The 56,221-nt window shown below is 67.0% G+C and carries 54 protein-coding genes (2 of these 54 only partly in view); 27 read left to right on the forward strand and 27 right to left on the reverse strand.

Annotated elements, in window-relative coordinates:
* The 6 genes from P0D62_RS08095 to P0D62_RS08120 all read right to left on the reverse strand — a co-directional run.
* On the reverse strand, nt 1-616 hold the beginning of the coding sequence (locus P0D62_RS08095; protein WP_275702125.1) for an ATP-binding cassette domain-containing protein. 791 nt of this gene lie to the left of the window's left edge; the window shows 616 of its 1,407 coding nt (coding positions 1-616); the start codon lies at nt 614-616; its stop codon lies off the left edge, out of view.
* Nucleotides 609-1,631, reverse strand: coding sequence for a hypothetical protein (locus tag P0D62_RS08100; protein ID WP_275702126.1), 1,023 nt, complete (start codon nt 1,629-1,631; stop codon nt 609-611). Before P0D62_RS08100 ends, P0D62_RS08095 begins: the two co-directional genes overlap by 8 nt.
* A complete protein-coding gene (locus P0D62_RS08105; RefSeq protein WP_275702127.1) occupies nt 1,628-2,554 on the reverse strand; it encodes a hypothetical protein in 927 nt (308 codons plus the stop codon). The genes P0D62_RS08100 and P0D62_RS08105 overlap by 4 nt, the downstream gene beginning before the upstream one ends.
* Nucleotides 2,551-3,675 (reverse strand): hypothetical protein, encoded by a 1,125-nt coding sequence (locus tag P0D62_RS08110; RefSeq protein ID WP_275702128.1) that lies wholly within the window; start codon nt 3,673-3,675, stop codon nt 2,551-2,553. The genes P0D62_RS08105 and P0D62_RS08110 overlap by 4 nt, the downstream gene beginning before the upstream one ends.
* A 53-nt stretch (nt 3,676-3,728) precedes the next feature.
* The gene (locus P0D62_RS08115) at nt 3,729-4,358 is read right to left on the reverse strand and encodes a hypothetical protein (RefSeq protein WP_275702129.1); all 630 of its coding nucleotides are present in this window, start codon (nt 4,356-4,358) and stop codon (nt 3,729-3,731) included.
* A gap of 195 nt (nt 4,359-4,553) precedes the next feature.
* Nucleotides 4,554-5,423 carry an EamA family transporter gene (locus P0D62_RS08120; RefSeq protein ID WP_275702130.1) on the reverse strand — a complete coding sequence of 290 codons (870 nt, stop codon included), beginning with the start codon at nt 5,421-5,423 and terminating at the stop codon, nt 4,554-4,556.
* Nucleotides 5,424-5,630: 207 nt separating this feature from the next.
* Here P0D62_RS08120 and groES point away from each other — a divergent pair, with 207 nt between their 5' ends.
* The 4 genes from groES to P0D62_RS08140 all read left to right on the forward strand — a co-directional run bounded on the left by groES (nt 5,631) and on the right by P0D62_RS08140 (nt 9,453).
* The gene (gene groES / locus P0D62_RS08125; RefSeq protein WP_275702131.1) at nt 5,631-5,927 is read left to right on the forward strand and encodes a co-chaperone GroES; all 297 of its coding nucleotides are present in this window, start codon (nt 5,631-5,633) and stop codon (nt 5,925-5,927) included.
* Between the two features lie 15 nt (nt 5,928-5,942).
* Nucleotides 5,943-7,529, forward strand: a complete 1,587-nt coding sequence (groL, locus tag P0D62_RS08130) for a chaperonin GroEL (RefSeq protein WP_275702132.1) — start codon at nt 5,943-5,945, stop codon at nt 7,527-7,529.
* Nucleotides 7,530-7,662: 133 nt separating this feature from the next.
* Nucleotides 7,663-8,466: a lytic transglycosylase domain-containing protein gene (locus tag P0D62_RS08135; protein ID WP_275702133.1), complete on the forward strand. Its 804-nt coding sequence runs from the start codon at nt 7,663-7,665 to the stop codon at nt 8,464-8,466.
* Between the two features lie 99 nt (nt 8,467-8,565).
* The gene (locus P0D62_RS08140) at nt 8,566-9,453 is read left to right on the forward strand and encodes a fructose bisphosphate aldolase (protein ID WP_275702134.1); all 888 of its coding nucleotides are present in this window, start codon (nt 8,566-8,568) and stop codon (nt 9,451-9,453) included.
* Here the strand turns inward: P0D62_RS08140 and P0D62_RS08145 are convergent.
* Together P0D62_RS08145 and P0D62_RS08150 are read right to left on the reverse strand one after the other, a co-directional pair.
* Entirely contained in the window at nt 9,446-10,114 is a 669-nt protein-coding gene (locus P0D62_RS08145; RefSeq protein WP_275702135.1) for a response regulator transcription factor, read from the reverse strand. The genes P0D62_RS08140 and P0D62_RS08145 overlap by 8 nt on opposite strands.
* The gene (locus P0D62_RS08150; protein ID WP_275702136.1) at nt 10,102-11,679 is read right to left on the reverse strand and encodes a sensor histidine kinase; all 1,578 of its coding nucleotides are present in this window, start codon (nt 11,677-11,679) and stop codon (nt 10,102-10,104) included. The genes P0D62_RS08145 and P0D62_RS08150 overlap by 13 nt, the downstream gene beginning before the upstream one ends.
* 107 nt (nt 11,680-11,786) lie before the next feature.
* On the opposite strand from P0D62_RS08150, the gene P0D62_RS08155 reads away from it, so the two are divergent.
* Nucleotides 11,787-12,263 carry a hypothetical protein gene (locus P0D62_RS08155; RefSeq protein WP_275702137.1) on the forward strand — a complete coding sequence of 159 codons (477 nt, stop codon included), beginning with the start codon at nt 11,787-11,789 and terminating at the stop codon, nt 12,261-12,263.
* A 51-nt stretch (nt 12,264-12,314) separates the two neighbouring features.
* Here the strand turns inward: P0D62_RS08155 and P0D62_RS08160 are convergent, their stop codons facing one another.
* The 3 genes from P0D62_RS08160 to P0D62_RS08170 all read right to left on the reverse strand — a co-directional run bounded on the left by P0D62_RS08160 (nt 12,315) and on the right by P0D62_RS08170 (nt 14,862).
* On the reverse strand, nt 12,315-13,397 hold the full coding sequence (locus P0D62_RS08160; RefSeq protein WP_275702138.1) for a branched-chain amino acid aminotransferase: 1,083 nt from the start codon (nt 13,395-13,397) through the stop codon (nt 12,315-12,317).
* Between the two features lie 268 nt (nt 13,398-13,665).
* Nucleotides 13,666-14,439, reverse strand: coding sequence for an SDR family oxidoreductase (locus P0D62_RS08165; protein ID WP_275702139.1), 774 nt, complete (start codon nt 14,437-14,439; stop codon nt 13,666-13,668).
* Between the two features lie 15 nt (nt 14,440-14,454).
* Complete coding sequence (locus P0D62_RS08170; RefSeq protein ID WP_275702140.1) at nt 14,455-14,862, reverse strand: carboxymuconolactone decarboxylase family protein; 408 nt, start codon at nt 14,860-14,862, stop codon at nt 14,455-14,457.
* A gap of 191 nt (nt 14,863-15,053) precedes the next feature.
* On the opposite strand from P0D62_RS08170, the gene P0D62_RS08175 reads away from it, so the two are divergent.
* Entirely contained in the window at nt 15,054-15,866 is an 813-nt protein-coding gene (locus P0D62_RS08175; protein WP_275702141.1) for a hypothetical protein, read from the forward strand.
* Nucleotides 15,867-15,967: 101 nt separating this feature from the next.
* Here P0D62_RS08175 and P0D62_RS08180 read toward each other — a convergent pair whose 3' ends face one another.
* Nucleotides 15,968-16,243 carry a DUF1540 domain-containing protein gene (locus P0D62_RS08180; protein WP_275702142.1) on the reverse strand — a complete coding sequence of 92 codons (276 nt, stop codon included), beginning with the start codon at nt 16,241-16,243 and terminating at the stop codon, nt 15,968-15,970.
* A gap of 291 nt (nt 16,244-16,534) precedes the next feature.
* On the reverse strand, nt 16,535-17,347 hold the full coding sequence (locus P0D62_RS08185) for an HAD-IIA family hydrolase (RefSeq protein WP_275702143.1): 813 nt from the start codon (nt 17,345-17,347) through the stop codon (nt 16,535-16,537).
* Nucleotides 17,348-17,501: 154 nt separating this feature from the next.
* On the opposite strand from P0D62_RS08185, the gene guaB reads away from it, so the two are divergent.
* From guaB to P0D62_RS08210, 5 genes are all read left to right on the forward strand, one after another.
* Entirely contained in the window at nt 17,502-19,025 is a 1,524-nt protein-coding gene (gene guaB, locus P0D62_RS08190) for an IMP dehydrogenase (RefSeq protein WP_275702144.1), read from the forward strand.
* A 29-nt stretch (nt 19,026-19,054) separates the two neighbouring features.
* On the forward strand, nt 19,055-20,155 hold the full coding sequence (locus tag P0D62_RS08195; RefSeq protein ID WP_275702145.1) for a GuaB3 family IMP dehydrogenase-related protein: 1,101 nt from the start codon (nt 19,055-19,057) through the stop codon (nt 20,153-20,155).
* Nucleotides 20,156-20,169: 14 nt separating this feature from the next.
* Nucleotides 20,170-20,469, forward strand: a complete 300-nt coding sequence (locus P0D62_RS08200; protein WP_275702146.1) for a chorismate mutase — start codon at nt 20,170-20,172, stop codon at nt 20,467-20,469.
* Nucleotides 20,470-20,652: 183 nt separating this feature from the next.
* On the forward strand, nt 20,653-21,288 hold the full coding sequence (locus P0D62_RS08205) for a DUF433 domain-containing protein (protein WP_275702147.1): 636 nt from the start codon (nt 20,653-20,655) through the stop codon (nt 21,286-21,288).
* On the forward strand, nt 21,254-21,658 hold the full coding sequence (locus tag P0D62_RS08210; protein ID WP_275702148.1) for a PIN-like domain-containing protein: 405 nt from the start codon (nt 21,254-21,256) through the stop codon (nt 21,656-21,658). The genes P0D62_RS08205 and P0D62_RS08210 overlap by 35 nt, the downstream gene beginning before the upstream one ends.
* Before the next feature lie 133 nt (nt 21,659-21,791).
* On the opposite strand, the gene P0D62_RS08215 is transcribed toward P0D62_RS08210, so the two are convergent.
* On the reverse strand, nt 21,792-22,520 hold the full coding sequence (locus tag P0D62_RS08215) for an HAD family hydrolase (RefSeq protein ID WP_275702149.1): 729 nt from the start codon (nt 22,518-22,520) through the stop codon (nt 21,792-21,794).
* 227 nt (nt 22,521-22,747) lie between these two features.
* Nucleotides 22,748-23,272: a maleylpyruvate isomerase family mycothiol-dependent enzyme gene (locus P0D62_RS08220; RefSeq protein WP_275702150.1), complete on the reverse strand. Its 525-nt coding sequence runs from the start codon at nt 23,270-23,272 to the stop codon at nt 22,748-22,750.
* 107 nt (nt 23,273-23,379) lie between these two features.
* Between P0D62_RS08220 and P0D62_RS08225 the strand changes: the two genes are divergently transcribed.
* Complete coding sequence (locus P0D62_RS08225) at nt 23,380-23,826, forward strand: DUF6176 family protein (RefSeq protein WP_275702151.1); 447 nt, start codon at nt 23,380-23,382, stop codon at nt 23,824-23,826.
* Here P0D62_RS08225 and P0D62_RS08230 read toward each other — a convergent pair.
* The 5 genes from P0D62_RS08230 to P0D62_RS08250 form a co-directional block, all read right to left on the reverse strand.
* The gene (locus P0D62_RS08230; RefSeq protein WP_275702152.1) at nt 23,823-24,329 is read right to left on the reverse strand and encodes an O-acetyl-ADP-ribose deacetylase; all 507 of its coding nucleotides are present in this window, start codon (nt 24,327-24,329) and stop codon (nt 23,823-23,825) included. The genes P0D62_RS08225 and P0D62_RS08230 overlap by 4 nt on opposite strands.
* 73 nt (nt 24,330-24,402) lie before the next feature.
* Nucleotides 24,403-26,529: a glycoside hydrolase family 36 protein gene (locus P0D62_RS08235; protein ID WP_275702153.1), complete on the reverse strand. Its 2,127-nt coding sequence runs from the start codon at nt 26,527-26,529 to the stop codon at nt 24,403-24,405.
* 60 nt (nt 26,530-26,589) lie between these two features.
* The gene (locus P0D62_RS08240) at nt 26,590-27,393 is read right to left on the reverse strand and encodes a carbohydrate ABC transporter permease (protein WP_275702154.1); all 804 of its coding nucleotides are present in this window, start codon (nt 27,391-27,393) and stop codon (nt 26,590-26,592) included.
* Nucleotides 27,394-27,438: 45 nt separating this feature from the next.
* Nucleotides 27,439-28,350, reverse strand: coding sequence for a carbohydrate ABC transporter permease (locus tag P0D62_RS08245; RefSeq protein WP_275702155.1), 912 nt, complete (start codon nt 28,348-28,350; stop codon nt 27,439-27,441).
* Between the two features lie 19 nt (nt 28,351-28,369).
* Nucleotides 28,370-29,659 carry an ABC transporter substrate-binding protein gene (locus tag P0D62_RS08250; protein ID WP_275702156.1) on the reverse strand — a complete coding sequence of 430 codons (1,290 nt, stop codon included), beginning with the start codon at nt 29,657-29,659 and terminating at the stop codon, nt 28,370-28,372.
* 170 nt (nt 29,660-29,829) lie between these two features.
* Between P0D62_RS08250 and P0D62_RS08255 the strand changes: the two genes are divergently transcribed.
* The 6 genes from P0D62_RS08255 (at nt 29,830) to guaA (ending at nt 37,622) form a co-directional block, all read left to right on the forward strand.
* Nucleotides 29,830-30,897, forward strand: coding sequence for a LacI family DNA-binding transcriptional regulator (locus P0D62_RS08255; protein ID WP_275702157.1), 1,068 nt, complete (start codon nt 29,830-29,832; stop codon nt 30,895-30,897).
* A 120-nt stretch (nt 30,898-31,017) separates the two neighbouring features.
* Nucleotides 31,018-31,749, forward strand: a complete 732-nt coding sequence (locus tag P0D62_RS08260) for an L-ribulose-5-phosphate 4-epimerase (protein ID WP_275702158.1) — start codon at nt 31,018-31,020, stop codon at nt 31,747-31,749.
* 61 nt (nt 31,750-31,810) lie between these two features.
* Entirely contained in the window at nt 31,811-33,322 is a 1,512-nt protein-coding gene (araA, locus tag P0D62_RS08265; protein WP_275702159.1) for an L-arabinose isomerase, read from the forward strand.
* A gap of 1 nt (nt 33,323) precedes the next feature.
* Nucleotides 33,324-34,937: a xylulokinase gene (locus P0D62_RS08270; protein ID WP_275702160.1), complete on the forward strand. Its 1,614-nt coding sequence runs from the start codon at nt 33,324-33,326 to the stop codon at nt 34,935-34,937.
* A gap of 82 nt (nt 34,938-35,019) precedes the next feature.
* Nucleotides 35,020-35,946: a cysteine synthase A gene (gene cysK, locus P0D62_RS08275; protein WP_275702161.1), complete on the forward strand. Its 927-nt coding sequence runs from the start codon at nt 35,020-35,022 to the stop codon at nt 35,944-35,946.
* Nucleotides 35,947-36,068: 122 nt separating this feature from the next.
* Nucleotides 36,069-37,622 (forward strand): glutamine-hydrolyzing GMP synthase, encoded by a 1,554-nt coding sequence (gene guaA / locus P0D62_RS08280; protein WP_275702162.1) that lies wholly within the window; start codon nt 36,069-36,071, stop codon nt 37,620-37,622.
* A 316-nt stretch (nt 37,623-37,938) separates the two neighbouring features.
* Here guaA and P0D62_RS08285 read toward each other — a convergent pair whose 3' ends face one another.
* The 3 genes from P0D62_RS08285 to P0D62_RS08295 are packed head-to-tail and all read right to left on the reverse strand — an operon-like array spanning nt 37,939 to nt 39,844.
* A complete protein-coding gene (locus P0D62_RS08285; protein ID WP_275702163.1) occupies nt 37,939-38,196 on the reverse strand; it encodes a PspC domain-containing protein in 258 nt (85 codons plus the stop codon).
* Entirely contained in the window at nt 38,193-38,408 is a 216-nt protein-coding gene (locus P0D62_RS08290; protein WP_275702164.1) for a hypothetical protein, read from the reverse strand. Before P0D62_RS08290 ends, P0D62_RS08285 begins: the two co-directional genes overlap by 4 nt.
* Complete coding sequence (locus tag P0D62_RS08295; RefSeq protein ID WP_275702165.1) at nt 38,408-39,844, reverse strand: PspC domain-containing protein; 1,437 nt, start codon at nt 39,842-39,844, stop codon at nt 38,408-38,410. The genes P0D62_RS08290 and P0D62_RS08295 overlap by 1 nt, the downstream gene beginning before the upstream one ends.
* Before the next feature lie 140 nt (nt 39,845-39,984).
* Here P0D62_RS08295 and P0D62_RS08300 point away from each other — a divergent pair, with 140 nt between their 5' ends.
* Both P0D62_RS08300 and P0D62_RS08305 read left to right on the forward strand, forming a co-directional pair.
* Complete coding sequence (locus P0D62_RS08300) at nt 39,985-41,253, forward strand: ATP-binding protein (protein WP_275702166.1); 1,269 nt, start codon at nt 39,985-39,987, stop codon at nt 41,251-41,253.
* Nucleotides 41,250-41,903 (forward strand): response regulator, encoded by a 654-nt coding sequence (locus tag P0D62_RS08305; protein ID WP_275702167.1) that lies wholly within the window; start codon nt 41,250-41,252, stop codon nt 41,901-41,903. Before P0D62_RS08300 ends, P0D62_RS08305 begins: the two co-directional genes overlap by 4 nt.
* 28 nt (nt 41,904-41,931) lie before the next feature.
* Here the strand turns inward: P0D62_RS08305 and P0D62_RS08310 are convergent, their stop codons facing one another.
* From P0D62_RS08310 to P0D62_RS08320, 3 genes are all read right to left on the reverse strand, one after another.
* Nucleotides 41,932-42,192, reverse strand: coding sequence for a GlsB/YeaQ/YmgE family stress response membrane protein (locus P0D62_RS08310; RefSeq protein WP_275702168.1), 261 nt, complete (start codon nt 42,190-42,192; stop codon nt 41,932-41,934).
* Nucleotides 42,193-42,271: 79 nt separating this feature from the next.
* Complete coding sequence (locus P0D62_RS08315) at nt 42,272-43,501, reverse strand: phospholipase D-like domain-containing protein (protein WP_275702169.1); 1,230 nt, start codon at nt 43,499-43,501, stop codon at nt 42,272-42,274.
* Nucleotides 43,502-43,547: 46 nt separating this feature from the next.
* The gene (locus P0D62_RS08320) at nt 43,548-44,567 is read right to left on the reverse strand and encodes a LacI family DNA-binding transcriptional regulator (protein WP_275702170.1); all 1,020 of its coding nucleotides are present in this window, start codon (nt 44,565-44,567) and stop codon (nt 43,548-43,550) included.
* A gap of 223 nt (nt 44,568-44,790) precedes the next feature.
* Between P0D62_RS08320 and P0D62_RS08325 the strand changes: the two genes are divergently transcribed.
* The 5 genes from P0D62_RS08325 to pcrA all read left to right on the forward strand — a co-directional run bounded on the left by P0D62_RS08325 (nt 44,791) and on the right by pcrA (nt 53,554).
* Nucleotides 44,791-46,098 carry an extracellular solute-binding protein gene (locus tag P0D62_RS08325; protein WP_275702171.1) on the forward strand — a complete coding sequence of 436 codons (1,308 nt, stop codon included), beginning with the start codon at nt 44,791-44,793 and terminating at the stop codon, nt 46,096-46,098.
* Between the two features lie 68 nt (nt 46,099-46,166).
* A complete protein-coding gene (locus P0D62_RS08330; RefSeq protein WP_275702172.1) occupies nt 46,167-47,102 on the forward strand; it encodes a carbohydrate ABC transporter permease in 936 nt (311 codons plus the stop codon).
* The gene (locus P0D62_RS08335; protein WP_275702173.1) at nt 47,095-47,907 is read left to right on the forward strand and encodes a carbohydrate ABC transporter permease; all 813 of its coding nucleotides are present in this window, start codon (nt 47,095-47,097) and stop codon (nt 47,905-47,907) included. The genes P0D62_RS08330 and P0D62_RS08335 overlap by 8 nt, the downstream gene beginning before the upstream one ends.
* Nucleotides 47,904-50,912, forward strand: coding sequence for a glycoside hydrolase family 2 TIM barrel-domain containing protein (locus P0D62_RS08340; RefSeq protein WP_275702174.1), 3,009 nt, complete (start codon nt 47,904-47,906; stop codon nt 50,910-50,912). Before P0D62_RS08335 ends, P0D62_RS08340 begins: the two co-directional genes overlap by 4 nt.
* A 215-nt stretch (nt 50,913-51,127) precedes the next feature.
* Nucleotides 51,128-53,554 carry a DNA helicase PcrA gene (gene pcrA, locus P0D62_RS08345; RefSeq protein WP_275702175.1) on the forward strand — a complete coding sequence of 809 codons (2,427 nt, stop codon included), beginning with the start codon at nt 51,128-51,130 and terminating at the stop codon, nt 53,552-53,554.
* Nucleotides 53,555-53,685: 131 nt separating this feature from the next.
* On the opposite strand, the gene P0D62_RS08350 is transcribed toward pcrA, so the two are convergent.
* A complete protein-coding gene (locus tag P0D62_RS08350) occupies nt 53,686-54,696 on the reverse strand; it encodes a M23 family metallopeptidase (protein ID WP_275702176.1) in 1,011 nt (336 codons plus the stop codon).
* Between the two features lie 190 nt (nt 54,697-54,886).
* On the opposite strand from P0D62_RS08350, the gene sucC reads away from it, so the two are divergent.
* Both sucC and sucD read left to right on the forward strand, forming a co-directional pair.
* On the forward strand, nt 54,887-56,062 hold the full coding sequence (gene sucC / locus P0D62_RS08355; protein ID WP_275702177.1) for an ADP-forming succinate--CoA ligase subunit beta: 1,176 nt from the start codon (nt 54,887-54,889) through the stop codon (nt 56,060-56,062).
* 7 nt (nt 56,063-56,069) lie between these two features.
* A protein-coding gene (gene sucD / locus P0D62_RS08360; protein ID WP_275702178.1) for a succinate--CoA ligase subunit alpha crosses the window boundary here: on the forward strand, nt 56,070-56,221 show its beginning. It continues 745 nt past the right edge of the window; only the first 152 of its 897 coding nucleotides appear in the window; its start codon is at nt 56,070-56,072; the stop codon falls past the right edge of the window.

Here is a 56,221-nt window from a genome sequence, read left to right on the forward strand (position 1 = left end):
GTTTCCAGCTGTCGGCGGGCGTCGTCGGATGGCCGGGTTCGATGATCGCGTCGGCGAACTCCCAGACGGCGTCCAACTGGTGCTCGGCCCACAGCACGTGGGCGCCGTCGGCCGCGCGGGCGCGCAGGGCTTCGCCGAGATCGCGACGAAGAAGCGGATCGGCGGCGGCCATCAGCTGGTCGGCGAGCACGACGGGGCGCGGCGGCTCCAGCTCGAGGCGCGCGAGGGCGACGCGGGCGCGCAGGTCGGCGGGAAGGGACGCGATGGTGCGGTCGCGGCGTTCGTCGAGGCCGTAGTCGCGCGGGTCTGCGCCCAGTTCGTCCAGCGCCTCGCCGACGGTGCGCGGGTCGGCGTCGTCGGGTCGGACGAGCAGCACTCTTGAGGCGACGTCGCCGGGGTCGGCCTGGAGCAGGTCGACGCCGTCGAGCAGGATGCTGCCGGAGTGCTGCGAGCCGAACGGCAGGCGGCGGGTGATGGCGTTGAGAAGAGTGCTGTACCCGCGTCCGCCGGGCCCGACCAGCGCGGTGACCTGCCCGTCGTCGGCCGTCAGCGACACCCCGTCGAGCACCGTTCCGCGCCCGGACAGCGCCACCCGGACCTCGCGCAGCTCAAGCATCGCGCCCCACCTCCGCCAGCACCAGCGACACCGGCAGCGCGAGCACCGCCACGAGAGCGACGTACGGCACCTCGGGCCACCCATCAGATGCCGACCACATCAACGCCGCCTCCCCGGGAAGCCAAGCCCGCCCGAGCCAGACCACCGCCGTGAGGATGGCTGCCCCAGCGAGTGGCCACGTCGCGCCGCCTGACAGCCGTCCGCTAGACGCGACCACCAGCAGCCCGAGAAGGATCACGACGGTCAGGTCGAGCGGTGACCAATGGTCCCTCATGAAGCCTGGCAGCGCACCCGCGAGAAGCGCCACCGGCAACATGCCGAGCAGCCCGAGCAGGAGGGCGCGAACGACCACGCGCCACACTGGATCGAGGTTGGGGGAGGCGCCATCGGCTGCGGCGCGCGCCATGGCGAGGGTGGCTCCGAGGCCGGCTTGCTTCGACCAGCCCTGCGCCGCCTCTGCCTGACGCTTGTTCCACGCTGCGACGGTGGCGTCGCCGACGAAGCACCACGGCCCGACCAACTCCGCGCCACGGCCGAGAGCCGCCCGCGCCAGCCGCCACCAGTCGCTGCCGGAGAAGGCCTGCCAGGCCACCCCGAACAGCACGCACACGGCATAGGCCCTCAGTCCGGACGTCGCCGCCTCGACGAAGCCCCCCAGTGTGAGCGGGCCGCCGACGGTGACGCCCGGCCCCAGCTCTGTCGTCGGTAGAGACAACAGCACGGGGCCCGCCGAGCTGCTGGGAAGCAGCAGCGGGACGAGGAACCACCACATCAGCGCGAGCAGCCCGACCGACCGGGCCCGCTTGTGAATCAGCTGCCGCCGACCCGCCACCAGCCAGCCGCAGAGCGTGACGGCGGCGGCGAGCGTGACGATCAGCAGCGGGTTGGTGCTTTGAACGGCCATCGCGCCCAGCGCGAGCAGCATCGCGGCGAGCGACGCCTGGCCGATCGGAGCCGCATGGCGGGCCCGTATCGCGGTCGGCGTCGGGAGTGAGGCGTGTCGGGGTGCGGTCATCGGAGCCGCCGCTTTCGGGCGCTCGCCTGGGTACCGACGAGCACCACCAGCAGTGCCGCTCCCCCGATGCCACCTGCCACCGCCTTGACCGCGACGGTGGGACGGCCGACCAGCTGCGCCGCGTCCGCCACCCTCTCGCCCGGCGGGCTGGGGACAGGCCATTCCGCTCGCGCCGACTCCGTGCCCTTCGTGCCCGGCGTCGCCAGCCAGGTGGTGTCCGACGACCCCGCCGTCACGTTGCGCAGCCGGAAGGCATGCGGTGCGGCGGTGAGGCCGCGCGGCATCTGGTAGCGCACGATGGCCACCTCGTCGGGGCGCTTGGTCGGCTGATTGGCTGCGTCGCCATCAACCGTGGCCTCGCGCCAGACGCCCTCGTCGTCGGCGTAGTCGACGGCGAACTGCGAGCCAGGAATCGTGCCGACGAGATGGAGGTCGAGGATCGCGCCGGCGGGTTTGACGTCGCCGTAGCCGTCCCCGAGCGACGTGGGGTTGCGGCTGCCGAAGGCGACGAAGCCGCCGATGGCGTCGGCCAGGTCGCCCGCCGTGACACCCCCCAGGCTCACCAACGCCCAGCCGCCGGGGCGCCCGTCGGTGATCGGCGGGATGGTGACGGTGGCGCGTGCGACGCCGCTGGAGTCGGTGAGCACCTCGTTGCCGGTGATGAGGGGGGAGAGTCCGGTCACCGTGCCGTTCTCGACGGTGGCCAGATAGACCACCACCTCGACGCGCACCCCGGGATTGCCGGTGACCACCACCGAGTAGGTGGCGCCGTCGCGCATCCAGGCGTCGTGGCGCAGCGAGCAGCCGTTCGGCGCGTCGGAGCACAGCGCGGCCACCTGTGGCGGGGTATCGGCTCGGGCGATGGGCGGGGCAGCGCACAGAAGCAGGCCCGCGAGCATCGCGGCGGTGAGGAGCTTCCTCATTCGTCCTCCACCACGATGGGCTTGGGCGTGCGCAGTCCCGCGACGGCCGCCGTGAGCAAGGCCCCGACGGCCGCGGCCATCCCGGCGACGGTGAACAGGGGCGACCAGGGCAGCGCGGACTCGGGCACCGTGTAGTCGGAGGCCTCGCGAGCGGCGTTCTCCTCGCCCCAGATCGTCGGCGTGGGGGACGGGGCGACGGCCTGCGGAACCGCCGAGGCGCTCGCCGTCGGACTGGGCGCGACGGTGGCGGTGGGCGACGGGGACACGCTCGGCGTCGGCGTCGGAGTAGGCGTCGGGGTGGGCCTCGGCGTACGAGAGGCGCGCTGCGTTGCACTCGGAGTGCGCGTCGGTGTCGGTGTCCTAGTCGGGCTCGGCCTCACCGTGCGGCTGGGCGTGGGCTTGGGGCTCTTCGACTTCTTGGGGCTGGGGCTGTGGGTGGCCGAGGTGGACGGCTTCACGCTCGGCTTGGGGGTCTTCGACGGCGTGCTGCTGGAGTCCTTCGATGGCTGCGTCCCGGTGCTGGATGGCTCGCCGTCGGGGCTCTCGGTGTCGTCCGGTTCCTCGGTGTCGGGTCGCTCGAACGGCTCGGGATCGAAGGAGGGCGCGGTGCGTGGCATGGGCTTGCCGCCAGGGCTCTCCGGATCGGTATGCGTCCATGCCCAGAACTGGTCGATGAGCACACCGGATACGACGCTGCTCTTCCCCCAACCGTCGATCGTGCCGTCGCCGGAGTGCCAGTAGGTCATCGGCTCACCGTTGGGGTTGGTCTCGATGCCGTTGATGCCGGTGATCAGCTTGCCGTCGGTCGTGAAAGAGATACCAGCGGAGAGCAGTGCGCTCTGATACTTGTCGGCGCCTTGAGCCGGGAACTTCTTCGCCTCCGCCGGCAACGGGATGCAGCGCACGAGCACCGAGGGATCGTCCTGGTTTCCAGGAGCTTCCGGACTGGCGTCAGGAGCGTTGAACCAGTCGACGACCACCGTCAGGCCCTCGCCCTCCCGGCACCAGCCGTCGCGCCAGGGGTCGTCCCCACGGGCGGGCAGGGCGGAGGCAGCGAAGAATACGAGGGCGGCGGCGCCGAGCGCCGCCGCCTGTCGCGTCGGTGAATACCGCCTCACCATCGGTCTGCCCGCGTGCGTTGCGCCCCGCGATCAGGACGCAACGTCGTCGCGTGTCAGTTACCGGTCTTCGGGAGACCCGGCTTGGTGGTGGGCTTGCTCGACGGAGTCGGCGTGGGCTTCGAGGTGGCCGACGGGGACGACGTCGCCGACGGGGTCTCGCTGGGCTCGGGGTCGGCCGACTCGCTGGGCTCCGGGCTCGGCTCGGGCCACTCGTCCTCGAAGGGGTTCACCAGCGGGGGATGGGTCTCCTCGAACTTGTCCCAGTCCTCCTGCAGCACCAGGCCCAGGACGTCGCCGGCGGTGAGGGTGAGCGTGTCAGCACCCACTTCCGCGAAGGCCCAGTCGCCGGCGTAGGTGCCGTCATCGCCCGGGGCCAAGGTGTAGACCGACCACCATTCGCGCTCCTCCGCCTCGCGGTCCCCGATCTTGGTGATGTAGCTGCCGGGGGCCTCCAGCAGACCGGTGTCCAGCAGGGCCTCCTCCGCGGTGCCGAAGTTCTCGGCGCAGGCGCCGCCGTAGAGGTCGTCGAACTCGACGTGCACCCACACCAGGCCGGCGTCGACGCACTCGCCGGCGCTCTCCGGCGGGGCGGCCTGCGCGGGCAGCGTCGTGAAGGCGACGCCGGCGGCGAGCGCGGCTGCCGACGCGATGGATAGATATTTCAGACTCGAACGCTTGAGCACGGAGACCCGCTTCCTTAGGTTAAGTCCGTCGGTCAAGCCTTCCGCGTATCGCGACGGAGTAGAACGTCCTGTCAGGCAGCGGTCCGACTCCCCTTCATGGGATCACGGTTGCGCGACAGTCCCGGGATCGCACCGGCTTCGACTGCCTGAACGGGGCTGATACTACCGGAGCGGGTGCCGAGTGTTCCCCCGGGGTCACCCCGTCCGCTCACTCATGGTGGTCGCCACCGACGCGGCGAGCACCGCGGCCATCGCGGCGAGCTGGATCGCCGTCAGGTGCTGGCTGAGCAGCAGCCATCCCCACAGCGCCGCCACGACGGGCTCCAGCGCGAGCAGGATGCCGAAGGTCCGGGCGTTCAGGCTGCCCAGAGCGCGCAGCTCCAGCGAGTACGGGATCGCCGACGACAACAGGGCCACCGCGATCAGTGGCAGCAGGAAGGAGGGACGCTCCACGATCAGGTGTGTCGTGGTGACGGCGAAGGGCAGCATGAGCAGGCCGCCCACCAACGTGCCCATCGCGAGCGGCCCTTGCCCCTTGACATGGGCGGCCACCTGCTTGCCGGCCAGGATGTAGATCGCCCAGAAGAATGCCGAGGCCAGCGCCCAAGCCATGCCGACCGGATCCAGCGGCTTCCCGTCGGAACCGTGCCCGGCGAGCCCCAGCACGGCGACGGCGGCCCCGGCCAGGAGCACCCAGCCCAGGTCGCGCAGGCGCCGCGACAAGATGGCGGCCAGCACCAGCGGGCCGAGGAACTCGATGGTCACCGCCACCCCAAGGGGGATGCGGGAGATCGCGGCATAGAAGGTTCCGTTCATGCCGCCCAGTGAGACGCCGTACAGCACCACCCGCCGCCAGTCGGCCCCCGACCAGGAGCGAACGTCCGGCCTGGTCAGCACCGTCAGGATCGCGGCGGCGAACAGCAGTCGGGCGGCGGTGGTGAGCCATGAGCCCAGTTCGCCCATCAGGGGAACGGCCACCGCGGCGCCTAGTTGCAGCGAGATGCAGGAACTGAGCAGCATCACCACGGCCAGTGAGGTGGGGGAGGGGCGGTTCACGTCGTCCATCCAATCCCAACCCTGTGGGGAAGAGAAATGCCGCACTGCCCATTGGCACTCGGCTTGATTGAGTGCTAACTCCGGTATAGCGTTGCCTCTAGCACTCGACCCCGTCGGGTGCTAACGGTCCGGACGGCACCGCGACGACGTCCGGCCACTCAGATTGAGTCAACATATCGTCCGGCACCTGCCGGAGTGGAAAGAAAGGTGTTTGACGTGGCAACCACGATCAAGCCGCTCGAGGATCGCATCCTCATCCAGCCGCTGGAGGCTGTTCAGACCACCGCATCGGGCCTGGTGATTCCCGATACCGCCAAGGAGAAGCCGCAGGAGGGCAAGGTCATCGCCACCGGCCCCGGCCGTATCGACGACAAGGGCAACCGCATCCCGCTGGACGTCGCCGAGGGCGACGTCGTGATCTTCTCGAAGTACGGCGGCACCGAGGTGAAGTACGACGGCAACGAGTACCTGCTGCTCAACGCCCGCGACATCCTCGCCGTCGTTTCCAAGTAAGGGGCGCGCACACAGATGGCCAAGATTCTCGCATTCGACGAGGAGGCACGGCGCGCCCTTGAGCGCGGCGTCGACGCCCTCGCGAACACCGTCAAGGTGACGCTCGGCCCCAAGGGTCGCTACGTCGTCCTCGACAAGAAGTGGGGCGCACCCACCATCACCAACGACGGCGTGACCGTTGCCAAGGAAGTCGACCTGGAGGATCCTTACGAGGATCTCGGCGCTCAGCTGGCCAAGGAAGTCGCCACCAAGACCAACGACGTGGCCGGCGACGGCACCACCACCGCCACCGTGCTGGCCCAGGCCATGGTGCACGAGGGCCTGCGGGCGGTCGCCTCCGGCGCCAACCCGATCGGCCTGAAGCGCGGTATCGACAAGGCGGTTGACGCCGTCGTCGAGCAGCTGCGCGAGCACGCTCGTCAGGTGGACACCACCGACGACATGGCCTCGGTCGCCACCATCTCCTCCCGCGACGAGCAGATCGGCGCCCTGATCGCCGACGCGTTCGACAAGGTGGGCAAGGACGGCGTGATCACCGTCGACGAGTCCCAGACCTTCGGCACCGAGCTGGAGTTCACCGAGGGCATGCAGTTCGACAAGGGCTACCTCTCGCCGTACTTCGTGACCGACGCCGAGCGCATGGAGGCCGTGCTGGAGGATCCGTACATCCTCATCAACAGCGGCAAGGTCTCCTCGATGAACGAGCTCCTCCCGCTGCTGGAGAAGGTCATCGCGGCCAAGGGCACGCTGTTCATCGTGGCCGAGGACGTCGACGGCGAGGCGCTGTCCACCCTCGTGGTCAACAAGATCCGCGGCACCTTCACCTCCGTCGCCGTCAAGGCCCCGGCCTTCGGCGATCGCCGCAAGGCCATGCTCGAGGACATCGCGATCCTCACCGGCGGCATGGTGGTTGCTCCTGAGGTGGGCCTCAAGCTCGACCAGGTGGGCCTCGAGGTGCTCGGCCGCGCTCGTCGCGTCGTCGTCACCAAGGACGCCACCACCATCGTCGACGGCGCTGGTGAGCACACCGAGGTTTCGGCCCGCGTCGCTCAGCTGCATGCCGAGATCGAGCGCTCCGACTCTGATTGGGATCGCGAGAAGCTGCAGGAGCGGGTCGCCAAGCTCGCCGGCGGCGTGTGCGTGATCAAGGTCGGCGCCGCCACCGAGGTGGAGCTGAAGGAGAAGAAGCACCGCATCGAGGACGCCGTTTCGGCCACCCGCGCGGCCATCGAGGAGGGCATCGTCGCCGGCGGCGGCTCGGCCCTCATCCATGCCGGCAAGGTGCTCGAGGGCAACCTCGGCCTCGACGGTGACGAGGCGGTCGGCGTGTCCGTCGTCGCCAAGTCGCTCGCGGAGCCGCTGCGCTGGATCGCCGAGAACGGTGGCGAGGCCGGCTACGTGGTCACCACCAAGGTGGCGGAGCTGGAGCCCGGCAACGGCTACAACGCCAAGATCGGCGAGTACCAGAACCTCATCGAGAACGGCGTCATCGACCCGGTCAAGGTCACGCGTTCCGCGCTGGCCAACGCCGCGTCGATCGCCTCGCTGCTGCTCACCACCGAGACGCTGGTGGTGGACAAGCGCGAGTCCGACGAGGACTGATCCTCTTCACAACAAAGGGGCGCTTCCGGTTTTTCCGGGGGCGCCCCTTTTGCATGTGCGCCATGCAGGTATGCGTGAGGTGTCTGTGAGAGTTGCGGAGATCGTCTCGAAGGGCGCTGGCTAATATCGAGCGGTGACCTTTCTCCTTGTCGGGCGCCGGTGTTCTCGGATGCACAGAGCCAGCCTGGGTGCTGCGTTGGCTGCGGCGGCGCTCGCGGGGTGCACGGCGACCGACATGCCGAGCCCGCAACCGTCCGGGTCACGGTCGATGGTGACGGGCCCCTCGACGGTCGCGCCCACGCCATCGCTGTTGCCGACGCCGTCCCCGTTGCCTAGCCCGTCCACCACCGAAGCTGCTGCTGGGGTGGTGCGGGTCGCGGAACTGGTCGATCCGGCATGGATCGCGGAGATGGCGGCGCGCGTCGACGTCCCCGAGAGAGCGATGGCGGCGTACGCGGGGGCTTCGGTCGCCGTCGCCGAGGACTTCCCCGACTGCAACCTGGCCTGGAACACGCTGGCTGCGATCGGCTTCGTCGAGACGCTGCACGGCAGCTGGAACGGCGCCTCTCTTGCGGACGACGGGCTTGTCTCGCCGCCGATCCTCGGCATCCCGCTCGACGGCAACGGCACCATCGCCGTCCGGGACACCGACGATGGCCTCCTCGACGGCGACACCACGTGGGATCGCGCCGTCGGCCCCATGCAGTTCATCCCGTCCACCTGGGAGATCTACGGACGCGACGGCAACGGAGACGGCACCGTCGATCCCCACCAGATCGATGACGCCGCCTACTCGGCGGCCGTGTATCTCTGCGACGTCGGCGGGGATCTCGACGACCGCGAGCGATGGATCGCCGCCGTCAACGCCTACAACCCGTCGGTGGCTTACAACAACAAGGTGGTGGAGGTCGCCAATCGCTACGCCGAGGCGGGCTGACGTCCTCCGAAGACCGGTCTGACAACGGAGGTCGTAGTAGAATAGGCATTCACTCCAGACGCCATAAAGCAATGACGTCGTAGGTTGTCAGGAGGAGAAATGAACAACGCACAGTTGGAGCGGATGGGAAGCGCCAAGGGATTCATCGCGGCCTTGGACCAGAGCGGCGGAAGCACACCTGGGGCCCTCCGGAAGTACGGGATCGAAGAAGATCGCTACACCTCGCAGGAAGAGATGTTCGATCTGGTGCACGGCATGCGGGAGCGCATCGTCACCAGCCCGTCGTTCACGGGGGAGCACATTCTGGGTGCCATCCTGTTCGAGATGACGATGGACCGCACGTTCGCCGACATGCCGGCCGCCGACTACCTCTGGGAGAAGAAGGGCATCCTGCCCATCCTGAAGGTGGACAAGGGGTTGCTGCGGGAGGCCGACGGCGTTCAGCTGATGAAGCCCATCGACGATCTCGACGAGCTGCTGGAGCGCGCGAAGAAGGCCCACATCTTCGGTACCAAGATGCGCTCGCTGATCCTCGAGGCGGCGCCGGCGGGCATCGTCGCCAACGTCGCTCAGCAGTTCGACATCGGCAAGAAGATCGCCGCAGCGGGCCTGGTGCCGATCCTCGAGCCCGAGATCAACATCCGCTCCACCACCAAGGCTGAGTCGGAGAGGATCCTGCTCGACGAGATCATGGCTCACCTCGACAACGACGAGTTCGCGTCTCCGATCATGTTCAAGCTCACGCCACCGTCGGTGGACGACTTCTACCGTCCGGTGATCGAACACCCCAAGGTGCTGCGCGTCGTCGCCCTCTCCGGTGGGTACAGCCGCGACGAAGCCAACGAGATCCTGGCCCGCAATCACGGCCTGATCGCCAGCTTCTCCCGCGCCCTCACCGAAGGACTGACGGAGTCGATGAACGCGGAGGAGTTCGACGCCCTGCTGGCTCAGTCGATCCGCTCGATCTACGACGCCTCGATCACCTGATCCGTGGCTCCTGGATGCCAGCGGGTTCCTGTAACCAGGTCAGGGCGGCGAGAACCCGCTGGTTGTCGTCAGGATCCGCCTCTAAACCCAGCTTGGTGAAGATCGATCGGAGGTGCGCGTCGACGGTGCGGCGCGAGATGACGAGCGCGGCGGCGATGCCCGCGTTGCTGCGTCCCTGCGCGACCAGCTGCAGCACCTCGTGTTCGCGTTCGGTCAGGGCCGTCAGCCGGGCGGCGCTGCGCGCGAGATAGCCGTCGACCACCTGCGGATCGACGACGGTGTCCCCGGCCGCCACCGCGGCCAGCTGTTCGAGAAACACGCGTGTGTCCAGCACTCGATCTTTCAGCAGGTAGCCGAACGCTGCGCAGTTCCCATCGGTGACGGTGCCCATCAGCGCGGGCTCGACGGCCTGGGAGAGGATCACGACGGGCAGCGTCGGCCAGGCGCGTCGGAGGCTCAGTGCCGCGACCGCCCCCTCGTCGGTGTAGGTGGGCGGCATCCGGATGTCGGCGACCACCAGGTCCGGGTGGTGCAGGTTCACGGCCTCGATCAGCGAACGGGCATCGCCCACCTGGGCGATGACGGCGTGCCCGGCGCTCTCCAGCAGCCTCGCCATGCCGTCGCGCAGCAGCACTTGGTCCTCGGCGATCACGATCCGCATGGCAGCGTCGCCTCCACAACCGTGCCGTGAGGAGCCGCCTCGCGGACAACCAGCAACCCTCCCGACGCCGACACCCGCTCGGCGATGCCCCTGAGCCCCGAGCCGAGCAAGGGATCGGCGCCGCCCACGCCGTCGTCGGTCACCGTGATGTGCACCGTGGCGCCTCGATCCTCCACGGCGATCCCGATGCGATCGGCCCTTGCGTGCTTCATCGCGTTGGCGAGCGCCTCGCTCGCCACGAAATAGGCGGTGGCCTCCACCTCGGGGGCGTAGCGGCGGGAGGTGAGCCGCAGATCGGTCACCGAGGAGAGCGGGCGGACGAGATGGCTGAGCGCCGGAGCCAGCCCGCCCTCCGAGAGGATCGACGGCACCCTCCCGTCGCTCAGCGAGCGCACCTCGTCGACGGCGTCTCGCAGAGCCTCGACGGTGTCCTCGATCAGCAGCCGCGCACTGGGATCGTCGAGGGTGGCGCCGGAGAGCTGCAGGTTGAGCGTGATGCCGAGCAGTCGTCCCTGCAGGCCGTCGTGGAGGTCGCGGGTGAGACGCTGCCGTTCCGCCGCGATCGCCTCCGCGGTGCGCACGGCCAGTTCGACGGTGAACTCGGGCGGCGGATCGATCAACCGGGCGGCCCACGAATGCAGCCTCACGGCGGCGAAGCCGAGGAGTGCCGTTGCCAGGACGCCGGCCAGCAGGGCGAGGGGCGCGGGCCCGCCCACGGCGGTGACGCCCAGCCCCACGCCGAGGGCGATGATCAGGGTGGCCGCGGCCAAGGTCGCCGCCAGCAGGCCGAGGATCGTCGGGGTACGCAACACCCAGGTGGAGCGTGGGGTGCAGGCGCCCCAGGTCAGCACCGCGGTGCTCATGGTGCAGGCGGAGAAGCCGAGCATCAGCGCCGTCACCTCGGAGCCGCCGAGTCCCAGCACCGCGTGCGCGGCGCCGAGGGCCCAACAGAACGCGATGATCACCACGGGCAGGACGGAGGCGAGTCCGCAGACGATCGCGCGACGCCGTGCCTCACCCGCCGTGCCGCGCACGAGCGGCCAGGTCGCCGTCATGGGCAGCGCGAACGAGCCCAGCCAGGTGAGCGAGCCGATCGGTGCAAGGCCCGGGATGCCCGCCGCATTGATGATCGTGCTGACCAGCACCAGGCTCAGCAGCGCCAACACCCAGAGTCGTCGGGATCGTCCGGTGACGGCCGCGGACGCCAGGATCGGCAGCAGGCTCACCATGGTCAGCGGAAGGACGTGGCCCGTGATCGCGAGTATCGCGACGATCTGGCTGCCGCGTTCGGTCGCGGCCGCCGCCATCAGGGTGGGATAGGCCAGCGCCGTCGAGCCCAGCACCAGCATCGCGACGCGGACCGGCAGTGACTCCATCCGAGACCAGCCGGCGACCAGCAGGATGCCCGCCCCGACGGCAGCCATGAGGGCGAGCACCGATGTCCCCAGCACGAACCCGGTGGGGTTGTCCGCCGGCCAGGGCAGCGCGATGCCCCAGGCGGCGGCGATCAGGCCCAGGCCGGCCACCACCGCGGTGCCCACCATCCACGGACTCCTGCCTTTCATGACCCCATCGTCGTCCTCGGGGCGGGTCAGGGAAATAGGCAATCTTGCCGATGTTTGGCCGAACGGCTCAGACGTAGCGTCGGGCCATCATCGAGAGAGGAACGAACATGACCTCGACAACCACTTTTCGTGCCGGGGCCCAGGGGGAGGGCGGAAGCCTCGTCGGAGCGAAGGGCATCGCCGGATTGGTCGTGCTGCTTCTGGTGTCCGTGGCCTTGCCCTTCATCTTCCTGCCCATGGAAGCGAGCTGGGGGCATCTGGCCTTCCATCTGATCGGCATCGTTGTCTGCACCCTCGCGGTGATGCTGCTGCGAGGCCTACGCCGCGCGAGCGCGAGCAAGGTCGTGCGCGTGCTCACCTGGGTGGCCACCGTCGCCTACGTCGGCTGGACGATCGGGCACGTGGGCGAGCTGGGCGTCGTCGTCACCCATGGCGGCGCGCACGCCGATCAGCACGTCTTCGAGCACCCGGTGCACACCTTCTTCGCCACCATCTCCATCCCGTCGTGGATGGCGGCGATGGCCATGATGCTGGTGCTGCTGGTGGCTGTCATCGTGCACGTCGTTCGCCGGCCTCGGACCTGAAAAGCCAGACGGGCCCGGCTTCGATCGAAGCCGGGCCCGTTTCCAGGGTGATCAGAGGATCTGGGTCATCCAGCCGTGAGTGTCGGGGCGCAGGCCGTACTGGATCTCGGTGAGGGCCCGGCGCAGCTCGAGGGTGCGGGGGCCGGGCTCGCGACTGCCCACCGCGTGGATGCCGTCGGGATCCTTGAAGCTGGCGACGGGGGTGATCACCGCGGCGGTGCCGCAGGCGAACACCTCGGTGACGCGGCCGGCGTCGATGTCGGCGAACAGGTCGTCGCGCGCGATCCGCGTCTCCTCCACCTTCAGACCGGCGTCGGAGGCCAGCTGCAGGATGGCGCCCCGGGTGACGCCCTTCAGGATGGTCTCGGTGAGTGCCGGGGTGATCAGGCGGCCGTCGGCGGTGATCGCGAACAGGTTCATGCCGCCCAGCTCTTCGACGTAGCGGCGCTCCACGGCGTCGACGAAGCCCACCTGGCTGCAGCCGTTCGCCTCGGCCTCGATCTGGGCCACCATCGATGAGGCGTAGTTGCCGCCGCACTTGGCGAAGCCGGTGCCGCCGGGGGCGGCGCGGGTGTAGTCGCGGGTGAACCAGATGTCGACGGGCTGCACGCCGCCGCCGGCGAAGTAGGCGCCCGACGGGGAGGCGATCACCGCGTAGGTCACCGTCGTGGACGGCTTGACCGCCAGGTAGGGGGAGCGGGCGAAGATGAAGGGCCGGATGTAGAGGCTCTGCTCGTCGCCGGTGGGCACCCAGTCGTGGTCGACGCGCACCAGCTCGTCGATGCTGGCCAGGAAGTCCTCCTCGCTCAGTTCCGGCAGGCCCAGACGGCGACAGGAACGAGCGAAGCGCGCGGCGTTCACATCTGCGCGGAACCGCCACACCGAGCCGTCGGCGCGGGCGTAGGCCTTCAGGCCCTCGAAGGCCTCCTGCGCGTAGTGCAGCACGGCCGAGGCCGGATCGAGGGTGAAAGGACCGTAGGGCACCACGCGGTGGTCGTGCCAGCCCTTGTCGGCCGTCCAGTCGATCAGCGTCATATGGTCGCTGAAGTTGGAGCCGAAGCCCGGGTTGGCCAGGATCGCCGCGCGCTCCTCCGCGCTGCGGCCGGTGGTCTTCTCGATGGCGAAAGTAGTCATGTCAGTTGTCGATTCAGTCTCGATCGGTTACTGGTTGCCCGCCGCCCGTGCACAAAGCTGCGTGTACGTCCCGGCCTCCCGTATATAGCGAGGCCTTCGCGTCTGCGCAGATTTGTGCACGGAACGAGCGGATAGGGGGTGGGTTGCGGGTGAAAGAGGGGACGGGGGAGAGCGGTGGGATCGGTGGAGCGGGATTTATAGCTGGCTGTACCCGTCGCACTGTGCAATACGTACAGTGCGCGGTGTAGAGCCAGCTATAAATCTGGGATCAGGCATAACGGCCCATGCCGCCGGCCACGTCGATGGCGGCGCCGGTGATGTAGCCGGCGCGGTCGCTGGCCAGGAAGGCCACCACGCCGGCCACCTCGTCGGGTTCGCCGAAGCGACCCAGCGGGATCTCGTCGGCCGCCATGTCGGTGAAGAACTCGTCAGCCGTCTTCTCGGGTGCTCGCTTGGCGTGGATGTTGGCCCACTGCGGGGTCTTGACGCACCCGATGTTGACCGCGTTCACCAGGATGCCGTCGGCGGCGAGCTCCTGGGCCAGCGCCTTGGTGAGGTTCTGGCCTGCCGCGCGGTTCACCGTCGTGGAGAGGAAGCGGTAGTCGGGCATCCGCGAGTACACCGAGCCGATGTTGATCACCCGCGCCGCGCTCGACTGCTTCAAGAACGGCACCGCCGCCTTCACGCCCCGGAACCAGCTGAGCACCTTGACAGAGAAATCGGCCACCAGCGACTCGTCGGCCAGGGCCTCGAAGGTGCCGGGGTGCGCGCCGCCGGCGTTGTTGACCAGGATGTCCAGTCCGCCCATGTCGCCAGCCGCCCACTCGACGAAGCCCGCCAGCTGGTCGGCCTCGCGCACATCGACGGCCTGGCCGCCCGCCTGCGCGCCCAGCGCCTCGACGGCCTCCGCCACCTCGTCGGCGCTCCGCGAACAGATGCGCACCACGGCGCCCTCGCGCACGAGTTCCTCAGCGATCGCGCGACCCAGCCCCTTGGTGCCTCCCGTGACGATGGCCTTGCGGCCCTTCAAACCCAGATCCATCTCGTCAACTCCTACTCACTGGAAGGCCTCGTCGACGGGCACCTGCAGCCCGACCGCCATCCGGTTGGTTTTGCTTGCCGCGCCGACGATGGCGTGCAGCTCGGCGATCTGCTCGTCGCTAGCGCCCTTCGCTCGCGCCGCCGCTGTGTGCGAGCGCACGCAGTAGGTGCAGCCGTTCACCGTCGATACCGCCACGTAGATCAATTCCTTGACCAATGGGTCGAGGGACGTACCCGGCCCCATCAGTTCCTTCAGCTCTGCCCAGGTGCGCTCCAGGTTTGCCGGGTCGTTGGCGAGAACCCGCCAGAAGTTGTTGACGAAGTCGGTGTTGCGCGTCGCCCGGATGTCGTCGAAGACGGCTTGTGCACGCGGGCTCAACTCCTCGTCGGTCAGCACCGGCAGCATCGGGGTGAACTGGTCCATGAATCGTGTTCCTCCGCGTCGTCTCAGAACGACTCTAACCCTAGACAACGTGGGGAGGGGTCCACTATCCGACCCTGAAGTTTGACGGAGGCGCGCCGTAGGTTAGCCTTACCCCTGTTGGAAATAGCGCAAGGCTTCTGTAGCGAAAATAGAGAAACGGGCGCGACCGACAGAACGAGAGGATGCACGGCATGTCGATGTCGTTCGATGCGCCCGCCACCGTGGCGAGTGACGAAAGGGCGGGATCCCTGACCCGCAGGATGCTGAGTGGTGCCGCCGCGGCGTCGCTCTACGCCTACCGTCTGGACGAGTCCATCACCTTCCTTGCACACGGCATGACCCCCGACGGCGTCCTGGTCGTCGCCGGCGTGCCGGACGGCATGCTCCGCGTCGCTTCTCCCGGATTCGGTATCGATGTGCGGATGGACTTGATCAAGCAGTCGCCGGATCCCGCGGTGTCGCTCGTTGCCGCGTCGGTTCATCTGCTCGGACAGCTGTCCTGGGCCACCCCGTCCGAGGTTGAGGCCCAGATCGCCGGAGGCGCCCTGCCCGAACTGGTCGAGGCCATGATCGAGGTGCCCGGCGCGAGGCTGGGGTTCGTGGACATCGAGCGCGCCTTGCTGCACGACATGAACGGTGCGACGGTGATCGCGCCCGAGGCCATCTCCTATGCGCCGCCCGTCATTGAGGACGAGTTCGCGGCCTTCGACGCCATCGCCGCCTATAGCCAGGCGCGGCTGAAGGATCTCTGCTGGGCCGTGATGGTGGGAGCCGTCCCTGGTCAGGTGGTCAGCAAGCCTCCGTTGCCCGGGATCTGCCCGCACACCGCAGACGCCGTCTTCTGCGTCGACGTCGATCCCTCCGGTGTGACGGTGATGTTCATCGGTCGCGCAGAGACCCTTGTGGTCCACGCCTGCTTCGATGTGCCTGTCACGACGCAGAGCCAGTTGCCCGGTCGGGTGGCGGAGATGATGCACGTCGCCGCTTTGGAGAACTGCGCCTGACGCGTCCCCCTGAAAGCGCGTAGCCCGGCCCCGCCTGAGCGGGGCCGGGCTTTTCGCAACCGGTGCGGCTAACCCTTCAGGTCAGCCAGGGGAACCGCAGTTCAGCGGACTTCGTAGGACAGGCAGATGGCGGAATCGGAGATCTCGACGCCGTCGGCCGTGCACATCAGGTCGGCGTTGTGAACGCATTCGAGGCGCTGGCAAGCGCCGACCTGGCCGTTGGCAGCAGGCAGGCCGCCGCGGGCGTCGAGAGCGATGAAGGTGGTGCAGGTGGGGCGCTCGGCTCCGCCGATGGTGACGGCGAAGGCGGTGCAGCCGGATGCGTTGAAGGCGCAGGTGGTGGTTGCGCAGGACTTGACTGCCGTGATGGTGCTCATGATGAGTTCCCCTCTGTGGTGCGTTTCAGATATCAGCAATCATAAGTTTTATGTACGCCCTTGACAAGGCAGGGAAACCTAAGCTGACTAGGGCTTACGTTTGCCCTAGTCGTGTTTTAAGGCACTCGCATGTTGGCTAATTAAATGTTGCATAATTCCCTAGTCGCCCATGCCTGGTCCCGGAAAATCGGCCAATGGCCGATTTTCGGCACGAGACACCGCAAAATCGGCCAATGGCCGATTTTCCGGGATTGAGGCGGGTCGGGGTGGGAGGGGATGGGGTGGGAGGGGTCAGTCGACGTGGGGGAGCAGCGTGTCGATCCGGTCCAGCAGGAAGGTAGGACGCTGGGACTCCGGCAGGGCGGCCACCTCGTCGGCCGTGGAGTCGCCGGTCAGCACCAGGGCTGAGGGCATGCCGGCGTCGACGGCCATCTTGATGTCGGTCATCAGGCGGTCGCCCACCATGATGCAGCGTCGGAGATCGACTCCCGTGTCGCCGAGGGCGGCCTCCATCATCAGTGGCGACGGCTTGCCAAGGCTGACCTGGCACGTCGTTTGCGTGCATGCCTCGATCGCGGCGGTGATGGCGGCGCAGTCGGGTTCGCCGCGTCCGCCGGGGTAGGGGCAGAAACGGTCGGGGTTGGTCTGGATCAGGAATGCTCGACGATGGAACCAGATGGCGTCGAACGCGATCTGGAGCTTGCGATAGTCGAAGCCGCGGTCGTAGGAGGCGACGACGATGTCGATTCGCTCGGGGGCGTCGGTCAGCTCGAATCCGGCCTCGCGGAGCGCCCGCTTCAGCGGTTCCTCGCCGATCACGAAAAGGGCGGCGTCCGGATGATGCGTGGTGAGCCAGGAGACGGTGGTTACGACCGTGTTCACGATGTCCTCGAGAGGGGTCGGCAGCCCCAGTCGCTCAAGCTTCCGCTGGTACATCGCCGGATCGTTGAGCGCGTTGTTCGAGAGGAACTTGATGATCCTGCCCGCGTCGCGCAGCCCATCGATGAGCCGCTTCGCGCCCGGCAGCAGCTCCTCGCCGAGGTAGATGGTGCCGTCGAGGTCGAAGACGTAGGCGTCGTACCAATCGGTGGGAGAGGTGAGCATGCCTGGGGGTTCCTTTCGTTAGAGCACACCCTGCCATCGCCGGCTGTTCAGCGCAGCAGTGCGATAAAGGCCGTCGTTTCGGAGGATCGCGCGGGCGAATGGTCATCCCGACACGCACTAGACTGACCTCGTTCGTAAAGAGAGAGGTCTCGGAGTGCAAGACGAGCTCACCGGTTCCGGGGTTCCCAACCCCTTCGCCGTCCTGGGTCTGACCTACGACGATGTGCTGCTGCTGCCGGGGGAGACCGATGTCATCCCGTCGGAGGTGGACACCACCACTCAGCTCACCCGCGGTCTGAGCCTGAAGCTTCCGTTGATCAGCGCCGCGATGGACACGGTCACCGAGTCGCGGATGGCCATCGCGATGGCCCGTGAGGGCGGTCTCGGCGTGCTGCACCGCAACCTGTCCATCGAGGATCAGGCCTACCAGGTCGATCTCGTCAAGCGCACCCAGACCGGGCGGATCACCAACCCCGTCACCATCGGACCCGACGCCACGCTCGAGCAGCTCGACGAGATCTGCGGCCAGTACCGCGTCTCGGGCCTTCCCGTCGTCGACGAGGACCGCCGTCTGCTGGGCATCTGCACCAACCGCGACCTCCGCTTCACGCCGGTGGCCGAATGGGCCACCACGCTGGTGCGCGACGTGATGACGCCCATGCCGCTGATCACCGCGCCGGAGACCATCTCGCACGAGGACGCCACCGCCGTGCTCCGCCAGCACAAGCGCGAGCGCCTGCCGCTAGTCGACCGCGACGGCCGGCTCACGGGCCTCATCACCGTCAAGGACTTCGTGAAGTCCGAGCAGTTCCCGCTCGCCTCCAAGGACGCCGACGGGCGCCTGATGGTGGCCGCCGCCGTCGGATTCTTCGGCGATGCCTGGGAGCGAGTGACGGCGCTGGTGGAGGCCGGCGTCGATGCCCTCGTGGTGGACACCGCCAACGGCCACGCCAAGCTCATGCTGGAGATGGTGCAGCGGCTCAAGAACGATCCCGCGACGAAGCACGTGCAGATCATCGGCGGCAATATCGCCACCCGCGCGGGCGCCCAGGCGCTCGTCGACGCCGGTGCCGACGCCGTGAAGGTGGGTGTCGGGCCCGGCTCCATCTGCACCACCCGCGTCGTGGCCGGGGTCGGGGTGCCCCAGGTGACCGCCGTCTATGAGGCGGCGCTCGCCTGCCGGCCCGCCGGTGTGCCCGTGATCGCCGACGGCGGTCTGCAGTACTCCGGTGACATCGCGAAGGCGTTGGTGGCGGGCGCCAACAGCGTCATGGTGGGGTCGCTGATGGCCGGCTGCGAGGAGTCGCCCGGCGAGACGGTGTTCGTCAACGGCAAGCAGTACAAGCGGTACCGCGGCATGGCGTCGCTGGGCGCTATGACGTCGCGAGGGGATCGACGCTCCTACTCCAAGGACCGGTACTTCCAGGGGGATCTGAGCGACGACGAGATCACTACCGAGGGCATCGAGGGTCAGGTGCTCTACCGCGGCCCCGTCTCCTCCGTGGTCCACCAGCTGATGGGTGGCCTGCATCAGTCCATGTTCTACTTGGGAGCGCGCACCGTGCCCGACCTGCAAGAGCGGGGCCGCTTCGTGCGGATCACCCCCGCCGGTCTGCGCGAGTCGCACCCCCACGACATCCAGTTGACCGCCGAAGCGCCGAACTACTGGTCGCGCTAGTCCCTTCATCACCCAGGAGAGAACCCGATATGTACGAGCTCGGACGCAGCAAGCGCGCCAACCAGGGCTACAGCTTCGACGACGTCGCCATCGCCCCCGTGCGCCGCACCCGTAGTCAGCAGGAGGTGGACCTCACCTGGAGGATCGACGCCGTCAGCTTCGATGTGCCCATCGTGGCGGCCCCGATGGACTCGGTGATGTCTCCGGCCACCGCCATCCGGATGGGGCAGCTGGGCGGCCTCGGCGTGCTCAATCTGGAGGGTCTCTGGACCCGCTACGAGGATCCGCAGGAGCAGTACGAGCAGATCACCGCCGGCGGCGACCAGGTGTCCATCACCAAGCGCATGCAGGAGATCTATGCCGAGCCCATCAAGCCCGAGCTGATCGAGGCGCGCCTGGCTGAGCTGCGGGCGGCCGACGTGCCCGTCGCGGGTTCGCTGTCGCCGTCCACCACGGCCGAGTTCGCCGACGTGATCCAGAAGGCCGCCATGGACTTCTTCGTGATCCGCGGTACCACCGTCTCTGCCGAGCATGTCGGTGGCGAGGACGCGCTGAACCTCAAGGAGTTCATCTACCGCCTCGACACCCCGGTACTCGTCGGTGGCGTCGCCACCTACCGCGCCGCGCTGCACCTGATGCGCGCCGGCGCCGCGGGTGTGCTGGTCGGCTTCGGTGGTGGCGCCACCCACACCACCGCCTCCGTGCTGGGCATCGAGGTCCCCATGGCCACCGCCGTCGCCAACGTCGCTGAGGCGCGCCGCGACTACCTGGAGGAGTCGGGCGGCCGCTACGTGCACCTGATCGCCGACGGCGCCGTGGGTCGCTCCGGCGACATCGCCAAGGCCATCGCCTGCGGCGCGGACGCCGTCATGGTGGGCTCGCCGCTGGCCCGCGCCACCGAGGCCCCCGGCCGCGGCTGGCACTGGGGCGACGAGGCGTGGCACGCCGAGCTGCCGCGTGGGGCTGCGTCGTTCTTCGAGCAGGTGGGCTCCCTGGAGGAGGTCGTGCTCGGCCCGTCGCGGATCCCCGACGGCACCATGAACCTCGCCGGCGGCCTGCGCAAGGCGATGGCGCTGACCGGCTACACCGACATCAAGTCGTTCCAGCGGATCGATCTGATCCTGCACTGATCGGGGGCATCCTCATGGACGAGGCCACGGCGAAGGCGGAGCTGCAGCGGTTGCGCGGCAGCATCGACAACATGGATTCCGCGCTGATCCACCTGCTCGCGGAGCGCTTCAAGGTGACCCAGCGCGTCGGCGAGTTGAAGGCGACGGCGGGCCTGCCTCCCGCCGACCCCGCGCGGGAGTCTGAACAGATCGCTCGCTTGCGGGCGCTGGCCGAGAAGGCCGATCTGGACCCGGAACTGGCCGAGAAGTTCCTCACCTTCATCGTCCGCGAGGTGGTCCGCCACCACGAGAAGATCGCCAACGAGCTGACCTGAGCCCAACTTCACACTTTACTTAACAGGGTGTGATGTTATGTGTGACGTAAGTGTGGAGCCCACGGTTGTCGTGATGATTTGTGACCATGCGAACTGTCCGCGGTGTGGACAAGTCCGCGTCCCTAGATCGCTCTGTCGGTGTCGTTGTCTACGATGGATACAGGTGGACGAGGAGGTGCAACGATGGATGTCTACGCAGACCCGATGCTGAACGTGAAGGACGCTGCCCGTTACCTCGCTATCCCCGAGTCGACCCTTGGGCGCTGGAAGGGGACAGGAGCGATCCACTCCGTCGCGCCAACGCGCAAGGGATGGCCGCAGCTACCTTTCGCGGCCGTGGTGGAGGCATTCGTGCTCCAGCGTCTTCGTCAGTTCGGCATCCCGGCTAAGCAGATACGTGAGACAGCCGAGGGTCTGCGTCGGCATTTCGGCGACCCGTACGCTCTTGCCAGGCCTGGGCTTGGCGTCCATGGAAAGGACGTGCTTGTCGAGGTGGCGGGTGATTACTACCGTGGAAAAGACCTGCAGCAAGCGGCAGCGGAGACCATTACCGGCTTCCAACAGGTGATCACTTGGGATGCCGACGAAAATCCGCGCCGACTGAGACTGATGAACTTGGGGGCCGATGTGATTCTCGACCCTCGGTTCGGTTGGGGAGCTCCCGTGGTGGAGGCAAACAAGGTACCGATCGAGTCGATCGTCGGACAGTTTCGGGGCGGCGACACCATCGCCGATATCGCCTACGATTTCGAGATGAACGTCGGCGACGTCGAGCAGATCATCCGTGGGTATCTGGACTCAGGTGAACGAGCCGCCTGAGTTCTTCCTTGACCGCGGTCTTGGGAAACGCGTAGCCGAGGGGCTGCGCCAGGCCGGTTGGGTGTTGCACCTCATCACTGAGCATTACCCCGATGATGCGCAGCACATTCCTGATGAGGAGTGGGTTGCCGAAGCTCGTCGTCGCGGGTGGTCTGGACTTACAAAAGATCAGCGACTCTGGAGACTCCTCAAGGAGGAGGATCAGATACCGATCTTCACGCTCAGTACGGGACAGATCAGCAGCTTGGAGATGGTGGCCAGATTCGAGGCGGCTCGTGAGTTGATCTGGAACTATGCGCGCAAGGATGACGTAGGTCTCTGGATTGTGTACGAAGTGGGGCGCCCGCCCCATCGTCGTTACCCGCGGTGACGGCGACCCCAACTAGCTTCACACCTACTTCACACTTTACTTAACAGGGTGTGATGTTATGTGTGAAGTAGGTGTGAAGCTCTTCCCGACGGCTCCCTGCGGCCCGTGGCGATCCGCTCGCGCAGCCCTTGCCTCACGTCGTGTTGTCGGTGGCGTTGACCACTGCGTCGACGTGCTGTTGGGTGATGTCGCCCTGAATGAAGGGGTGTAGGTCGCGGAGATCCGTACACTGTGTCACGATGCGCGCACCGTCGCTCGCGGCTCGGTTATCGCCGGACACCCATGCGGCATCGATGTTGAGGGCATTCGCTCCGGCGATATCGGAGCTGAGTGAATCACCGATGTGCAGTACCTGATGGGGTTCCAGCTCGAGTCGCGAGAGTCCCATCTCGAACATCTCCGCTCGAGGCTTATATGACCGTGCTTCTTCGCTCGTGATGGTCATGGGCAGTGCGATCCCGATGTGTCGCATCCCGGCGTCGAGGTCGGCTCGGTCGATGTTCGAGACGACGCAGATGGGAAGGGTGCATGAAGCCAGAAATTCTCTTGCGCCGGGGCGCAGGGCTGGCCGCTGCCAGTGGGTGAACTGTTCAGCGCATAGTTCGAGGGGGTCGAGTCTGCATGCCGTCCGGTCAAGGACGGACGCCAGAGAGGCGACGGCGAGTTCGCGTTGGGTGCGGAAGGCGTCTCCGTGCGAGGACGACACTGCCGACGTGAACTCGCTTCCCCATAGCTGAGCGATTTCGCGCTGCGGCCAGTCCGGGCACACGCTCGCGATCTTTTGGGCGATACCCCGGATCACTAGATCGTCTTCTTCGACCACCGTGCCGTAGAAGTCCAGGAGGATCCCTCGGTACGCCACAAGTACCAGTATGCACGGCGCCGACCGGGAGGACGAAGGGGACGACCGCCAGTGGACGTCGGTCTGGACAGTGCAGCCTCCTGGTGTCTGGCGCCCGGCACTATGTCGAAGCCGATCGAGCTGACCTGAGGCTGGTGCCTACAGCAGGTCCAGCGGCCCGGTGAGGTTGGTGCACGCCGCTTTGCGACCGGTGAGGAGCAGGAGCAGTTCCTGGATCGGGCCTCGAATCACGGTCGACGAGGTACCGCGCCGCCAGTCGACGTCCGTTGCCTCGAAAGTGACGTGGTCGTAGCGACGGGTGAAGCGCATGGGTCCGGGCAGGGTGAGAAGGTGCGCTCGATGGCGACGATGGCCGCCTGCCCGGGTGTCTTGACGTGCATCCCGAGCGGGATCGCCACGTCCTGGGTGTGGACCAGGATGTCGATCAATGGCTCTGTCGGTCGGATGCCGACTGCGGTGCGGCGTGAGCCAACGAAGGAGCGCAGGGTCGCACTGATCTCCGCCGGGGTGAGAGTCACCTCGAGGGCTGCACGCCGGACCATGGCGTTGAACGAGAAACCTGATCTCACCAGGGGCCAGAACACGTCGCGCAGTCGAGCGTGCGCCATCGTCAGGTGAGCGCCGACATCGCGCACCGTCCAGCCCTCGCACAACGACGGCGCGGCCAACTGCTCGGCGGTGAGGCTCTCGAACAGATCGGCGAAGTCGAGCCTGCCCTGGTCGATGTGTCTCCAGATCTGGTCGATATCCATGGCGCCACCTCCCGAGGGGTGTTCGATGGTCTGGCTATAGCCGAGCCTAGTTCGATCCCCCCTCCACATGACCCGAGATCGTCGTCGGTCTATGTCAGGATGGCCGGATGGAGCCCATCCCTTTCAGACCGGTCGACGACAGTTTCAGCGGGTGGCCGATGCCGCCGTCGGTGCCCGCCGGCATGAAGCTCGAACTCAGCCGTGCCCGCCTGCTCGACGGCGAGGAGGCTACTTTCGACGAGTGGATGCAGATGCTGCACGACCGCTATGACGAATGCCTCGCGACGCTGCCTCAGGAGTGGATGGCCTTCGAAGCCACCTTCCTGAACCAGGAGGCCGACGGCAGCTGGTGGATGTATCACCTGCAGGTGATGGGGGAGAGTTCGCCCGGCCTCGTGCTCAACAACGACCTCGACCGCGCCCATGAGGCCTATGCCCGACGCACGAAGCATCGCGGCTGGGAGGAACTGCAACCACGGCTGTTCCTGGCGCCCGACTTCGTTCGTGAAGCGATGGTTGAAGCGGCCTGCGGGGCGTCCGAAGCAGGCGACTAGGACTTGAAGGTCAGGGCGACGTCGATCATTCGTTTCGTCGTCTCGTCGAAGGCGACCAGTCTGACCAGTTCAACCCCGGTGGGGGTGGAGCGGATGGTGTCGATAGCGGCGCGGATCGCGTCGTTTTTCGGCCAGCCGTAGACTCCGGCGCTGATCAGCGGGAAGGCGACGGAGCGTGCGCCCAGCTCGTCGGCCACCTCTAGGCAACGGCGGTAGCAGGACACCAGGAGCGAGCGGTCCGTCTGGCCGGCGCGGTGGTTGGGGCCGACGGTGTGGATCACCCACGTGGCGGGCATGTCGCCCGCGGTGGTCCAGCCTGCGTCGCCCGTGGCAAGGCCGTGCGGGAAGCGGGCGATGCAGTCGGCCAGCACTGCGGGGCCGCCGGCCCGGTGGATGGCGCCGTCGACGCCACCCCCGCCGCGCATCGCGTTGTTGGCGGCATTGACCACCGCGTCGACCTGCTGCCGCGTGATGTCGCCTTGAATAGCCTCGAGCTTCGTCATGCCCCCATTGTGGCGAGATCGTCGGTGCTTGCGGTGGATAATCCCACCGCAAGCACCGACGACCTCACCGCTCTCAGCAGTGATCGATGCGGATGATCCGCGCCGAAAGGCCGTCACCCGGAGTGGGGTCGACGGTGATCGTCCCGGCCTCGCCATCGGTCTCCACGGCCCACCCGTCCAGGGTCGTGGGGTAGACCACTTCCGCCGAGCGGAACCCGGAGTCGGATACCGTCAAGTGCTGGGCACCCACCTCACCGCGCTTCCAGAGGAAGAGGAAGGTGCTGTCCTCGCCGCGCAGACCGAGGGCGACGAACGGGTCGTCCCAGGCCGGCAGGCCGGCGGGCCAGAAGGGCAGCGATGCGGCCGCGACGTCGGGGTGGGCCCGGTAGTGCTCGACGCCCTCCGCGATGACGGCCAGCTGCTCGGCGCCCAACTCGTCCAGCTTGCCCGAGAGGTAGAGTCGGCCGGCCAGCCCGTTGACCATGGTGAAGGCCGTCTCCTCCAAGGACATCCACGGTTCGGGATAGGCCCAGTTGCCGGCCTTCTCCGGCGGCAGCATCACCGGGGCGGCCGCGGCGATCGTCGCGTAGCGGTCCAGATCCTGCTGATCCGACGTGGATTGCAGATCGAACAGGCGCACCCAATGGGCGTCCATCCGCATTGCCCCCGACGAACAGGCCTCGATGCACACGCCCTCGAGCCTGCTGCGCAGGCGATAGGCCCATTCGTCCAGCGCCTTGCAATGATCGAGCAGCCCGACGCCGGGGCTGTCCGCGTCCCGATCCGGACCCGTGCCGGGCGTGACGTTGAAGTCCCACTTGAAGTAGCCCGCCCCGAGATCGCCGACGAGACGGTCGAAGACGGAATCCAGGTGATCCCGGCTCGCCTCGGATCGCAGGTCCAACAGGTAACGGTCGTGCTCCCGGATGCGGGCGCCGTTGCGCATCATGAAGGCCTCGTCGGGAAGGGTGCTCGCCATGGGGGAGTTCACTCCCACCACCTCCGGCTCGATCCAGAGCCCGGGCCGCATGCCGCGCTCCCGGATCCGGTCGAGGACACGACGCAGTCCGCCGTCGGGGAAGCGCACGGTGGAGGGTTCCCACTGGCCCACCGAGGGCCACCAGTTGCCCCCGTCGTCGTACCAACCGGCGTCGATGCAGAAGGTGTCTGCGCCGATGTCGGCGGCGGCGTCGATCAACGGCAGCAGCTTCTCCGTGGTGGGGTCGCCCATGAGGGTGTTCATGTAGTCGTTGAAGATCACCCCCGGCTGGCTGGGATCGACGGCGGGGTGCTGCGAGGCGCGCCGGTGCCGGGTGATGGTCCCCACCGCGCCGTCGACCCCGCCGTCGGCCGTGAACACGCTGGCGAGAACCGTGCGGAATCGGTGCCCGGGCTCGAGAGTGAGGCACCACGAGTGCTGCAGGTCGGAGGGGCCGAGCAAGGCGAGCGAGAACGTCCGTCCTTCGTCGTGCTGGGCGATGAGCTCCCAGGACCACGGGCCGTTGTTCTCCACCTCCCAGGCGAGCGTCCGTCCGGTGACCCGGTTGACGATCATCGCCATCGGGAGGTCGCCGTCGGTGGACCAGCTCGAGTGGCCGACGCCGCGGATCACCTCACGAGAGGTCTGGTCGTCGTGCTTGTGGTCGCTGTAGGGCGGAATGCCCTGGCTGCCACGGAGCGGACGGGATCCCCACCGGCTCTCGCACGACCAGGTGCTGCGCGCAGACACCAGATCCAGATCGTCGGGATCTCCCAGCACACCGAGACCGTCGGCGATCACCGCGGTGCTGATGCCGGTGAGCGTCAGCCGCTGTGCGCCGCTGTTGACCACCTCGGTGACGAACCGGATGCCGCCGGCACCGTCGGTCTGCCTGAGCGTCGTGGTGACCTCGAGACCGAACTGCGACGAGGTCTGCCGGATGGTCAGCACCTGCCAGTCCCCGTCGGTGTCGACCTCGTGCCCCGCGTATCGCAGGCTCTCGCCGACGACGGTCTGATCCATGCGGGTGTTGTTGCGGGAGCGTCCCGCCTCGATCGCCAGGATCTCGATCAGCAACTGGAACCGGTCCGTATCCTGCGCATCGGACGCGCCGGACGCCGACCACGCCGACCGCCCCGCCAGGGCCACCCCCACCGGGCGGCTCTCGTCGAAGTCGAGGTGGAGGGCGCAGGCGTCGCTGCCCCAGGTGAACACTGACATGTGGATTCGATTCTCCAATCGGTTGTGTGTCGACCCCGACGGGTCGAGATGGGGGAGGGATCAGCCCTTGACGGCGCCGGCCATCATCCCTGCCATGAAGTAGCGCTGCAGGAAGATGAACAGGACGGCCGTGGGGATCACGGCGACCACGGATGCCGCCATGATGGCGCCCCAGTCCACGAGGTTCGCGCCCTTGAAGAGCATGATCGCGGGCGTGAGCAGACGGTTCTCCGCGTGCGAGATGAAGATGTAGGCGAACATGAACTCGTTCCATGCGCTGATGAACGCATACAGCCCGACGGAGATGATCGTCGGGACGGACACCGGAACGATGATTCGCCAGACCGTGGCGAAGCGTCCGCAGCCATCGATCTCGGCCGACTCCTCCAGCGACTTCGGAATGTTGTCGAACCCGGTGCTCATCATGAACGTGCAGAGAGGGATCACGAAGGTCGTGTAGGCGATGACCAGCGAGAGGTGGTTCTCGAGGATGCCCAGATTGCTCATCACGATATACAGCGGCACCAGCAGCAGCACGCCCGGGATCATCTGGGACACCAACATGAAGAAGTTGGATGTCTTGACCATCCTGGCTCGGTAGAACCGGCTGAAGGCGTAGCCGGCCATGATCGACACGGCCAGCGACAGCAACGCCACGATGACGGCGACCTTGAAGCTGTTCCAGATGAAGCCGAGGAAGCCGGCGTCGACGAGGACGCGCACGTAGTTGTCGATCGTCGGGCTATCGATCCAGAGCGACGGGGTGCGCGACCGGATCTCTCCCCTCGGCTTGAACGACGACACGAGCATCCAGATGAAGGGGAACAGGCTGTACAAGGCGAGCAGCGTGGCTCCGATGTACACCGCGATCAGCTTAAACAAACGTTTTCTTGCCATGACTTTCCCTGCCTATCCGACCAACTCGGCGCTGAGCTTCGAGCGGATCCGGTAGTAGAAGACGAACAGCAGCGTGGTGGCCAGCAGCATCATGGTCGACAGCGCCGAGGCGAGGCCGACGTCGAACTTCTGGATCGCGTGCTGGTAGATCAGGATCGGCAGGGTGATCGTGGCGTAGTTGGGCCCGCCCTGGGTCATGATCCAGATGAAGTCGAAGTTGACCGCCGTCCAGATCAGGTGCACGAAGACGATGATCAACGACGCCGAGCGCAGGTGCGGGAAGACGACGTTCATGAATCGCCGGATGCCGGTGGCGCCGTCCAGATCCGCCGCTTCCAGTTCCTCGGCGGGAATGCTCTGCAGCGCCGCGAGGAAGGTGACCATGAAGTATGGGAAGCTCCGCCAGATGTTGACCAGGATGACGAAGGGCAGCGCCCACTGCGCGTCGCCGAGGAAGTGGATCGAGTCGTCGATGATCCCCAGATCCAGCAGCCATCGGTTGATGATGCCGAAGTCGGGGTTGGCCATCCAGGACCAGGTCATGCCGGCCACGACGACGGGCACCAGCCAGGGCACGAAGGCCGCGATCCGGAAGAACGTGCGCCCGCGGAACTTCGCGTTCAGGATCAGCGCCGCGCTCAGGCCGAGGATGTACTCGCCGGCCACCGAGAAAACGGTCCAAAGGATCGTGTTCTTCACGGCCCTCCCGAAGTACGGGTCGGCGACGGCGTTGGAGAAGTTCTCCAGGCCGACGAACCCGGAGACACTCGAGTCGATCAGGCTGACGTCGTTGAACGAGTCCCATACGACTCGGATCAAGGGGTAGCCGATCAGGGCTACCAGGAAAATCCAGGCGGGGACCAAGGACAGGAAGATGACCCGCCTGTCCTCGGTCGCCCTACTCGTGCGCTTCGGCTTGAGCATGAAACTCGGTTCCCGGAGGCTATGAGCCCGACAGTTCGCCGGAGTTCTGCAGCGACTTGTTGATGGCGTCGGAGAGCCAGGCTGCGGTCTCCTCAGAGGACTTGCCTTCCTGCAGTGCCATGGCGAGAGAGTCGATCATGTTCTGCGTGATCTCGCTCACCGTGACCGGCGGGAAGGTGACGCCGTACTCGAGCAGCTTCGAGAAGTCCTTGCTCCACTTGCTGTCGGTGGACACCGTGTTCAGGCCGGAACGCGCCGGATAGGCCGCCTTCTGCCACTCTTCGCTGGCGATGGCCCGGGCCAGTTCCTTGGCGCCTTCAGTGTTCTTGCCGCCCTTCATGACGAACATCGGCTTGGTCTCGAGGTAGGTGGCGTCGACGCCGTCCGCAGGCTTCGGGATCGCGTGCACCGAGATGTCGCCCATCGTGTCGGCGAAGTCGGCCTCGCGCTCCTCCAGCCAGTTGCCGGTGACGTAGGTCGCCGTCAGGCCGGTGACGAACCGGTCGTCGGTCTCCTCCCAGCCGTAGGTGGCGGAGTTCTTGTCGGTCGCGCCCGAGCTGATCAGCTCTTGGTAGAAGGTGAAGACATCGGCGGCCGCCGCGAGCTGAGCCGGGTCGTCCTTCCAGGTGTTCTTGTAGAGACCGTCCTCCTGCGGCTCCGCGATCTTTACGCCCTTCTGGGCGAGGTAGACGATCAGTTCCTGCGGCGAGCGCACGCCGGCGCCGGCGATGCCGAAGGCCGCGCTTCCGGTGGCGTCCTCGACCTTGGATCCGATGGCGAGCACCTCCTCCCACGTCGTCGGCGTGCTGACGCCGGACTGGCTCATGAGGTCGTCGTGCACCAGGTAGGCGCGCACCGTCGTCTCATACGGGAAGCCGATGATCGAATCGCCGATCGTCATGGCCTCCTTGACGGCGTCGCTGACCTTGTCCTTGTCCGCCCAGGAGTCCCACTGGGTGGTCAAGTCCTCGAGGATGCCCATCTTGTTGAACTCGCCGACGTACTCCGGAAGGCCGTAGACGACGTCGGGGAGGTTGCCGCCGGCCGCGGAGGCGACGATCTTCTCGTGGATCATGTCGTAGGTCAGATAGGTGACGTTGACGGTGTATCCCGTGTCCTGTTCGAACTTCTCGAACTGCGCCTTGCTCGCGACCTGGGTGCCCTGTCCCTCGGTGTCGGAAGACCACACCTCGATCGCGCCCTTGCCGTTGTCGGCGGTGTTCTCAGACGACGGTCCCGAACCGCACGCCGCGAGGGCGCTGGTCGCCAGACCGATCGCGACGATGGCCGCTATGCCACGTTTCGCCATGGTTTTGCTCCTTTGCAGATCTCGAATGTTATCGCTCACATTCTGCTCATAGGTTGCATGAGGGTTTCCGGGTTTGTCAAGACTTTTCAGGTGGAGTGCTGACTTGGGGTGGGTGAGGCGCGGACGCCGTCCGGTCGGAAGATCGTGCGCGGCGGTAGCATGGTCCCGATTTGAACCGAGCAACGGGGGCGAACGTCGTAGTGGCCGTGGACAAGCAGGAACGCGCGAAACCGGCGGGAGGGCCGGGCAAGGCGAACATCTACGACGTGGCGCGCCGGGCGGGCGTCTCGCACATGACCGTCTCCAGGGTGCTGAACGGCCATCCGAGCATCAGGGAATCGACCAGGGCGAAGGTGCTCCTGGCGATCGAGGAGATGAACTACACGCGCAGTTCGATCGCGCGTGCGCTCGCCACTCGGAAGGCGATGCGGATCGGTGCCCTGGTGGATGGGCGGCTCCAGTTCGGCCCGAACAGCACGCTGCGCGCGTTGGAGGGGGCGGCGAGGGCGCACGGCTACGCCGTCAGTGCGTTCTCGATCGGGGATGACGAGGGACAGCGCATCGACGAGGGGATCGTCGAGCTGGTGACGCAAGGGGTGGACGCCTTGTGTGTCATCGCTCCTCGGATCTCGTCGCTCGACGTGCTTCGCCGGCATGCGACAGGCCTGCCGACGCTGGCCGTGAAGGAGGAGCGCGACGAGCAGCTCCACACGGTCGCGGTGAACCAGCGAGCCGGAGCGACGGCGGCGACCCGGCACCTTATCGAGCTTGGGCATCGCGAGATCGTGCATCTGGCCGGGCCACTCGATTGGTATGACGCCCGTGCTCGGGCGGAGGCGTGGCGGGACACCATGAAGGCCGGTGGCCTGGCGGTCCCGACGCCTTCGGTGGGGGACTGGTCCGCGGACTCGGGATACGAGTTCGGGAAGAGCTTCGTACCCGGCGACGTGACCGCGGTATTCGCGTCCAATGACCAGATGGCCTTGGGGATGATCCACGCGTTCTGGGAGCGGGGCATCAGGGTTCCGGACGACATCAGCGTGGTCGGCTTCGATGACCTGCCGGATGCCCGTCATTTCCTGCCCCCGTTGACGACGGTGCGGCAGGAGTTCGCGGCGCTGGGCGAGCTCATCATCGATGAACTCGTCCAGACTCTTCAGGGAAATCAATCCCAGGGGAGGCGGCTCGTGGAACCGCAGCTGGTCTGCCGGTCGTCGACGTCCTCGCCTCGCCGCTGAGCGGCTTCTCGCCGGATTCGGGAATCGGCTTGCCAAGCGCGCATGTTAGCGCGCACAATGGCGGTGCAGTTCGGCTCAGATTGAAAAGCGGCGGCCGGGCGATCTCGAAGAGGAGTTCACATGGCTGAGTTCGGGCCCGACGTGGTCGACGCAATCGAGCGGACGCGGATCGAGGTGGCTGCCCTTCACGCCGAGCTGGTGCGCTACGAACTGGTCGTCTGGACCGGAGGCAACGTCTCCGGGCGCGTTCCGGGAGCCGACCTGTTCGTCATCAAGCCGTCCGGAGTGCGCTACGACGAGCTCTCGCCGGAGAACATGATCCTGTGCGACCTGGACGGCGTCGTCATACCCGGCACCCCGGGCAGCGAGCGGTCGCCGTCGTCGGATACCGCGGCGCATGCCTACGTGTACCGTCACCTGCCGGAGGTGGGCGGCGTGGTGCACACCCATTCCACCTACGCCGTCGCCTGGGCCGCTCGCGGCGAGGAGATCCCGTGCGTGATCACGGCGATGGCCGACGAGTTCGGAGGCCCGATTCCCGTGGGTCCGTTCGCGATCATCGGCGACGACTCGATCGGGCGCGGCATCGTCGAGACCCTGCGCGGGCATCGCTCGCGCGCGGTGTTGATGCAGAACCATGGTCCGTTCACCATCGGCGCCAGCGCGAAGGACGCGGTGAAGGCGGCGGTGATGCTGGAGGACGTGGCCCGCACCGTGCAGCTCGCGCGAAACGCGGGCGAAGTGATCCCCATTCCGCAAGAGGCGATCGACAGCCTCTACAACCGCTATCAAAACGTCTATGGTCAATCCACCGACGACCGTCGAGGCGCATCGCCAGTCGCCGCTCGGTAGCCGGCAATCCCTGACGCGGTGACGCGCCCCGTATTCTCAACCCATCGCACAAGGAGCACAGATGTCCCGAACCCCGCTGAACACCTCTCTTGCCGAGTACACGGTCTGGTTCGTCACGGGCAGCCAGTCCCTCTACGGCGAGGAGACCCTGCGCCAGGTGGCCGAGCAGTCCCAGGCGGTCGCCGAGGGCCTCGCCGGGCTGCCCGTGCGCGTGGAATGGAAGCCGGTGCTGATCGAGCCCGACGGCATCCGCCGCCTCGCCCTCGACGCCAACGCCGACGATTCGGTGATCGGAATCATCGCGTGGATGCACACGTTCAGCCCCGCGAAGATGTGGATCACCGGGCTCGACGCGCTGCGCAAGCCGCTGCTGCACCTGCACACCCAGGCCAACGTCGAGCTGCCCTGGGCCGACATCGACTTCGACTTCATGAACCTGAACCAGGCCGCCCACGGCGACCGCGAGTTCGGCTATATCCAGACCCGCCTCGGCGTGGCGCGCAAGACCGTCGTCGGGCACGTGTCCAACCCGGCCGTGCGCCAGCAGGTGGCGGACTGGCAGCGCGCCGCCGCCGGTTGGCAGGCCGTGCGCACGCTCAAGCTGGCCCGCTTCGGCGACAACATGCGCTACGTCGCGGTCACCGAGGGCGACAAGACCGAGGCCGAGCTGCGCTTCGGCGTCCAGGTGAATACCTGGGGCGTCAACGAGCTGGCCGAGGCCGTCGACGCGGCCACCGAGGCAGAGGTGGACGCCCTTGTCGACGAGTACGTCGCCTCCTACGACGTGGTGCCCGAGCTGCTGCCCGGCGGCGAGCGTCATCAGTCACTGCGCGACGCCGCGGCCATCGAGGCGGGCTTGCGCTTCTTCCTGGAGGGCGGCGGCTTCGGCGCCTTCACCGACTCTTTCGAGGATCTGGGCTCGCTGAAACAGCTGCCCGGCTTGGCGGTGCAGCGCCTGATGGCGGAGGGCTATGGCTTCGGCGCCGAAGGCGACTGGAAGACGGCCATCCTGGTGCGCGTCGCCAACGTGATGGGCGCGGGGCTTCCCGGCGGGGCCAGCCTGATGGAGGACTACACCTACGACCTTGTTCCTGGCGACGAGAAGATCCTGGGCGCGCACATGCTGGAGGTGTCGCCGTCGCTCAGCTCGGCCAAGCCACGGCTGGAGATCCATCCGCTCGGCATCGGCGGCAAGGAGGATCCGGTGCGCCTGGTCTTCACCGCCGATCCTGGCCCCGCCCTGGTGGTGGCGCTCAGTGACATGCGCGATCGCTTCCGCCTGACCGCCAACGTGGTGACCAACGTCGAGGCGCCTGAGCTGCCGAAGCTGCCGGTGGGCCGCGCGGTGTGGAAGCCTCAGCCCGACTTCGCCACCAGCGCCGCCTGCTGGCTGGCTGCCGGTGCCGCTCACCACACCGTGATGACCACCGCCGTCGGCATCGAGGTGTTCCGCGACTTCGCCGAGATCGCCGATACCGAGCTCGTGGTCATCGACGAGGACACCACGGTGCGCGGTTTCCAGCGCGAGCTGCGCTGGAACCAGGCCTACTACCGCCTCGCCCGGGGGCTGTGACATGGCGTCCGCCGGACGGGAAGAGACGTCTCGCGCTGAGTTGATCCGGCTCGGGCGCACGGCGTTGGGCATCGAACTCGGATCGACCCGGATCAAGGCCTGCCTGGTCGCGGCCGACGATCCGTCGACCGTGCTCGCCGTCGGGTCGCACGCGTGGGAGAACCAGTTCGTGGATCGGCTCTGGACCTACCCTCTCGAGGCTGTCTGGACGGGACTGGTCGCCGCTTACGCCGATCTGGTCGCCGATGCAGAGGCCAAGCACGGCCTTCGTCCGGAGACGTTCGGTTCGCTGGGCGTCTCGGCCATGATGCACGGCTACCTGGCCTTCGGCGCCGACGGAGAGCTGCTGGCGAACTTCCGCACCTGGCGCAACACCAACACCGGCCCGGCGTCGGCGGAGTTGGTGGAACTGTTCGGCGCCAACATCCCGCTGCGCTGGTCGATCGCGCATCTCTACCAGGCCGTCATCGACGAGGAGCCCCACGTCTCCCAGGTGCGCTTCTTCACGACGCTGGCCGGTTACGTGCACTGGAAGCTGACGGGGAGCAAGGTGCTGGGCGTCGGTGACGCGTCGGGCATGTTCCCGATCGACGCGGCCACCGGCGGCTACGACGCGACCATGGTGGCCCGCTTCGACGAAGTCGCGAGCGAGCGCCTCTCCGGCCAGAGGCTGACCGAGCTGCTGCCGGAGATCCTCGTCGCGGGGCAGCCGGCGGGCAACTTGACCGAGGAGGGCGCGGCGCTGTTGGATCCCACCGGCGCGCTTCGCCCCGGTATCCCGCTGTGTCCGCCGGAGGGAGACGCAGGTACCGGCATGGTGGCGACCAACGCCGTCGCTCCCCGGAGCGGCAACGTCAGCTGCGGCACCAGCATCTTCGCGATGGTGGTACTGGAGCGCCCGCTCAGCCAGGTGCATCTCGAGCTGGACCTGGTGACCACCCCCGCCGGCGATCCGGTGGCCATGGTGCACTGCAACAACGGTGCCAGCGAGTTGGCCGCCTGGGTTGGCATGTTCTCCCGCTTCGCGGAGGCCGCCGGCCAGGCGCTGGACCCGGATGCCGTCTACGAGACGCTGTTCCGAGAGGCGCTCGACGGAGAGGCGGACGCCGGCGGGCTGCTGGCCTACAACTACCTGGCCGGCGAGCCGCTCACCGGAACCACCGAGGGGCGTCCCTTGTTTGTGCGCACGCCGGACAGCCGGTTCACGCTGGCCAACACGATGCGCGCCCAGCTGTACGGGGTCTTCGGCACCCTGGCGCTCGGCATGCGCGTGCTGGACGAGGAAGGCGTCGCGCTGGATCGGATGTTCGCCCACGGGGGCATGTTCCGCACGGCCGGTGTCGCGCAGCGTTTCCTTGCCAGCGCGCTGAACGCTCCTGTCGCCGTCGGCGAGACGGCTTCTGAGGGCGGCGCCTGGGGGATGGCTGTCCTCGCCGCCTATCTGGGCGGTGGGTCCGGACAGAGCCTCGCGACCTACCTCGACGGCACGGTGTTCCCGGACGCGGAGACGTCGGTCGTCGAGGCGGATCGGGCGGAGGTCGACGGGTTTGCCGCCTACTTGGAGCGCTACGTAGCCGGCCTCGCCGTGGAGCGAGCGGCGACGGAGGTTCTTTAGAGATCCCGCTGGTAGGTGGTTCGCTTTCAGCGAATCGTGCGGAGGTGGGAATAATCGCGCGCGGAGCATGGTTGGCGGTGGCATGACCATCTACTCGAACGTCACGGCCGTGATTGGCCGCACGCCTCTCGTCAAGCTCAACCGCATCGCCGGTGACAACGCGAACGTCATTGCGAAGCTGGAGTTCTACAACCCCGCCAACTCGGTCAAGGACCGCATCGGCGCCGCCATCATCGACGCTGCGGAGGCCTCGGGCGAGCTGAAGCCGGGCGGAACGATCGTCGAGGGCACCTCGGGCAACACCGGTATCGCGCTGGCCCTGGTGGGCGCGGCGCGCGGCTACAACGTCGTGCTGACCATGCCGGAGACCATGTCGCTGGAGCGTCGCGCGCTGCTGCGCGCCTACGGTGCGGAGCTCGTGCTCACCCCCGGCCCCGCAGGCATGAAGGGCGCCGTGGCCAAGGCCGAGGAAGTGGCCGCCGAGCGTGGCGGCATCCTGGCTCGTCAGTTCGCCAACCCCGCCAACCTGAAGGTGCACCGCGAGACCACCGCTGAGGAGATCTGGGCCGACACCGACGGCAACGTCGACATCTTCGTGGCCGGCATCGGCACCGGCGGCACCATCTCCGGCGTCGGCCAGGTGCTCAAGGAGCGCAACCCCAACGTGAAGGTCGTCGCCGTCGAGCCGGAGGAGTCGGCCATCCTGTCCGGCAACGCCCCCGGCCCCCACAAGATCCAGGGCATCGGCGCCAACTTCATCCCCGAGATCCTCGACCGCAGCGTGATCGACGAGGTGCTCCCGCGCAACATCGACCACGCCGTCGAGTTCGCCCGTCGCGCCGCCAAGGAGGAGGGCCTGCTCGTCGGTCTCTCGTCCGGCGCCGCGCTGTCCGCCGCCGCCGAGGTGGCCGCCCGTCCCGAGAACGCCGGCAAGAACATCGTCGTGATCGTTCCCGACTTCGGCGAGCGCTACCTGTCCACCGTCCTCTTCGAGGGCATCGTCGACTGACCCATCACCCCGTCACGCTCTTTTCGAGGCTCGCAAGCTCGCACCTCAAAGAGCGTAAAGCGACCCAGCCATGGTTTCACCGTGGCTGGGTCGTTCCTTTGCGCTCCACTAGACTGCCGCCCATGAGTGCTCATCATGACCCCGTGCTGGTGGTCGACTTCGGCGCGCAGTACGCCCAGCTCATCGCGCGACGCGTGCGCGAGGCGCAGATCTATTCGGAGATCGTCAGCTCCAAGCTGAGCGTCGACGAGATCGTGGCCAGGAAGCCTGCGGCGATCATCCTGTCCGGTGGACCGTCTTCGGTCTACGAGGACGGGGCTCCCAAGGTCGACCCGGCGCTGTTCGAGACCGGCATCCCCGTGTTCGGCATCTGCTACGGCTTCCAGGCCATGACGCAGGCGCTGGGCGGCACCGTCGCAGAGACGGGACTGCGCGAGTACGGCCGCACGCCGTTGTCCATCTCCAGCCCCGGGTCGCTGCTGGCGTCGCTGCCCAACACCCTGAACGTGTGGATGAGCCACGGCGACTCCGTCTCCAAGGCCCCCCAGGGCTTCAAGGTGCTGGCCCGCACGGCCGGGGCCCCCGTCGCGGCGTTCGAGTGTGCGTCCAAGAAGCTTGCCGGCGTGCAGTGGCACCCCGAGGTGCTGCACAGCCAGCGCGGTCAGCAGGTGCTGGAGCACTTCCTCTACGACATCGCGGGGCTCAGCCGTAGCTGGACGGCCGAGAACATGGTCAGCGAGGCCATCGAGCAGATCCAGAACCAGGTGGGCGACCGCCGCGTGCTGTGCGCGCTGTCCGGCGGCGTCGACTCCGCCGTGGCCGCAGCCCTGGTGCAGCGGGCCATCGGCTCCCAGCTCACCTGCGTCTTCGTCGATCACGGCCTGCTCCGCCAGGGCGAGGCCGATCAGGTGAAGAAGGACTTCGTGGACGTCACTGGCGTCGACCTGGTGGTCGCTGACGAGCGGGATCGTTTCCTCACCGCGCTGGCCGGAGTCACCGATCCCGAGACCAAGCGCAAGATCATCGGTCGCGAGTTCATCCGCACCTTCGAGGCCACCGCTGCTCAGCTGGCCGGCGAGCGCGGCATCGACTTCCTCGTCCAGGGCACCCTGTACCCCGACGTGGTGGAGTCGGGCGGCGGCGAGGGCGCGGCCAACATCAAGAGCCACCACAACGTCGGCGGCCTGCCCGACGACCTCCAGTTCACCCTGATCGAGCCGCTGCGCAGCATGTTCAAAGACGAGGTGCGGGCGGTGGGCCTGCAGCTCGGCCTGCCCGAGTCGATGGTGTGGCGCCACCCGTTCCCCGGTCCCGGTCTTGGCATCCGGATCGTCGGCGAGGTCACCCAGGAGCGCCTGGATCTGCTTCGCAAGGCCGACGCGATCGCTCGCGAGGAGCTGGCCAAGGCCAACCTCGAGCGCGACATCTGGCAGTTCCCGGTGGTGCTGCTGGCCGACGTGCGCTCCGTGGGCGTGCAGGGCGACGGCCGGACCTACGGTCACCCCATTGTGCTGCGTCCCGTCACCTCCGACGACGCCATGACCGCCGACTGGGCCCAGCTGCCCTACGACCTGCTGGCCAAGATGTCGACGCGCATCACCAACGAGTGCGAGGGCGTCAACCGGGTTGTGGTGGATATCACGAGCAAGCCCCCCGGCACCATCGAGTGGGAGTGACCTCCCACGCTCTTTGAGGTGCGGAGCGCAGCGGAGCCTCGACAGTCAAGAGGGCGCGGAGCACCACGATCACGCTCTTTGAGGTGCGAGGAACGAGCCTCGACAATCAAGGCAAGCGCGAAGCACCGATGACGCTCTTTGAGGTGCGAGGAACGAGCCTCGAAAAGAGCCCCCGTAAGCCAAAGAAACGACCCAGCCACGGATGCCGTGGCTGGGTCGGTCTGTTGTGTCGCGCTGGCTCTTTTCGAGGCTCCGCTGCGCTCCGCACCTCAAAGAGCGTGAAGGGGCACGTCGAGGGGCGTGGGGTGCAGGAGGACTAGAACTCGTCCTTCGGCTTCTTGTTGTCTGCGTACCAGTCCTTGCCCTTCTTGATCGCTTCTTCAGCGATCGTGCCGCCGGTGGGGCGGGGGAGGATGATCCAGAGCAGCACGTAGATGGCGATGCTGGCGCCGCCGAAGATGGCGAAGATCGCGAAACCGAGCCGGATCCACTGCGCCTCCACGCCGAAGCCCTGGGCGAGACCGCCGCAGACTCCTGCGATCCACTTGTCGTCGTCAGAACGGGTGAGGGTCATGATCGGATTTCCTTTCGATTGTTCTTGCTCTTGTTCCTTGGAGCCCGGAGGGCCAGCAGGCCGGCACCGCCGGAGAAGATCAGGATGAGGGCGAGTATCCACTGCATGTGCATCGCCTCCACCGTGTAGACCGTCGCGTAGCACGCCGTGATGCCGAAGCCGATGGCGGTGAGAGCCACCACGACGGCGATGGCGTCGATTCGAGGTTTCATCAGATTTCCTTCAAGGTTACCGTGACCGCTTCACCGGTCACGTTCACGACGAGTGGCATCTTGCCTTCTTCGCCCAGGAGATCTGAGCCGTCCTGCGTCACCCAGGTCTTGCCTTTCGGCACAGTGAGGAATACTTGGGCATCTTCACCGCTGATGTTGAAAACCAGAGGGTTTGTCTCGCTGTAGTCGGATAGGTCATAGATCGACAGGTCTCGTTCCAATGAGATGCCCGCTGGGAGCGTGATGCTCTCGGGAAAGCGCACGGTGAGGTCGACGTTGTCGCCGTAGACCTCCACGTACATGGGGATGGCCTCTGTGTCGTAGTTTGAGGGCGGCAGTTCGACGTAGTCGCCATTGAGGCTCACGCCCTCGATCTGACCCGCCGGGATTCGCACGGTGAGGTCGGTGTCGGAGGCGTAGACCTCGTAGGTCACCCGTTCACCCCAACCAGGGGCCCTATCAGAGAGGTCGACGACGGTCTTCCCGCCGCTGCCAGCGGTGATGGTCTCACGTATGTCGGTCAGTCCTTCGTCCGCCATCATCGTCGCTGCGGCCTCGGCGGCGTCGTCGTAGGGGTAATAGCCGTTGTCGATCATCGGCAGTACGGCGGAGGCCAGCGCCGTCGACGCGACGATGCCCAGCACGAGGCGGGGAACCTGACGTCCCCGCAGGGTGAGGGCGCTGATGAAGGTGAGGCCACCCATGACGGCGGCGGCTATTCCGAGGCCTACCGCCACGGGCGTCCACGGTGCCAGATAGGCACCGGCGAAGAACGCGAGCGTGCCGCTCAACAGAATCAGGGTGCCTGTTGCCCAACTCGACTTCGGCTTCGGAGGCTGGGGCTCCGGTTCCGGCTGCGGACCGTAGAGGTCGAGCACGGGCAGGTCGTCGGGTTCCCGAGGGGCGACGGGGTGGTTGACGGCCTGCTGCATCGCCGCGCGCCATTCGTCGACGCTGTGCGCTCGCTCTGCCGCGGTCAGGGAATCGGCCTCGGTGGTCCGAGGGGAGGGAGGCGAAGGCATGGGCGATCTCCTAGCGCGTGAAGTGGCGGCATACAGCAGGATCAGAACGACGACGGCCACCACGAAGGGCATCGGCGCCATCTGGCCGAAGGAAACCATGAACAGGAAGGCGCTGACGGCGACGATGATGGCCTGGGTCTTGACCGACCACTGCGTGAACGACGGCAGCAGCGAGTCGATGGGGCGGCGTCCATCGGCGCCGAGGGACAGGATGGTGCCCCACGCGTAGAGGAGGACGCCGACGCCGGTGCTCAGGGTCAGCAGGATGAACAACGCCCGCACGAGCGTGACGTCGAAACCGGTGTATTGGCTGATCGCCCGGCACAGTCCGGGTGTTCGTCCGGGATCCGCGGGTCGCTGAAGCCCTTCGAGACGGGGATCCACCCATCCGATCAGACTCCGCGACTCTTGCATGCCGACCAGTATCGTCGCCTCTCGCCCCGGCCAACATCGGGCAGCACCCTGAGTGATACCTGAGTTATGCGCTCGGGGCCCCTGGTTCATCCCTCCGGCCCTGGTGAGCGGCTGCTTCACATGGAAGGCTGTGGAGCACGATGGAAGACTTGCAGACCCGCGCGCCCGCTCTCCCGGCGCCACCGCGCCCGCCGGCCCCGGCGCTGACCCGCGATCCCGCGCAGCGTCGGATCGCCGGTGCAGCCAGCGGACTCGCGCAGCACGTCGGGGTCTCCACCCGGCTGGTGCGGTCGCTGTTCGTCGTGCTCGCCCTGGTCTGGGGCATCGGGCTGGCGCTGTACGCGGTGCTGTGGGTGTTCGTCCCGGTGCGCAAGGAGATCGAGGCGCCGGGCCTGGAATCCGCTAGCCGCCGAGGCTTCCGCTCCACCGAGGACAAGGCGGCCCCGCTCGACCCCGCCCTGATGGTTGCCGGTGCCGTGCTCCTGGTGGGCGTGCTGTGGCTGTTCGTGATCGGCAACGACTTCTCGTCGACGGTGTTCTGGCCGTTGGTGATCGGGGCGGTGGGCGTCGCTGTGCTGTGGATGCGCGTCGACGATCCCCGCAACACCAAGGCGCCTTCTGGAGCGACGCGCTGGCAGCAGTTCATCACCGGTGCGGGGGCGCTCGGTGTGCTCCGTCTGGTGGGCGGGCTGCTTCTGGTGAGCCTTGGCCTCAGCTGGCTGCTCGCCACTCAGGTGGGCATCAGCGCCTTGCCGCCTGTGCTGGCCTCGTCGGCCATCCTGGTGGCAGGCCTGGTCGTGGTGGCCGCCCCGTGGCTGCAGCGCCAGCGCCTCAAGGTGCGCAGCGCTACAGACGAGAAGATGAGGGCCGAAGCGCGCGCGGATATGGCGGCGCATCTGCACGACTCGGTGCTGCAGACGCTGGCCCTCATCCAGCGCCGCGCCGACGATCCGGTCGCCGTCGCCACCCTGGCTCGCCGTCAGGAGCGAGAGCTGCGCACCTGGCTTTACGGAGAGCCGCCCAAGCCCACCTCCTTCAAGGGTGCGCTGCTGGTGGTGTGCGACGAGGTGGAGGCCAAGTTCTCCGTCGACGTGGAGCTGGTCTGCGTCGGCGATGTGCCGGTCGATCCGCGGGTCGAAGCGATGGTCCAAGCAGCCGGCGAGGCCGTGACCAACGCGGCCAAGCACTCCGGGGCGCCGCGGATCGACGTGTTCGCCGAGGTGGAGGAGGACGTCGTCGAGGTGTTCGTCCGCGACCGCGGCAAGGGCTTCGATCAAGCGTCCGTGCCCGACGGTCGGATGGGCGTGCGAGAATCGATCAAGGCAAGAATGCAGCGCCACGGGGGATCTGCCACGATCAGGTCCGCCCCGGGCGAGGGCACCGAGGTGAGGCTGGAGATGCGGCGATGAGCGAGCAGGAACGACGACTGCGGGTGGTGGTCGTCGACGATCACGCGATGTTCCGCGCAGGGGTGCGCCACGAGATCGGCTCGCATGTCGAGGTGGTCGGCGAGGGCGAAGACGTCGCGTCGGCCGTCAAGGTCATCACGGAGACCCGCCCCGACGTGGTGCTGCTCGACGTGCACCTCCCCGGCGGCGGTGGGGCCGAGATCATCAAGCAGGTCGCCGCGGTGGCGCCCGAGGTGAAGTTCCTGGCGCTGTCGGTGTCGGACGCCGCGCAGGACGTGATCGGCGTGATCCGGGCCGGTGCCCGCGGGTATGTGACCAAGTCGATCAGCTCGGAGGAGCTGATCGAGGGGATGCATCGCGTGGCCGGCGGAGATGCCGTCTTCTCGCCTCGTCTGGCCGGTTTCGTGCTGGACGCCTTCAGCGGTGCGGCCGATGTGCCGTCGGTGGACGAGGATCTGGACAAGCTCAGCGCCCGCGAGCGCGAGGTGCTCAAGTTGATCGCTCGCGGCTACTCCTACAAGGAGGTGGCCAAGGAGCTGTTCATCTCCGTCAAGACGGTCGAGACCCACGTCTCCAGCGTGCTGCGCAAGCTCCAGCTGTCCAACCGTCACCAGCTCACCAAATGGGCGACCGACCGCCACTTGGTGTGACGGTCGGTCGATGGGGGAGACGGAGGGGTCAGGCCTTGCGCTTGGCCATCCAGCCCTGAATGGCGAGCACCAGGACGGCGCCGACGACGGAGAACAGGACGCCCTTGATCGAGAAGATGTTGTAGTAGTGCACGTTGAACAGCAGGCCGCCGAGCCAGCCGCCCAGCAGGGCACCGACGATGCCGAGGGTGATGGTGGAGACCCAGGTGCCCTTTTCCTTGCCCATGAGCGACTTGGCGATGGAGCCTCCGACGAGGCCGACGATGACGTACGCGATGATTGTCCACATGTCATCAACTGTGCTCCCGGATGGGGGCATAGACAATGGGGGTTGACCCTGAGCTTTACCCGGTCTCTGCCCACCTCGACTAGAAGATGGGCCGCCAGGGGCTGAGCAGCAGCTCGGTGAACTTGGCCAGGGGAGAGCGGGCGTTCCAGCGCTCCTCGGTGAGTTCGATGGTGTTGGTCTGATCGACGCGGAAGATCTCTTCCATCTGGCCGGCGACGTCGACGTCGGTGATCTCCAGGTTCACCTCGTAGTTGCCCATCAGGCTCAGTCGGTCGAGGTTGGCGGTGCCGATCGTCGACCACATGCCGTCTATGGTCGCCGTCTTGGCGTGCACCATCGCGCCTTGATAGAGGAACAGCCGGACGCCCGACTGCAGCAGCGTGGAGTAGCAGTTGCGGGCCAGCCAGTCGGCGACGACGTGGTTGGAGCGATGCGGGATGATGATCCGCACGTCCACGCCGCGACGTACGGCGTCGCGCAGCGCGGCGATCAGGTCGGCGTCGGGCAGCAGATAGGCGTGGGTGAGCCAGATGTGCCGGTGCGCCCGGTCGATCGCCTCCAGGTACATGTTCCGGATGGGATACACCTGGATGCGTGGCGTGTTGCGGTGCACCCGCAGCTTGCTCAGCCAGCGTCGCGGTGGGTCGTCGGTGAGGTATTCGTGCTTGCCGGGACGCACATGAAGGTTCCAGAAGTCGATGAACGCGTTCTCCAACTCGGCCACGCCGGGACCGACGACGCGAGCGTGGGTGTCGCGCCAGCCGGTGGCGTACAGGGCGCCGATGTTGTAGCCGCCGATGAACCCGACGCGGCCGTCGACCACCATCAGCTTGCGATGGTCGCGGCCCCAATGGCGCGGCGACCACGGCGCGGGAACGGCGGGATGGCGCATCACGCGCAGGTTCTTGGGCATCCGCAGGAAGCCTCGGGGCACCACCAGGTTGGCGAAGTCGTCCCAGACGACGTGCACCCGCACGCCGCGCTCGGCAGCCATGGTGAGTGCGTCCTTGAACCGCTGGCCCACCTCGTCGGACTTCCAGATGTAGGTCTCGAAGTAGATGAACCGCTCGGCGCGATGGATCTCGGCGAGCATGTCGGCGTAGAGATCCTCGCCGTAGGTGTAGACGGTGACCTGATCGTCGGAGGCGGGGATCGGCACCGGCTTGACCGTGGGGAACTTACGGAGCTTGCGGCGCTTGTTCCGAGCAGACTCCAGCACGGTGAGCCCGATCATCATGGCGAGTTGCGCCAGTAGCACGCCCAGCGTTGCCCTGTTGATCCAGAGGCGTAGCCGGGCAAACCGAGTCATGGAAAGAGTCTAGTGGGCCGCTCTGACAGCCGATCAGGCTCGCCTCTCAGCCGCGTGGCGGCGCGGTGGTGTTTCGGATCACCAACTCGGTGGGGATCACGGTGCGGTAGGAGGGCGGAAGATCGGGCTCGTTGAGTTGGCTGAGCACGACGTCGACCAGGGTGGAGCCGATCCGGGCGAAGTCCTGGCGCACGGTGGTGAGAGGGGGATGGATGAACTCGCCCACCGCGATGCCGTCGAACCCCACCACGGAGATGTCCTCCGGAACCCTCCGTCCGCTCTCGTGCAGGGCGCGGATCAGGCCGATGGCCATCTCGTCGTTGGCGACGTAGACAGCCGTCAGTTCCGGGTCTCGGCTGATGATCTGGCCGAGGAGGCAGCCCGACTTCGGCGTCCAGTCGCCGCGTAGGACGGGCGGGGCCACGATCCCGGCCGACTCGAGACAGCGCTGCCACCCTGCTTCGCGGATCTGTGCGGGAACGGATCCGGTGGGCCCGGCGATGTGGTGAACCGTTCTGTGCCCCAGGTCGAGCAGATGGGTGATGGCGTCGATGCTGCCCTGCACCTGGTCGGCGATGACCGACGGATAGTGTCCCGTGAGGCGTGAGTCAGACACCGCGACGGGCAGCCGGGCCGGCAGCTTGAGCGTGGAGGGACTGGCCTCTTCGGCGCGCACGATGATCAGGGCGTCGATCGCCTGATTGGAGATGAGGTGGGCGGCCTGCTGCCAGTGCTCGTCGTCGGGTGCCTCGATGCTGAGCAGGGTCACGGTGTAGCCGCGCTCCTCGGCGGCGCGGATCACCCCGCTCGCGATCTGCACCTCGCCCGTTCGCTCATACCGGTGCGCAATCAGCCCCAGCGATCCGAAGGTGCCGTTGCGCAAGGACCGGGCGGCTTGATTGGGCGAGTAGCCGAGCTTGACCATGGCCTCTAGGACGCGGGCTCGGGTCTCCGGTCGGACGTTGTCGGCCCCGGTCGAGACACGCGAGACGGTCTGACTCGAGACGCCGGCGAGTTGAGCGACATCGGCGATCGTCGGACCGCTCTTCCGTATCGCTCCACCCATGGCAGGAATCCTATCGCGACCCCCTTGTGGCGACGTTGCCAGAGGGTTCGGCAGACTTTTGGCACGGTAAAAATCGTTATCAGTCCGTTATTGACCCCGGCTATTCTCCGGATCGAGCGGCTGCTATGTTTACGTCAACATTTGATGGTCGAGGGTGACCAGTCTCCTTCGGACCGTCGTCCAGCGCTTCGGCGCACACACCGACCCGAGAGGGAACAATCAGATGACTACTTGGAAGAAGCTCGCGGCGGCAGCCGTCGCGTTGCCGCTCAGCCTGGCGTTGGCCGCGTGTGGTGGTGGCGGCGACGGCACCGACACGGGCGGCGAAACCGGAGGCGAGGGCGGCAACACCCTCACCGTCTGGACCTGGGATCCCGCCTTCAACATCTACGCGATGGAAGAGGCCGCGAAGATCTACAAGAAGGATCACCCCGACTTCGAACTCAAGGTTGAGGAGACGCCCTGGGACGATCTGCAGGCCAAGCTCACCACCCTGGCGCAGTCGCAGACCTTCGACGAGTTGCCCGACATCTTCCTGATGCAGAACAACGCGTTCCAGAAGAACGTCATCAACTACCCCGAGCTGTTCACTGACTACTCGAAGAGCGGCGTCGACTTCTCGCAGTTCCCGGAGAGCGTCACCGCCTACTCCGTCGTCGACGGCACCAACTGGGGACTCCCGTTCGACAACGGCACCGCCGTCAACGCCCTTCGCACGGATGTGCTGAAGGAGGCTGGCATGACCATCGACGACTTCACCGACATCACCTGGACCGAGTTCATCGCGAAGGGCAAGGAAGTCCTCGAGAAGACCGGCAAGCCGCTGATGGCGGGCCAGACCGGCTCCTCCGACCTGCCCATGATGATGCTGCAGAGCGCCGGCGCCAGCCTGTTCGACGCCGAGGGCAAGCCAACGATCGTCGGCAACGAGGCGCTGATCACCTCCATGAACGTTTTCCAGGAGCTGGTCACCTCCGGCGTCATGGTGCAGTTCAACTCGTGGGACGAGTACGTCGGCAGCTTCACCAACGGCAATGTCGCGGGCGTGCTGAACGGCGTCTGGATTCTGGGCAGCGTCCAGACCGCGACGGATCAGGCCGGCAACTGGAACATCACCAACCTGCCGAAGCTCGAGATCCCCGGCGGCACCAACTACTCCGCCAACGGCGGTTCGTCGTGGGCGGTCAGCTCCAACGCCAACGCCGAGCTCGCGTTCGACTTCCTGAACTCCACCTTCGCCGGCTCCACTGAGCTGTACGACACGATCCTCCCGTCGTCGGGCGCCGTCGCCAACTGGCTGCCGGCCGGCGAGAGCGCCGTGTACGCCGAGCCGCACGAGTTCTTCGGTGGTCAGGAGGTCTTCGCCAAGGTGGTGGAGTTCTCGGCTCAGGTGCCCAGCAACAACACCGGCGCCTACTACTACGAGGCCCGCGACGCCGTCAGCGCCGCGATGACCAAGGTCCTCGACGGAACCGATATCGATACTGCCCTCGCGGAGGCGCAGAGCAACGTCGAGTTCGCAATGCAGTGATCCCTCGATGACGACGGGGGCGTGCTGTCACGGCGCGCCCCCGCCGTCACGAAAGGCGGACGATATACATGTCACAACTTACGACGACGGAGGCGAGCACCTCCCGCGGCTCAGGGAAGGGCCGCTTCGGCATCGAGCAGCGCCGCAACCTGACGGGCTGGGTGTTCCTGATCCCGGCCGCGCTGCTGATCCTGGTGATGAGCTTCTGGCCGATGTTCCAGGCGCTGCTGATCTCGCTGCGCACCGGACGCGGCAGCAAACTGAACTGGGCAGATCCGCTGTGGTTCAACTACTCCCGGCTTCTCAAGGACGAGATCTTCAAGATGACGGTGTCCAACACCTTCATCTACCTGCTCATTCAGGTGCCGATCATGCTGGTGATCGCGATCATCCTGGCCAACATCCTCAACGACCCCAACTTGCGGTTCAAGGGCCTGTGGCGCACCGCGATCTTCCTGCCCTGTGCAGTCTCACTGGTGAGCTACTCGCTGGTGTTCCGCACCATGTTCGCCAACGACGGCATCGCCAACGACTTCCTGATGGCGCTGGGCTTCATCGACTCACCGATCAACTGGCTGGGTGACACCAACACGGCGCGCTTCGTCCTCATCCTCGGCCTGCTGTGGCGCTGGACCGGCTACAACATGGTGTTCTTCCTCGCGGGACTGCAGAACATCGACGCCTCGTCGCTCGAGGCGGCCAAGATCGACGGCGCAGGTTCCTTCAAGACGTTCTGGTACGTCACGGTGCCCCAGCTCAAGCCGATGATCCTGCTCACCGCGATTATGTCCACCAACGGCACCATCCAGCTCTTCGACGAGTCTTTCAACCTCACCCAGGGCGGCCCGGCCTACACGACGATGACGATGTCGCACTACCTGTTCGAGCTGTCCTTCCAGAAGAATCCCAATTTCGGCTACGGCGCCGCGCTGTCCTACGTGATCCTGATCATGGTCGCGGTCCTGGCCTTCATCCAGATGAAGGTGGGTGACACTCGTGACTAAGACCAAGCTCCGTAGGATCCCGTCCTACCTGTTCCTGATCGTCTCGGCGTTCGTCTCGGTCTTTCCGCTGTACTTCATGGCGGTCTCGGCCACCAACACCAGCAACGACGTGCTCAGCTCGCGCCTGCTGCCAGGCACCGCGCTGCTGGACAATTTCAAGAAGCTGGTCGCGCAGCAGGACGTGGCCTCCGCGCTCTGGTACTCGGCGATCATCGCCGTGGTCACCACGGTGCTGGCGCTGCTGGTGTGCTCGATCGCCGGCTACGGCTTCGAGGTCTTCCACTCCAAGGGCAAGGACCGCCTGATGGCCGTCCTGCTGCTGGCCATGATGATCCCGTTCGCGGCCACCATGATCCCGCTGTTCCGTTTGTTCGCCTCGGTCGGCATGGTGAACTCGGTGTTCGCCGTGATCCTGCCCGCCATCTCGACGCCGTTCCTGGTGCTGCTGTTCCGTCAGGCCTCGCGCGGCTTCCCGCACGAGATCATCGAGGCCGCGCGCCTCGACGGCCTGAAGGAGATCGCCATCTTCTTCCGCATCTTCCTCCCGACGATGCGATCCACCCTGGCGGCGGCCGCCGTCATCACGTTCATGACCGCATGGAACAACTTCCTGTGGCCAAAGGTCATCCTGGTCAACAACGCCTTCCAGACCATGCCTATGCTGGTCGCCAACCTGAGGGCGGGTTATGTGACCGACTACGGTGTACTGATGCTCGCCGTGCTCATCGCGTCGCTGCCGACCATGGTGATCTTCCTTATCCTGCAACGATCCTTCGCACAAGGTATGACTGGAGCCATCAAGTGACCTTCGATCCCACTCGGATTGCCGACCCCCGTTTCTTCCAGGAGTCCCGCTTGGCTCCGCACTCCGACCATCGCTGGTTCGCCGGCGCGGACGAGGCGGCCGCGGGGGAGAGCAGCTTCGAGACCTGTCTGAACGGACTGTGGAAGTTCCACTACGCCAAGAACCCCGGCCTCACGGTGCCGGGGTTCGAGGCGGTGGACTACGACACCTCCTCCTGGGACGACATCCCGGTGCCCGCGCACATCCAGCTGCACGGCTACGACCGTCCCCAGTACGCCAACGTGCAGTACCCCTGGGACGGGCACGAGGACATCTGGCCCGGCCAGGTGCCTGAGCGACACAACCCGGTTGCCTCCTATGTGACGCACTTCACCCTCGATCAGCCGCTGGCCGACGGCGAGCGGCTCAGCGTCGCGTTCAAGGGGGCGGAGAGCGCCGTCGCCGTGTGGTGCAACGGCACCTACATCGGCTACGGCGCCGACACGTTCACCCCGTCGGAGTTCGACCTCACGGACGCGCTCGTCGAGGGCGAGAACAAGCTGGCCGCCCAGGTGTTCAAGTGGACCGCCGGCTCCTGGATCGAGGACCAGGATTTCTACCGGTTCTCCGGCCTCTTCCGCGACGTGGTGCTGTACCGGCGTCCGGCCGTGCACGCCGAGGATCTGCGGATCGCCACCGAGCTGGCCGACGACTTCTCGTCGGCGGTGGTGCGCCTCGACGTGACCCTCGCGGGCGCAGGCAGCGTGCGGGCGTCGCTGGACGGCGTCGGCGAGCTGACCGAGAGCGACGGGGCGCTCGTCGTGGAGGTCGCGCAGCCGAGGCTGTGGAGCGCGGAGGACCCCCACCTCTACGACCTGACGATCGTGGTGTGCGACGAGACCGGCGCCGTCGTCGAGGTGATCCCGCAGCGTGTGGGCGTGCGTCGCTTCGGCATCGAGGACGGCGTGCTCAAGATCAACGGGCGTCGCGTCGTCTTCACGGGCGTGAACCGGCACGAGTTCGGCCTGCAAGGTCGGGTGATGAGCCGCGAGCAGACCGAGGCCGACATCCGCCTGATGAAGGCGCACAACATCAATGCGGTGCGCACCAGCCACTACCCCAACAACTCCTTCCTCTACGAGCTGTGCGGCGAGTACGGGCTCTACGTGATCGACGAGATGAACCTCGAGTCGCACGGCCAGTGGGATGCGCACCGGGCGGAGCGGGTCACGCTGGAAGAGGTGGTCCCGGGCGATCGGGAGGACTGGCGCGACGTGCTGCTGGACCGCGCCGCCAACATGCTGCAGCGCGACAAGAACCATGCGTCGATCGTGATGTGGTCGTGCGGCAACGAGTCCTTCGGCGGCACCAACATCCGCGACGTGGCCGCCTACTTCCGCGCCCAGGACACCCGTCCCGTGCACTACGAGGGCGTCACCTGGGATCCGCGTTACCCCGAGACCACCGACGTCTACAGCCAGATGTACACCCCGGCCGCCGGGGTGGAGGAGTTCTTGCAGACCAACCTCGACAAGCCCTTCGTGCTGTGCGAGTACGCCCACACCATGGGCAACTCGTTCGGCGCCGTCGATCGCTACATCGATCTGGCCTACCGGGAGCCGCGCTTCCAGGGCGGCTTCATCTGGGACTTCTCTGATCAGGCGATCCTGCTCAAGGACCGCCACGGCAAGGAGTTCTTCGGCTACGGCGGCGACTGCGGCGACCGCCCCACCGACTACGAGTTCAGCGCCAACGGCATCCTGTTCGCCGATCACACGCCCACCCCGATGATGCAGGAGGTGAAGTTCGCCTACCGGCCGCTCGTCGTCGACGTGACGCGGGAGAGCTTCGAGGTGACCAACCGCTACCTGTTCACCAACTCGTCGGAGCTGGACTGCGTGGTGAGCGTCTCCCGCGAGGGTGTGCTGCTCGCTGAGGCGGTCGTGGACACCGACGTGGCGCCGGGAGCGAGCGCCGGCTACGCGGTGCCGGTGAGCGTGCCGCAGGTGGCCGGGGAGTACGTCGTCGAGGTCTCCTTCCGGCTGCGGAGCGCCACGCGCTGGGCTGCGGCGGGGCATGAGGTGTCCTTCGGTCAGGCTGCTGTGCTGGTTGAGAACGGGGCCCCACGCCATCGGGCCCCGAAGCCCGAGGTGATCAACGGGGTGACCAACATCGGCGTGCGAGGCCGCCACTTCTCCGTGCTGTTCTCGCGGTTGTTCGGGGGCCTGGCGTCCTACCGCTACGGGAACACCTCGGACGGCGGGCGCGAGATGCTCCGCTCGATCCCGAAGCCCAACTTCTGGCACGCGCCCACCGACAACGAGAACGGCTGGGGCATGCCCGCGCGCGACGGCCTGTGGCTGCTGGCCAGCCGCTACGCCAAGGCTGCCAAGGACGGTCCCGAGCTGGTCGAGAGCGACGATGCGGTGGAGATCCGCTACACCTATCTGCTGCCCAGCCAGCCGTCGAGCGAGTGCACCCTGGCGTACCGCGTCGACGGCGACGGCCGGATCGACGTGACCCTCACCCTTTGCCCGGGCGACGGGCTGCCGGATGCGCCGGAGTTCGGTCTGATGCTCACCGCGGACGCCGATCTGTCCCGGCTCACCTGGTACGGCGAGGGTCCGGAGGAGAGCTACGTCGACCGTCGCGGTGGCGCGAAGCTCGGGGTGTACCGGGCCGATGTGGCGCAACAGCTGACGCCGTATGTGCGTCCCCAGGAGTCCGGCAACCACACCGGGGTCCGCTGGGCGACGGTGACCGGCGCGGATGGGTGGGGCCTGAGGTTCGAGGCCGAGACCCCGATGGAGTTCTCGGCGCTGCCGTGGACCCCCTTCGAGGTGGAGAACGCCCTGCACCCGGTGGACCTGCCGCCGATCCAGCGCACCGTGCTGCGCCCGGCGCTGATGCGTCGCGGTGTGGCTGGCGACGACAGCTGGGGCTCCCAGCCGCACCCGGAGTACCGCCTCCCGGAGGGCGAGGAACTGGTCTTCCGCTTCTCCTTCCAAGGGACGAGAACCCACTGACGCTCTTTGAGGTGCGGAGCGCAGCGGAGCCTCGAAAAGGGCGACCGGCAGTCGAAGAGCAGTCCCTGCCAAGGGTTGCGCCGGATCTTTTCGAGGCTCGCTTCGCTCGCACCTCAAAGAGCGTGAACACGGCGCTTCGCTCCCGCCTCGATTGTCGAGGCTCGCTTCGCTCGCACCTCAAAGAGCGTTGTGTGCCGGGTAGGGTATCCGTCGAGATGTCTGATTCCCTCTTTCCCGACCTGTTCGCCGTGTTCGCTCCCTCCGCTGATGAGGAGGAGGCGCGTCGCGTCTCTCGGGCCGACGACGCGCCAGCGCCCTCCTTCAAGACCAAGCGGATCACCGAGGAGGAGCTGCTCGACGGGCTGAACCCGCCGCAGCGTCAGGCGGTGCTGCACGCGGGCTCCCCGGTGCTGGTGGTCGCCGGGGCGGGCTCAGGGAAGACGCGGGTGCTGACGCGCCGGATCGCGCATCTGGTGTCGCAGCGCGACGTGCACCCGGGCTCGATCCTGGCGATCACGTTCACCAACAAGGCAGCTGCTGAGATGCGTGAGCGCGTCGTCGACCTGGTGGGCAACCGCGCCAAGCTGATGTGGGTGTCGACCTTCCACTCGGCGTGCGTGCGGATCCTGCGCAATGACATCGACAAGTTCGGCATCAACAAGTCGTTCTCCATCTACGACGACGCCGACTCCAAGCGCCTGATGTCGCTGGTGCTGCGCGACCAGGAGGTCGACCCCAAGAAGTACCCGGTGCGCGCGGTGATGAACGCCGTCGGGAACTACAAGAACGAGCTGGTCGATTTCGAGACCGCGCTGGCCGAGGCGGAGTCGCCCAGGCAGAAGGTGCACGCGGAGGCCTACCGCGACTACCAGACGCGGCTGAGCGCCGCGAACGCGCTCGACTTCGACGACCTCATCATGACCACGGTCAACCTGTTCCAGGCCTTCCCCGAGATCCGGGAGAAGTACCGGCGCCGGTTCCGTCACGTGCTCGTCGACGAATACCAAGACACCAACACCGCCCAGTACGTGCTGATCCGCGAACTCTGCGGCGACGTCTCCGCCGAGCTGCCGCCTGGCACCCCGGTCGTGGAGCCGGCTGAGCTGATGGTGGTGGGCGATTCTGACCAGTCGATCTACGCCTTCCGAGGCGCGACGATCCGCAACATCCTGGACTTCGAGCAGGACTTCCCCGGCGCCACCACGGTGGTGCTCGACCAGAACTACCGCTCCACCCAGCACGTGCTGACCGCCGCCAACGCCGTCATCTCCCGCAACCAGGGGCGGCGCGAGAAGCACCTTTGGTCCGACCTCGGCGAGGGCGACCTGATCGTCGGCTGGGTGGCCGATACCGAGCAGGACGAGGCCCACTTCGTCGCCACCGAGATCGACGCGTTGATGGACAAGGGCGTCTCCACCTATGGCGACACCGCCGTGTTCTACCGCACCAACGCGCAGTCGCGAGCGATCGAGGAGGTGTTCATCCGCGTCGGCATGCCCTACAAGGTGGTCGGCGGGGTGCGCTTCTACGAGCGGCGCGAGATCCGCGACGCGATCGCCTACCTCCGCGCACTGGCCAACCCTGCCGACGACGTGTCGGTGCGACGCATCCTGAACGTGCCCAAGCGAGGCATCGGCGCTCGCGCGGAAGCCGCAGTGTCGGCGTTGGCCGCGTCGCAGGGGATCAGCTTCTTCGAGGCGCTGGAGCGCGCAGATCAGGGCCCTGGCCTGGCCACCCGCTCGCTGAACCAGATCCGCGGCTTCGTCGACGTGATGAACATCCATCGCGCGATGGTGGCGGCGGGGGTGTCCGCCGACGAGATCCTGACGTCGATCTTGAAGGAGTCGGGCTACCTGCCGGAGCTGCGGGCCTCCACCGATCCCCAGGATCTCACCCGGATCGAGAACCTGGAGGAGCTCGTCGCGGTGGCTCAGGAGTTCGTGGCGGCGGCCAACACCGTCGACCTGGATGAGGAAAGCGCCTCCGGCCTGGCGGCGGGCATGCCCGAGCCCGACGACTCCCTGGCTGCCTTCCTGGAGCGGGTCGCGCTGGTGGCGGACTCAGACCAGGTGCCGGATCACGACGAGAGCGCCGGCATCGTCACCCTGATGACGCTGCACACAGCCAAGGGCCTGGAGTTCGACACGGTGTTCCTGACGGGCATGGAGGAGGGCATCTTCCCGCACATGCGCGCGATGACTGACCCGAAGGAGCTGGAGGAGGAGCGTCGGCTGGCCTACGTGGGCATCACGCGCGCCCGCAAGCGGCTGTACCTCAGCCGCAGCGACCTGCGGGTGATCTTCGGGCAGCCCGCCCACAACCCGGCGTCGCGCTTCCTCGACGAGATCCCCGCCCACGTCCTGGACTGGCGCCGGACCGGCAGCGCCAAGACCACCTGGGCTAGTTCGTCGGCCACGCGGAACCGGCTCACCTCGTCGGCGGTGCAGAGCTTCGGCCGTTCTGAGTCGGGCCCGCGGGTGCCGTCGGTGGTGGTCGGCGACCGCGTGCTGCACGCCACCTTCGGAATGGGCACCGTGCTCGCCGTCGACGGTGCGGGAGACAACACCAAGGCCGACGTCGACTTCGGCTCCGCGGGCACCAAACGCCTGAGCCTCAGGCACGCCCCCATGGAAAAGCTCTAGTATTTGACGCTCTTCGAGGTGCGAGGCCGTCTGCGGCCGAGCCTCGAAAGGCCGCGACTGTGCGCAGGGACATGAGAGTGGACATTGAAAGAGCCCCGCCAGATGGCGGGGCTCCCTCGTGTTCTGGGGGCTTAGGCGTTGACGCCCTTGCTCCGGAGGAACTCCATCGGGTCGGACGCGCTGTACACATCGCCCGGCGTGGTGCCGTTCTTGTAGTACTCGAAGTGCAGGTGGGCGCCGAAGGAGCGACCGGTGGTGCCCACGTAGCCGATCAGATCGCCGGGGGCGACGGAGTCGCCGGCGCTGACCGTGGTGCTGGAGAGGTGAGCGTAGAGGGTGGCGCCGGTGTCGTGCTGGATGACGACGTTGGTGCCGGCCCATCCGGCGTCGGTGGGGCTGAGCACGACGCCCGCCGCGGCCGCGTACACCTTGGTGCCGGTGGGGGCGGGGAAGTCCTGGCCGGTGTGGTAACGGGCCCACACGCCGGTCTTGCCGAAGTAGGCGCCGACGCGGTAGTTGTCCTTGACGGGCATGGAGCCGCCGTTGCTGGCGAGGCGCTCGATCTCGTCGACGTTCATGCCGTCGGTGACGATGCCGTTGTTCTCCAGGGCCTTGCGGGCCTCTTCGAGACGCTTGGCGGCCTCCTCGGCCTCCTTCTTGAGCTTCTTGGCCTGCTTCTCGACCAGCTTGAGGTCGGCGTCCATCAGCTCGATGCGCTCGGCGGAGGTCTCGTCGGTGACGGTCTGCGCCAGCTCGTCGGCGTCCTCGCGGATCTCCTGATCGCGGGACTTCAGGCTCTGCTCGGCAACCGCCTCGTTCAGCACCTCGCGCATGGCGTTGCGGGAGACGTCCTCGGAGCGGTCGACGAAGCCTTCCTCGGCGGCCTTGGCAGCTGCTGCGGGCACCGCGTTGGTGAAGCCCTCGTTGGCTGCGTCGGTGGCGTAGCTGGTGCGGGCGTGGAAGGCGTACCCGAAGAGGGTGCCAACGGCGATCGTGGCAGCCAAAGTCATGGTGACGGTGGTCTTACGGAACGCGAAACGAGAGCGGCGTGCGCGGGCCGGGGCGGGATTTTCGATGGTTTCGATGACCTCAACGGTCGAGTCCATACCGCGGCGTGGCGAGCCAAGCTTCGAGTTGGGCACCGTGCTCCTCAGGGGGGTGAGCGATTACAACGTTTTGAACCTTAGCATTTCTCAGAAAGCTCTCAAAAACGGGGGTTCTGTTGTGTGCAGTCGGCCTGATCAACCGCTTGTTCAGAACCAGTGCAACGCCCTTTTCCCCACCGTGAAACGAGTACTGTGACGATCAAGACCTACCTGAGAGGGGACTGTCGTGGACCTCCTGGAGTACCAGGCCCGTGACCTGTTCGAGAGCTTTGGTGTGCCGGTGCTGCCGGGACGCGTCGCCACCTCGCCAGATGAGGCGAGAGAGGCCTATGCGGCGCTCGGCAGCGGGGTCGTCGTCGTCAAAGCCCAGGTGCGCGTGGGTGGGCGCGGCAAGGCCGGGGGCGTGAAGCTGGCGCGTTCCGCCGACGAGGTGGCCGCCGTTGCCGCGGACATCCTGGCGCTGAACATCAAAGGCCACGACGTCGACACCGTGATGCTGAGCCCTGGTGCGGACATCGCCGAGGAGTACTACTTCTCGATCCTGCTCGACCGCGCGTCGGGCGGGTTCATGGCCATGTGCAGCCTGGAGGGTGGCATGGACATCGAGGCGCTCGCCGTCGAGCGGCCCGAGGCGCTGGTGCGCAAGCCGCTCGACCCGGTGGTGGGCGTCGACGACGTTGTCGCTGGCGAGATCCTGGCCGAGGCCGGATTCCCCGCGGAGCGCCAGGACGCCGTCGCTCCGGTGCTGGTGGCGCTATGGAAGGCCTTCCAGGAGTCAGACGCCACGCTGGTAGAGGTCAATCCGCTGGTGGCCACGGGAGATGGCGCCGTGCTGGCCCTCGACGGCAAGGTCACGCTGGACGAGAACGCGGAGTACCGGCACGAAGGCTGGGACGCCTACCACGCGGGCTCCGGTGCGGTGGAGCTGGAACAGCAGGCGCGTGAACTCGACCTCAACTACGTGAAGCTCGACGGCACCGTCGGCGTGATCGGAAACGGCGCCGGTCTCGTCATGAGCACCCTCGACGTGGTGGCCGCCGCGGGCGCCGACCTGCCGGGCCAGCCCCGGCCCGCCAACTTCCTCGACATCGGCGGCGGTGCCTCGGCCGCGGTGATGGCCAACGGCTTGCGGATCATCATGAGCGACCCGCAGGTGCGCGTCGTGTTCGTCAACGTCTTCGGCGGCATCACGGCGTGCAATGACGTGGCCAACGGCATCGTGCAGGCGCTGCGGATGCTGGGTGACGAGGCCAGGCTGCCGATCGTGGTGCGGTTGGACGGCAACTCCGTCGAGGTGGGCAAGGCCATCCTCGAAGAGGAGAAGCACCCGTTGATCACATTGAGCACCACGATGGACGAGGCTGCTCGCACCGCGGCCAAGCTGGCGAGCGACAGGAGCTGAGGAAGAGATGGCTATTTTCATCAACGCGGGCTCCCGGATCCTCGTGCAGGGGATGACCGGCAAGGAAGGTCGCAAGCACACCCAGCGCATGATCATGTCGGGCAGCCGCATCGTCGGCGGCATCACGCCGGGCAAGGGCGGCACGTCGGTGCTGTTCGA

It is taken from the genome of Tessaracoccus caeni, assembly GCF_029211185.1.
Lineage (GTDB): Bacteria > Actinomycetota > Actinomycetes > Propionibacteriales > Propionibacteriaceae > Arachnia > Arachnia caeni.

What these genes read in the sequence shown, in the direction of transcription:
- P0D62_RS08110 (WP_275702128.1), bottom strand. Translation starts at nt 3,675, where the DNA reads ATGGTGAGGCGGTATTCACCGACGCGACAGGCGGCGGCGCTCGGCGCC.
- P0D62_RS08200 (WP_275702146.1), top strand. Translation starts at nt 20,170, where the DNA reads ATGGACGAGGCCACGGCGAAGGCGGAGCTGCAGCGGTTGCGCGGCAGC.
- P0D62_RS08285 (WP_275702163.1), bottom strand. Translation starts at nt 38,196, where the DNA reads ATGACCCTCACCCGTTCTGACGACGACAAGTGGATCGCAGGAGTCTGC.
- P0D62_RS08315 (WP_275702169.1), bottom strand. Translation starts at nt 43,501, where the DNA reads ATGACTCGGTTTGCCCGGCTACGCCTCTGGATCAACAGGGCAACGCTG.
- cysK (WP_275702161.1), top strand. Translation starts at nt 35,020, where the DNA reads ATGACCATCTACTCGAACGTCACGGCCGTGATTGGCCGCACGCCTCTC.
- P0D62_RS08290 (WP_275702164.1), bottom strand. Translation starts at nt 38,408, where the DNA reads ATGAAACCTCGAATCGACGCCATCGCCGTCGTGGTGGCTCTCACCGCC.
- P0D62_RS08325 (WP_275702171.1), top strand. Translation starts at nt 44,791, where the DNA reads ATGACTACTTGGAAGAAGCTCGCGGCGGCAGCCGTCGCGTTGCCGCTC.
- P0D62_RS08270 (WP_275702160.1), top strand. Translation starts at nt 33,324, where the DNA reads ATGGCGTCCGCCGGACGGGAAGAGACGTCTCGCGCTGAGTTGATCCGG.
- P0D62_RS08105 (WP_275702127.1), bottom strand. Translation starts at nt 2,554, where the DNA reads ATGAGGAAGCTCCTCACCGCCGCGATGCTCGCGGGCCTGCTTCTGTGC.
- P0D62_RS08155 (WP_275702137.1), top strand. Translation starts at nt 11,787, where the DNA reads ATGACCTCGACAACCACTTTTCGTGCCGGGGCCCAGGGGGAGGGCGGA.
- P0D62_RS08230 (WP_275702152.1), bottom strand. Translation starts at nt 24,329, where the DNA reads ATGACGAAGCTCGAGGCTATTCAAGGCGACATCACGCGGCAGCAGGTC.
- P0D62_RS08100 (WP_275702126.1), bottom strand. Translation starts at nt 1,631, where the DNA reads ATGACCGCACCCCGACACGCCTCACTCCCGACGCCGACCGCGATACGG.
- P0D62_RS08205 (WP_275702147.1), top strand. Translation starts at nt 20,653, where the DNA reads ATGGATGTCTACGCAGACCCGATGCTGAACGTGAAGGACGCTGCCCGT.
- P0D62_RS08260 (WP_275702158.1), top strand. Translation starts at nt 31,018, where the DNA reads ATGGCTGAGTTCGGGCCCGACGTGGTCGACGCAATCGAGCGGACGCGG.
- groL (WP_275702132.1), top strand. Translation starts at nt 5,943, where the DNA reads ATGGCCAAGATTCTCGCATTCGACGAGGAGGCACGGCGCGCCCTTGAG.
- P0D62_RS08150 (WP_275702136.1), bottom strand. Translation starts at nt 11,679, where the DNA reads ATGAAAGGCAGGAGTCCGTGGATGGTGGGCACCGCGGTGGTGGCCGGC.
- P0D62_RS08170 (WP_275702140.1), bottom strand. Translation starts at nt 14,862, where the DNA reads ATGGACCAGTTCACCCCGATGCTGCCGGTGCTGACCGACGAGGAGTTG.
- P0D62_RS08295 (WP_275702165.1), bottom strand. Translation starts at nt 39,844, where the DNA reads ATGCAAGAGTCGCGGAGTCTGATCGGATGGGTGGATCCCCGTCTCGAA.
- P0D62_RS08165 (WP_275702139.1), bottom strand. Translation starts at nt 14,439, where the DNA reads ATGGATCTGGGTTTGAAGGGCCGCAAGGCCATCGTCACGGGAGGCACC.
- P0D62_RS08180 (WP_275702142.1), bottom strand. Translation starts at nt 16,243, where the DNA reads ATGAGCACCATCACGGCAGTCAAGTCCTGCGCAACCACCACCTGCGCC.
- P0D62_RS08330 (WP_275702172.1), top strand. Translation starts at nt 46,167, where the DNA reads ATGTCACAACTTACGACGACGGAGGCGAGCACCTCCCGCGGCTCAGGG.
- P0D62_RS08120 (WP_275702130.1), bottom strand. Translation starts at nt 5,423, where the DNA reads ATGGACGACGTGAACCGCCCCTCCCCCACCTCACTGGCCGTGGTGATG.
- P0D62_RS08185 (WP_275702143.1), bottom strand. Translation starts at nt 17,347, where the DNA reads ATGCTCACCTCTCCCACCGATTGGTACGACGCCTACGTCTTCGACCTC.
- P0D62_RS08220 (WP_275702150.1), bottom strand. Translation starts at nt 23,272, where the DNA reads ATGGATATCGACCAGATCTGGAGACACATCGACCAGGGCAGGCTCGAC.
- P0D62_RS08250 (WP_275702156.1), bottom strand. Translation starts at nt 29,659, where the DNA reads ATGGCGAAACGTGGCATAGCGGCCATCGTCGCGATCGGTCTGGCGACC.
- pcrA (WP_275702175.1), top strand. Translation starts at nt 51,128, where the DNA reads ATGTCTGATTCCCTCTTTCCCGACCTGTTCGCCGTGTTCGCTCCCTCC.
- P0D62_RS08300 (WP_275702166.1), top strand. Translation starts at nt 39,985, where the DNA reads ATGGAAGACTTGCAGACCCGCGCGCCCGCTCTCCCGGCGCCACCGCGC.
- P0D62_RS08160 (WP_275702138.1), bottom strand. Translation starts at nt 13,397, where the DNA reads ATGACTACTTTCGCCATCGAGAAGACCACCGGCCGCAGCGCGGAGGAG.
- P0D62_RS08320 (WP_275702170.1), bottom strand. Translation starts at nt 44,567, where the DNA reads ATGGGTGGAGCGATACGGAAGAGCGGTCCGACGATCGCCGATGTCGCT.
- P0D62_RS08195 (WP_275702145.1), top strand. Translation starts at nt 19,055, where the DNA reads ATGTACGAGCTCGGACGCAGCAAGCGCGCCAACCAGGGCTACAGCTTC.
- P0D62_RS08245 (WP_275702155.1), bottom strand. Translation starts at nt 28,350, where the DNA reads ATGCTCAAGCCGAAGCGCACGAGTAGGGCGACCGAGGACAGGCGGGTC.
- araA (WP_275702159.1), top strand. Translation starts at nt 31,811, where the DNA reads ATGTCCCGAACCCCGCTGAACACCTCTCTTGCCGAGTACACGGTCTGG.
- guaA (WP_275702162.1), top strand. Translation starts at nt 36,069, where the DNA reads ATGAGTGCTCATCATGACCCCGTGCTGGTGGTCGACTTCGGCGCGCAG.
- P0D62_RS08305 (WP_275702167.1), top strand. Translation starts at nt 41,250, where the DNA reads ATGAGCGAGCAGGAACGACGACTGCGGGTGGTGGTCGTCGACGATCAC.
- P0D62_RS08235 (WP_275702153.1), bottom strand. Translation starts at nt 26,529, where the DNA reads ATGTCAGTGTTCACCTGGGGCAGCGACGCCTGCGCCCTCCACCTCGAC.
- P0D62_RS08225 (WP_275702151.1), top strand. Translation starts at nt 23,380, where the DNA reads ATGGAGCCCATCCCTTTCAGACCGGTCGACGACAGTTTCAGCGGGTGG.
- P0D62_RS08310 (WP_275702168.1), bottom strand. Translation starts at nt 42,192, where the DNA reads ATGTGGACAATCATCGCGTACGTCATCGTCGGCCTCGTCGGAGGCTCC.
- P0D62_RS08140 (WP_275702134.1), top strand. Translation starts at nt 8,566, where the DNA reads ATGAACAACGCACAGTTGGAGCGGATGGGAAGCGCCAAGGGATTCATC.
- P0D62_RS08175 (WP_275702141.1), top strand. Translation starts at nt 15,054, where the DNA reads ATGTCGATGTCGTTCGATGCGCCCGCCACCGTGGCGAGTGACGAAAGG.
- P0D62_RS08145 (WP_275702135.1), bottom strand. Translation starts at nt 10,114, where the DNA reads ATGCGGATCGTGATCGCCGAGGACCAAGTGCTGCTGCGCGACGGCATG.